This is a genomic window from Sporosarcina obsidiansis, assembly GCF_009651005.1.
GTDB lineage: Bacteria > Bacillota > Bacilli > Bacillales_A > Planococcaceae > Sporosarcina > Sporosarcina obsidiansis.
In genome coordinates, this window is record NZ_WHVW01000015.1 from 1 (window position 1) to 57671 (window position 57671).

At 42.1% G+C, this 57671-nt stretch carries 56 protein-coding genes, 1 other RNA gene and 3 other annotated features (1 of these 60 running past the window's edge); of the genes, 4 read left to right on the forward strand and 53 right to left on the reverse strand.

Going from position 1 to position 57671, the window contains the following annotated elements:
• Positions 1-125: 125 nt before the first annotated feature.
• From ssrS to hisS, 3 genes are all read right to left on the reverse strand, one after another.
• Positions 126-307, reverse strand: a non-coding RNA gene (ssrS, locus tag GD002_RS12225) — 6S RNA.
• A gap of 76 nt (positions 308-383) precedes the next feature.
• Positions 384-2153, reverse strand: a complete 1770-nt coding sequence (aspS, locus tag GD002_RS12230) for an aspartate--tRNA ligase (protein WP_153732643.1) — start codon at positions 2151-2153, stop codon at positions 384-386.
• A 151-nt stretch (positions 2154-2304) separates the two neighbouring features.
• Positions 2305-3567, reverse strand: a complete 1263-nt coding sequence (hisS, locus tag GD002_RS12235) for a histidine--tRNA ligase (RefSeq protein ID WP_153732644.1) — start codon at positions 3565-3567, stop codon at positions 2305-2307.
• Positions 3568-3644: 77 nt separating this feature from the next.
• Positions 3645-3865, reverse strand: a binding site (T-box leader).
• A gap of 122 nt (positions 3866-3987) precedes the next feature.
• Here hisS and GD002_RS12240 point away from each other — a divergent pair.
• Complete coding sequence (locus tag GD002_RS12240; protein ID WP_228548370.1) at positions 3988-5523, forward strand: SH3 domain-containing protein; 1536 nt, start codon at positions 3988-3990, stop codon at positions 5521-5523.
• Between the two features lie 240 nt (positions 5524-5763).
• Here GD002_RS12240 and dtd read toward each other — a convergent pair whose 3' ends face one another.
• The 6 genes from dtd to GD002_RS12270 all read right to left on the reverse strand — a co-directional run bounded on the left by dtd (position 5764) and on the right by GD002_RS12270 (position 14267).
• Entirely contained in the window at positions 5764-6210 is a 447-nt protein-coding gene (dtd, locus tag GD002_RS12245; protein WP_153732646.1) for a D-aminoacyl-tRNA deacylase, read from the reverse strand.
• 22 nt (positions 6211-6232) lie between these two features.
• Positions 6233-8431 carry a RelA/SpoT family protein gene (locus GD002_RS12250; RefSeq protein WP_153732647.1) on the reverse strand — a complete coding sequence of 733 codons (2199 nt, stop codon included), beginning with the start codon at positions 8429-8431 and terminating at the stop codon, positions 6233-6235.
• Positions 8432-8572: 141 nt separating this feature from the next.
• On the reverse strand, positions 8573-9085 hold the full coding sequence (locus GD002_RS12255; RefSeq protein WP_153732648.1) for an adenine phosphoribosyltransferase: 513 nt from the start codon (positions 9083-9085) through the stop codon (positions 8573-8575).
• Positions 9076-11421, reverse strand: coding sequence for a single-stranded-DNA-specific exonuclease RecJ (recJ, locus tag GD002_RS12260; protein WP_153732649.1), 2346 nt, complete (start codon positions 11419-11421; stop codon positions 9076-9078). The genes GD002_RS12255 and recJ overlap by 10 nt, the downstream gene beginning before the upstream one ends.
• A gap of 136 nt (positions 11422-11557) precedes the next feature.
• Positions 11558-13825, reverse strand: a complete 2268-nt coding sequence (gene secDF / locus GD002_RS12265; protein WP_153732650.1) for a protein translocase subunit SecDF — start codon at positions 13823-13825, stop codon at positions 11558-11560.
• Positions 13826-13955: 130 nt separating this feature from the next.
• Positions 13956-14267, reverse strand: coding sequence for a post-transcriptional regulator (locus GD002_RS12270; RefSeq protein ID WP_153732651.1), 312 nt, complete (start codon positions 14265-14267; stop codon positions 13956-13958).
• Between the two features lie 293 nt (positions 14268-14560).
• On the opposite strand from GD002_RS12270, the gene GD002_RS12275 reads away from it, so the two are divergent.
• The gene (locus GD002_RS12275; protein WP_153732652.1) at positions 14561-16078 is read left to right on the forward strand and encodes a putative polysaccharide biosynthesis protein; all 1518 of its coding nucleotides are present in this window, start codon (positions 14561-14563) and stop codon (positions 16076-16078) included.
• On the opposite strand, the gene GD002_RS12280 is transcribed toward GD002_RS12275, so the two are convergent.
• The 41 genes from GD002_RS12280 to GD002_RS12480 form a co-directional block, all read right to left on the reverse strand.
• Positions 16075-16710 (reverse strand): DUF421 domain-containing protein, encoded by a 636-nt coding sequence (locus tag GD002_RS12280; protein WP_153732653.1) that lies wholly within the window; start codon positions 16708-16710, stop codon positions 16075-16077. The two genes, GD002_RS12275 and GD002_RS12280, sit on opposite strands and share 4 nt — an antisense overlap.
• A gap of 141 nt (positions 16711-16851) precedes the next feature.
• Positions 16852-17124, reverse strand: a complete 273-nt coding sequence (gene yajC, locus GD002_RS12285; RefSeq protein ID WP_330583384.1) for a preprotein translocase subunit YajC — start codon at positions 17122-17124, stop codon at positions 16852-16854.
• A 47-nt stretch (positions 17125-17171) separates the two neighbouring features.
• Positions 17172-18311: a tRNA guanosine(34) transglycosylase Tgt gene (gene tgt, locus GD002_RS12290; RefSeq protein ID WP_153732654.1), complete on the reverse strand. Its 1140-nt coding sequence runs from the start codon at positions 18309-18311 to the stop codon at positions 17172-17174.
• A complete protein-coding gene (gene queA / locus GD002_RS12295) occupies positions 18312-19364 on the reverse strand; it encodes a tRNA preQ1(34) S-adenosylmethionine ribosyltransferase-isomerase QueA (protein WP_153732655.1) in 1053 nt (350 codons plus the stop codon). It lies immediately after the preceding gene.
• Between the two features lie 18 nt (positions 19365-19382).
• Positions 19383-20381, reverse strand: coding sequence for a Holliday junction branch migration DNA helicase RuvB (gene ruvB, locus GD002_RS12300; protein ID WP_153732656.1), 999 nt, complete (start codon positions 20379-20381; stop codon positions 19383-19385).
• A gap of 19 nt (positions 20382-20400) precedes the next feature.
• Positions 20401-21006 carry a Holliday junction branch migration protein RuvA gene (gene ruvA, locus GD002_RS12305; RefSeq protein ID WP_153732657.1) on the reverse strand — a complete coding sequence of 202 codons (606 nt, stop codon included), beginning with the start codon at positions 21004-21006 and terminating at the stop codon, positions 20401-20403.
• Positions 21007-21137: 131 nt separating this feature from the next.
• Positions 21138-21704, reverse strand: coding sequence for an NADPH-dependent FMN reductase (locus GD002_RS12310; RefSeq protein WP_153732658.1), 567 nt, complete (start codon positions 21702-21704; stop codon positions 21138-21140).
• Positions 21705-22065: 361 nt separating this feature from the next.
• Positions 22066-22788, reverse strand: coding sequence for a YebC/PmpR family DNA-binding transcriptional regulator (locus GD002_RS12315; protein WP_153732659.1), 723 nt, complete (start codon positions 22786-22788; stop codon positions 22066-22068).
• Positions 22789-22800: 12 nt separating this feature from the next.
• A complete protein-coding gene (locus GD002_RS12320) occupies positions 22801-23622 on the reverse strand; it encodes a phosphotransferase (RefSeq protein ID WP_194841585.1) in 822 nt (273 codons plus the stop codon).
• Between the two features lie 54 nt (positions 23623-23676).
• On the reverse strand, positions 23677-24720 hold the full coding sequence (locus GD002_RS17805) for a LysM peptidoglycan-binding domain-containing protein (RefSeq protein WP_194841586.1): 1044 nt from the start codon (positions 24718-24720) through the stop codon (positions 23677-23679).
• A gap of 156 nt (positions 24721-24876) precedes the next feature.
• On the reverse strand, positions 24877-25761 hold the full coding sequence (pheA, locus tag GD002_RS12330; RefSeq protein ID WP_153732661.1) for a prephenate dehydratase: 885 nt from the start codon (positions 25759-25761) through the stop codon (positions 24877-24879).
• A 39-nt stretch (positions 25762-25800) separates the two neighbouring features.
• Positions 25801-26256 carry an ACT domain-containing protein gene (locus tag GD002_RS12335; protein WP_153721320.1) on the reverse strand — a complete coding sequence of 152 codons (456 nt, stop codon included), beginning with the start codon at positions 26254-26256 and terminating at the stop codon, positions 25801-25803.
• Between the two features lie 39 nt (positions 26257-26295).
• Positions 26296-27585, reverse strand: a complete 1290-nt coding sequence (gene obgE / locus GD002_RS12340; RefSeq protein ID WP_153732662.1) for a GTPase ObgE — start codon at positions 27583-27585, stop codon at positions 26296-26298.
• 3 nt (positions 27586-27588) lie between these two features.
• Positions 27589-28122, reverse strand: a complete 534-nt coding sequence (locus tag GD002_RS12345; RefSeq protein WP_153732663.1) for a Spo0B domain-containing protein — start codon at positions 28120-28122, stop codon at positions 27589-27591.
• Between the two features lie 274 nt (positions 28123-28396).
• Positions 28397-28687 carry a 50S ribosomal protein L27 gene (rpmA, locus tag GD002_RS12350; RefSeq protein WP_153732664.1) on the reverse strand — a complete coding sequence of 97 codons (291 nt, stop codon included), beginning with the start codon at positions 28685-28687 and terminating at the stop codon, positions 28397-28399.
• Between the two features lie 12 nt (positions 28688-28699).
• On the reverse strand, positions 28700-29026 hold the full coding sequence (locus GD002_RS12355) for a ribosomal-processing cysteine protease Prp (protein ID WP_153732665.1): 327 nt from the start codon (positions 29024-29026) through the stop codon (positions 28700-28702).
• Positions 29027-29032: 6 nt separating this feature from the next.
• Positions 29033-29341, reverse strand: a complete 309-nt coding sequence (gene rplU, locus GD002_RS12360; RefSeq protein ID WP_153732666.1) for a 50S ribosomal protein L21 — start codon at positions 29339-29341, stop codon at positions 29033-29035.
• 13 nt (positions 29342-29354) lie between these two features.
• Positions 29355-29429 (reverse strand) — a sequence feature (ribosomal protein L21 leader region).
• Between the two features lie 108 nt (positions 29430-29537).
• A complete protein-coding gene (locus tag GD002_RS12365; protein WP_153732667.1) occupies positions 29538-30161 on the reverse strand; it encodes a metalloprotease in 624 nt (207 codons plus the stop codon).
• Positions 30158-30700 (reverse strand): peptidoglycan DD-metalloendopeptidase family protein, encoded by a 543-nt coding sequence (locus GD002_RS12370; protein WP_153732668.1) that lies wholly within the window; start codon positions 30698-30700, stop codon positions 30158-30160. The genes GD002_RS12365 and GD002_RS12370 overlap by 4 nt, the downstream gene beginning before the upstream one ends.
• A 100-nt stretch (positions 30701-30800) precedes the next feature.
• Positions 30801-31604, reverse strand: coding sequence for a septum site-determining protein MinD (gene minD, locus GD002_RS12375; protein ID WP_153732669.1), 804 nt, complete (start codon positions 31602-31604; stop codon positions 30801-30803).
• A gap of 1 nt (position 31605) precedes the next feature.
• A complete protein-coding gene (gene minC / locus GD002_RS12380) occupies positions 31606-32283 on the reverse strand; it encodes a septum site-determining protein MinC (protein ID WP_194841587.1) in 678 nt (225 codons plus the stop codon).
• A 13-nt stretch (positions 32284-32296) separates the two neighbouring features.
• Positions 32297-32818: a rod shape-determining protein MreD gene (gene mreD / locus GD002_RS12385; protein ID WP_153732671.1), complete on the reverse strand. Its 522-nt coding sequence runs from the start codon at positions 32816-32818 to the stop codon at positions 32297-32299.
• The gene (gene mreC, locus GD002_RS12390; RefSeq protein ID WP_153732672.1) at positions 32815-33708 is read right to left on the reverse strand and encodes a rod shape-determining protein MreC; all 894 of its coding nucleotides are present in this window, start codon (positions 33706-33708) and stop codon (positions 32815-32817) included. The genes mreD and mreC overlap by 4 nt, the downstream gene beginning before the upstream one ends.
• A gap of 19 nt (positions 33709-33727) precedes the next feature.
• Entirely contained in the window at positions 33728-34744 is a 1017-nt protein-coding gene (locus tag GD002_RS12395; RefSeq protein WP_153732673.1) for a rod shape-determining protein, read from the reverse strand.
• Between the two features lie 412 nt (positions 34745-35156).
• Entirely contained in the window at positions 35157-35855 is a 699-nt protein-coding gene (gene radC, locus GD002_RS12400; protein WP_153732674.1) for a RadC family protein, read from the reverse strand.
• Between the two features lies 1 nt (position 35856).
• On the reverse strand, positions 35857-36459 hold the full coding sequence (locus tag GD002_RS12405; protein ID WP_153732675.1) for a Maf family protein: 603 nt from the start codon (positions 36457-36459) through the stop codon (positions 35857-35859).
• 85 nt (positions 36460-36544) lie between these two features.
• Positions 36545-37183 carry a hypothetical protein gene (locus GD002_RS12410; RefSeq protein WP_153732676.1) on the reverse strand — a complete coding sequence of 213 codons (639 nt, stop codon included), beginning with the start codon at positions 37181-37183 and terminating at the stop codon, positions 36545-36547.
• A gap of 91 nt (positions 37184-37274) precedes the next feature.
• The gene (locus GD002_RS12415; protein WP_153732677.1) at positions 37275-38030 is read right to left on the reverse strand and encodes a prepilin peptidase; all 756 of its coding nucleotides are present in this window, start codon (positions 38028-38030) and stop codon (positions 37275-37277) included.
• 10 nt (positions 38031-38040) lie between these two features.
• Positions 38041-38727, reverse strand: a complete 687-nt coding sequence (locus GD002_RS12420) for a pilus assembly protein PilO (RefSeq protein WP_153732678.1) — start codon at positions 38725-38727, stop codon at positions 38041-38043.
• On the reverse strand, positions 38720-39388 hold the full coding sequence (locus GD002_RS12425; RefSeq protein ID WP_153732679.1) for a PilN domain-containing protein: 669 nt from the start codon (positions 39386-39388) through the stop codon (positions 38720-38722). The genes GD002_RS12420 and GD002_RS12425 overlap by 8 nt, the downstream gene beginning before the upstream one ends.
• Positions 39389-39393: 5 nt before the next feature.
• On the reverse strand, positions 39394-40365 hold the full coding sequence (gene pilM / locus GD002_RS12430) for a type IV pilus biogenesis protein PilM (RefSeq protein ID WP_153732680.1): 972 nt from the start codon (positions 40363-40365) through the stop codon (positions 39394-39396).
• A 106-nt stretch (positions 40366-40471) separates the two neighbouring features.
• Positions 40472-40945: a pilus assembly FimT family protein gene (locus GD002_RS12435; protein ID WP_153732681.1), complete on the reverse strand. Its 474-nt coding sequence runs from the start codon at positions 40943-40945 to the stop codon at positions 40472-40474.
• Between the two features lie 257 nt (positions 40946-41202).
• Positions 41203-41658 (reverse strand): type II secretion system protein, encoded by a 456-nt coding sequence (locus tag GD002_RS12440; RefSeq protein WP_153732682.1) that lies wholly within the window; start codon positions 41656-41658, stop codon positions 41203-41205.
• A 117-nt stretch (positions 41659-41775) separates the two neighbouring features.
• Positions 41776-42987 (reverse strand): type II secretion system F family protein, encoded by a 1212-nt coding sequence (locus GD002_RS12445; protein ID WP_153732683.1) that lies wholly within the window; start codon positions 42985-42987, stop codon positions 41776-41778.
• 2 nt (positions 42988-42989) lie between these two features.
• On the reverse strand, positions 42990-44027 hold the full coding sequence (locus GD002_RS12450; RefSeq protein ID WP_153732684.1) for a type IV pilus twitching motility protein PilT: 1038 nt from the start codon (positions 44025-44027) through the stop codon (positions 42990-42992).
• An 11-nt stretch (positions 44028-44038) separates the two neighbouring features.
• Positions 44039-45700: a GspE/PulE family protein gene (locus GD002_RS12455; protein ID WP_153732685.1), complete on the reverse strand. Its 1662-nt coding sequence runs from the start codon at positions 45698-45700 to the stop codon at positions 44039-44041.
• Positions 45701-45715: 15 nt separating this feature from the next.
• Positions 45716-47110, reverse strand: coding sequence for a VanW family protein (locus GD002_RS12460; protein WP_153732686.1), 1395 nt, complete (start codon positions 47108-47110; stop codon positions 45716-45718).
• A gap of 50 nt (positions 47111-47160) precedes the next feature.
• Positions 47161-49107 (reverse strand): hypothetical protein, encoded by a 1947-nt coding sequence (locus tag GD002_RS12465; protein WP_153732687.1) that lies wholly within the window; start codon positions 49105-49107, stop codon positions 47161-47163.
• Between the two features lie 43 nt (positions 49108-49150).
• Positions 49151-49618: a PulJ/GspJ family protein gene (locus tag GD002_RS12470; RefSeq protein ID WP_153732688.1), complete on the reverse strand. Its 468-nt coding sequence runs from the start codon at positions 49616-49618 to the stop codon at positions 49151-49153.
• A 14-nt stretch (positions 49619-49632) separates the two neighbouring features.
• On the reverse strand, positions 49633-50043 hold the full coding sequence (locus GD002_RS12475) for a type IV pilus modification PilV family protein (protein ID WP_153732689.1): 411 nt from the start codon (positions 50041-50043) through the stop codon (positions 49633-49635).
• Positions 50044-50153: 110 nt separating this feature from the next.
• Entirely contained in the window at positions 50154-51365 is a 1212-nt protein-coding gene (locus GD002_RS12480; protein WP_194841589.1) for a bifunctional folylpolyglutamate synthase/dihydrofolate synthase, read from the reverse strand.
• 61 nt (positions 51366-51426) lie between these two features.
• Between GD002_RS12480 and GD002_RS12485 the strand changes: the two genes are divergently transcribed.
• Complete coding sequence (locus GD002_RS12485; protein WP_153732691.1) at positions 51427-52293, forward strand: ATP-grasp domain-containing protein; 867 nt, start codon at positions 51427-51429, stop codon at positions 52291-52293.
• Positions 52290-53072, forward strand: a complete 783-nt coding sequence (locus GD002_RS12490; protein ID WP_153732692.1) for an ATP-grasp domain-containing protein — start codon at positions 52290-52292, stop codon at positions 53070-53072. Before GD002_RS12485 ends, GD002_RS12490 begins: the two co-directional genes overlap by 4 nt.
• Before the next feature lie 266 nt (positions 53073-53338).
• Here GD002_RS12490 and GD002_RS12495 read toward each other — a convergent pair whose 3' ends face one another.
• The 3 genes from GD002_RS12495 to hemL form a co-directional block, all read right to left on the reverse strand.
• Positions 53339-55984: a valine--tRNA ligase gene (locus tag GD002_RS12495; protein WP_153732693.1), complete on the reverse strand. Its 2646-nt coding sequence runs from the start codon at positions 55982-55984 to the stop codon at positions 53339-53341.
• 54 nt (positions 55985-56038) lie between these two features.
• Positions 56039-56255, reverse strand: a binding site (T-box leader).
• A gap of 220 nt (positions 56256-56475) precedes the next feature.
• The gene (locus GD002_RS12500; protein WP_153732694.1) at positions 56476-57135 is read right to left on the reverse strand and encodes a hypothetical protein; all 660 of its coding nucleotides are present in this window, start codon (positions 57133-57135) and stop codon (positions 56476-56478) included.
• A gap of 341 nt (positions 57136-57476) precedes the next feature.
• A protein-coding gene (gene hemL, locus GD002_RS12505) for a glutamate-1-semialdehyde 2,1-aminomutase (protein ID WP_153732695.1) crosses the window boundary here: on the reverse strand, positions 57477-57671 show its final stretch. It continues 1101 nt past the right edge of the window; only the last 195 of its 1296 coding nucleotides appear in the window; its start codon lies off the right edge, out of view — the gene reads right to left on this strand; the stop codon is at positions 57477-57479.

The following is a 57671-nucleotide window of genomic DNA, read 5'->3' on the forward strand; positions in this document are numbered from 1 at the left end:
CAAGTATAAAAGAAATCGGTGAGTACGTGTCTTTTTTTATCCGAATTGTGTGGATACCCCAACAAATATTATAGAACCAGAAAAACCCTCATGCCTATGCATGAGGGTGGAAGTTTGTAAGAAAGTAAAATCCCGAATGTGCCGTCTTTGTAATATCGCTTTGAACCCGCTTATAGCAGGTGGGTGTCTTATCCAACTCTTTTGACGTCCCGGTTAAAGGCATGCCATCCAAGTTAGAACGGCAGACTCCCGACGATAATATGTTGGGTCAAAACTGATTGGCAAATGACGAACACTTCAGGATTTTAACTATCTTTATCCTATCACAGATTATTTTATAATTCAATCAATTAGAAGAGAGACTGTGAAAAATAGTAGATTCCTCACTTATTCGCTGGCTCAGCTACCACTTTAATCCCGAGTTCTTTTAACTGTGCTTCATCAACAGAACTAGGTGCCTCCGCCAACAAATCACTAGCACTCGCTGTTTTCGGGAATGCGATCGTATCACGCAAGTTCGTAGATCCAGCCAACAACATGACGATTCGATCTAGACCAAATGCAATTCCGCCATGTGGAGGCGTTCCATATTCAAATGCATCTAGTAAGAAGCCAAATTGCTCTCTTGCTTGTTCTTCTGTGAAGCCAAGTGCTTTGAACATCGCTTCCTGAACGTCACGTTGATAAATCCGCAATGAACCTCCACCTAATTCATAGCCGTTCAACACTAAGTCGTATGCTTGCGCTTTAACAGAAGCAGGGTCCGTCGTTAATTGCTCAACATCTGCAGGCATCGTGAATGGATGGTGTGCTGCATAATAGCGACCATCTTCCTCATCGTATTCAAATAACGGCCATTCTGTAACCCATAGGAAATTGTAAATCGATTGATCGATTAACTCTAAGTCTTTTCCTAATTTCAAGCGCAATGCACCTAATGAATCCGCTACAACTGATTTCTTATCCGCACCGAAGAGGAATAAATCTCCCGTTTCTCCATCTCCTGCTGCTTTTAACGCTTCGCCAATTTCTCCCTCGAAGAATTTCGCGATGGGACCATTAAAGCCGTCTTCTGTTACTTTCAGCCAAGCTAATCCTTTTGCTCCGTATACTTTCGCATATTCTCCAAGTGCGTCAATGTCTTTACGGGAATATTTCTCTGCAGCACCTTTGACGTTAATTAATTTAACCTGTCCTCCGGCTTCTACTGCGCCAGTAAACACTTTAAATGAAGAGTCTTTTACGATATCAGAGACATCTTTCAGTTCCATACCAAAACGTGTGTCCGGCTTGTCTGACCCGAAGCGGCTCATCGCTTCTGCGTATGGAAGTCGCTTAAATGGTGTTTCAACGTCCACACCTTTCACGTCTTTCATCACTTTTTGAATTAAGCGTTCATTCAACTCTAAAATATCTTCAATCGACATGAAACTCATTTCCATATCGATTTGTGTAAATTCTGGTTGACGGTCTGCACGCAAGTCCTCATCACGGAAACAACGCGCAATTTGGTAGTATCGGTCAAAACCAGATACCATCAATAATTGCTTGAACAGTTGCGGTGACTGAGGTAATGCATAAAATTCTCCTTCATGAACACGGCTTGGAACTAAGTAATCGCGTGCTCCTTCAGGTGTTGACTTCGTAAGAATTGGTGTCTCGACTTCCAAGAAGCCTTCGTCATCTAAGAAGTTGCGTACCGTTTTAGTAATGTCAGAGCGCATTTTGAATACTTTTGCTAGTTCTGGACGACGTAGGTCGAGGTAGCGGTACTTCAGACGTGTTTCTTCCCCTACTTCTGTGTCGTCTTCGATTGTGAATGGCGGATTTTTCGCTTCGTTGATGATTTTTACATCGACAACTTGGACTTCAATTGCACCTGTTGCGATGTTTTTATTTTTTGTACGTTCTTCTCGTTCGATAACGAGACCTTTGATTTCAACCACGTATTCGTTGCGCAATGTTTCTGCGATTTCGAGTGCATCTTTAGAGATATCAGGGTTAAAGACCGTTTGGACAATCCCTGCGCGGTCGCGGACATCGATAAAGATGAGTCCTCCTAGATCACGACGTTTTTGAACCCAGCCTTGAAGGGTGACTTCTTGTCCGATTTGTTGTTCTGTTAAGTTTCCACAATAATGTGTGCGTTGCATGACGACACTACCTTTCCATTCTTGGTTGTTTTACATTAATTTTAGTGCTTAAAACCGCTACATCTTGGCTAAATACCGTTAATTTCCGTTGCAGGCGGATGCTTTCCTCTTCAATCAACTAGATAATTCACTAAGTCCATGAAAATAAAAATCACTTCTGTAGTTCATCCAACAAGTTTTCCATAGCTACTTGATTCTGTTGCCCATCTGTCATGTTTTTCAGTTGAACGATGTTATTGTTTACTTCGTCTTCACCGATGACGATGACGTAGTTTGCTTGTAGGCGATCAGCAGATTTCATTTGGGCTTTCATTTTGCGGTCCATGTAATCCATTTCGCTACGCAGACCTGCTTCTCGTAATTGTCCGAGAAGTTCGAAGCCTTTTGTTCGTGCTGCTTCACCTAGTGTAACAAGATAAACATCGAGTGACGGCTCATCTGTCCAAGATTTTTCTTCTGCTTCCATAGCAAGCAATAGACGTTCAATACTCATCGCAAAACCGATCCCCGGTGCAGAAGGTCCGCCAATTTCTTCAGCTAATCCGTTGTAACGGCCGCCCCCACATAGAGTCGTAATCGCGCCAAAGCCTTTGGACGTACTCATGATTTCAAATGCCGTGTGATTATAATAATCGAGTCCGCGTACTAGATTCGGATCATATTCGTATTCGATTCCGGCTATATCCAAGTAGTGTTTTACTTTCTCGAAATAAGCGGATGAGCTTTCATTTAAATAATCGGCTAATGAAGGTGCAGATTTCATCAAGGGATGCTCTCTGTCTACTTTACAATCCAAAATACGCAATGGGTTTTTCTCTAGACGATTTTGACAGTCTGTGCAAAATTCACCGATATGTGGCGTGAAGTGCGCAATAAGTGCTTCTCGGTGTGCATGACGCGATTCTTTATCACCGAGTGAGTTTAGAATGAGCTTAATATCCGATAATCCTGCACGTTTATACACCGTCATTGCCAATTCGATCACTTCTGCATCAATCGCTGGATCATCGCTACCAATTGCCTCCACACCAAACTGGACAAATTGTCGGTAACGACCCGCTTGTTGACGTTCGTAACGGAACATGGGCCCTGTATAATACAGCTTGACGGGTTGATCGGCATAACCGAACATTTTGTTTTCAACGAAAGAACGTACAACCGCTGCAGTTCCCTCTGGACGTAGCGTCATAGAGCGATCTCCGCGGTCTTTGAATGTGTACATTTCTTTTTGTACGATATCTGTTGTATCACCGACTGTACGTTGGAATAATTCCGTTTGTTCAAAAATAGGCGTTCGAATTTCCTTGTAATTGTATACATCGCAAACTGATTGAACAATTTTTTCTACACGTTGCCATTTCCAAGAAACAGCAGGCAAAATATCCTGTGTGCCGCGGGGGACTTTAAAATTCATCATCAAAACTCCTTTCAACAATCGTAATATAGAGAGCGAAACTTCAGAGAACATAAAAAAGCTCCCATCCCTAAAAACTAAGGGACGAGAGCTTGTTAGCTTCCGCGGTTCCACCCAAATTGACACATTCTGTGCCCACTCGAATCCGGATAACGGCCGGTTCCGTTCATGCCTACTGAATTCAGCACAAATCCTCCATGGTGTTGTTCACTTCACCGTTCTGTCAGGGAATTTCAGCCAAGTTCCCCGTTCTCTTTCCAGCCGTTCGTAAAGTTACTTTCCATATCATCGGTATGTAGTTCGATTCGATTATTCCCTATGTTAATCATTTCTACTCAAACTGTCAACTTTTATATCTAATGGTGGCGTTTAATCGAGTTTATTCGGTACAATACGAAAGAAGGAGGTGACAACTTGAAAATGGTTCGTTATGGAAGCATGATGTGTCTAGCACTCTTATTATTTTTTAGTAGTCTTCCAATTGGATTTGCGCAATCAGTTGTCGTGGATTCACCGACACTTAATGTACGCAGCGGTCCGGGTCTCACGTATCCCGTGGTCGGTCAATTAAACGATCAGGAACGATTGGATGTGTTGGAAACGGACGGAGATTGGCTGAAGGTTCAATTTGGAGATGAGCAAGGTTGGGTTGCCCAATGGTTAACGCAATCTGAGAATTTACCAGAACAGGCAAAAGAAATCGTGGCGCAAGTCGATTCCCTTAATATCCGGTCCGGTCCTTCCGTTCAATCGGCAGTCATAGGAAAAATGCGGGCAGGCGCGATTGCGATGGCTACTGGGCAAGAAGGCGATTGGATTGCAATCTCGCTGGACGGTAAAGAAGGATGGGTTTCATCGGAGTATGTTTCCGAAGTGAAGAAATCCTCATTGGCATTAGCAGAAGAAGAACAAGTTGTACAACCTACAATGGCTCAAGAGGTCACTGACCCCAATCAATTTACGGTAGCCGTAGAAACGTTGAATGTTCGTAAAAAAGCGACGCAGCAATCGAAAAAATTGACTCAAATTAAGAAAGGTGATACCTTTCCTGTTATTCAAACAGATGGTAACTGGGTACAACTCCAATTAGACGGTAAAAAGACAGGATGGGTCTATTCGTTCCATGGTCATCTTTCGTCAACACAATCGAAAGTAGCAACGACTGATGATTCGGATCAAGGCGTGGTGACGATCCTGATCGATGGGACAAATTTACGTGAGGACTCGTCTACTTCATCTCCAGTCGTATTTCGGGTGAATGCGGGTGAAAACTATCCAATTCTTGAAAAGCAGGATGATTGGTATAAAATTTCATTACCAAATGGACAGCAAGCATTTGTGGCAGATTGGGTGGTAACAACCAATGAATCCTCTTCACAAGGTGCAGAGAAACAGCCAGAGCAAGCTCGGGTCAAAGGAACCTTGAAGGGCTTAACGATTGTCATTGATCCAGGACATGGAGGTCATGACCGTGGAACAACAGGCGCTCGGGGATCAATCGAGAAAGACTTGACCCTTATGACATCTGAACTGCTCGCAACAAAGCTGCAAAATGCGGGTGCTAACGTTGTGTTAACACGGAATTCGGATACATATGTGCTACTCGGAGCACGCGCTTCCATTGCACAGTACCACGATGCGGATGCATTCATTAGCATTCACTATGATGCCCATGTGGATCCATCGATCGCAGGTTTCACAAGTTATTACACCCGTTCTGAACAGCAATCTCTAGCGGAAGCAGTCAATAGAGGCTTAGCGGCCAATATCACATTACGAGACCGAGGTGCACAATTTGGCGATTTCCATGTATTGCGAGAGAATAATCGGATCGGCGTACTTGTAGAATTAGGCTATTTATCAAATTACAACGAAGAACGTCAAATCACGACTGACCATTTCCGTGAACAGGCTACATACGGGATTTATCAAGGGTTGCTCGATTATTTTAATTAAAGGGTAGCCGGAGCAACATGATCGTTTCTACTACAAAAGCTTTATGAGCCTTTGCGTATTGTTTTATGATCACTTATAGAGTTTTATGAGCGGCTGCGGATGTTCTATGATCGCTTGCGAGGATTTATGAGCATGTACTGAAAGTTATGAGTGTTACCGATCGTTTATAGAACCAAAGAATGAGGCTGTCACTGAAAGACATTTCTGACTTTCAGGACAGCCTTGAATTTTATCTATAGTTTAGTTAAGCGGTGATTCCACCCATAACGTCACAGGCCCATCATTAGTCAGTTGGACGTCCATCATGGCACCGAATTGTCCCGTTTCAACATGGAGGCCTTCCAATCGTAATTGTTCATTGAAATATTCCCATAGCGGTTTCGCTTGGTCCGGTCTGGCTGCTTCAATAAAACTTGGACGTCTGCCTTTTTGCACGTTGCCATAAAGCGTGAATTGAGAAACGGATAAAATAGCGCCTTCGACTTCTTGAATCGAACGGTTCATCTTCCCCTCATCATCTTCAAAAAGCCGCAATCCTGCAATTTTTTTCGCAAGATATTGTGCGTCTTTTTCAGTATCTTCATGTGTGACTCCGACTAATAATACGTAACCATTTGCAATAGAGCCGACTCGTTCTCCATCGACGGTTACAGACGCGTCTTTCGCCCGTTGCAATAGCACCCTCATGTGTCAGCCCCCCTTTTCTACTTTAGTTCATCACTCGTTCTACAGAATAAACATCTTTAATTTGCTTGATTTTCTCCACAGTACGTTGCAAATGGGTAATATTCTGAATCTTTATGGACATATGGATATGCGCAATGCTGTCTTTATCTGCTTTTCCACTGACGGCGATGATTGGTGTTTGCATATCCGCTACGACCATCATCACTTCATTCAATAAACCTTGTCGATCGAATGCGGAAATTTCAATATCTACTTGGAATTCTTTACGTATTTCATCAGATGCAAGCGACCATTTCACATCAATTAGACGTTCGCTCTGACCACCTTCAGAGAGAATGTTGGTACAGTCGGTTCGGTGTACAGAGACACCGCGACCTCTCGTAATGAAACCGACAATTTCATCTCCTGGTACAGGATTACAACATTTCGAAATACGGATTAACATATTATCAATATCTTTGACAATAACTCCCGATTCGGTCGATTTCTCAGGTTGCGTCGCTTTCATATCGGAAACAATCTTATCAATTGTCTCTTTTTTCTCACGCTCTTTACGCATTCGTTCCGCTAAACGATTCACGACTTGCTGGGCGGTGATGCCTCCAGAACCTACAGCCGCATACATATCTTCTTCTGATGTGAAGCTGAACTTATCAATCGTCCGTTGAATATTTGCATGACTTAATGCCTCTTTTGCATCATATTCTTCCGACTTCAATTCCTTCTCGACTAGTTCTTTACCTTTATGAATATTTTCATCTCGCAATTGTTTCTTAAAATATTGTCGAATTTTATTTTTCGCTTGTGATGTATGGGCGATTTTGAGCCAATCACGACTTGGACCAAAGGATTGTTTCGATGTGAGAATCTCCACGATATCTCCTGTCTCAAGAGATGAATCAAGTGGAACAATTTTGCCATTCACTTTGGCCCCTGTCGTTCGATTTCCAACTTCCGAATGAACACGATAGGCAAAGTCAATAGGTACAGACCCTTGTGGTAATTCGACAACATCACCATTTGGAGTGAATACATACACCATATCCGAAAATAAGTCGAATTTCAGTGATTCCATAAATTCCTGAGCATTGGAAGACTCATTTTGAATCTCCAATATTTCACGGAACCATGTTAACTTTGAATCAATGTCATTAGAAGGCTTCACAACAGACTTACCTTCTTTATATGCCCAATGAGCAGCTACACCGAATTCTGAAATTCGATGCATCTCTTCGGTACGAATTTGCACTTCTAGTGGATCACCAGCAGGACCCACAACAGTTGTATGAAGTGATTGATATAAATTTTGCTTCGGCATCGCAATATAGTCTTTAAAACGTCCAGGCATCGGTTTCCATAACGTATGGATAATACCTAGAGCCGCATAACAGTCTTTAATACTTTTGACGACAATCCGGACAGCTAATAAATCATATATTTCGTTGAATTCTTTTTTCTGAATGACCATTTTTTGATAGATAGAATATAAATGTTTAGGTCTTCCATGCATTTCAGCCGCAATCCCCATATTATCTAATTCGACTCTCATTTGGTCCATGACATTTTGTAAATACTGTTCACGTTCCACACGCTTTTGTTTCATCAAATTGACGATACGATAATATTGCTGTGGGTTGGAATAACGCAATGCGATATCCTCCAGCTCCCATTTGATTGTGGAAATGCCTAGACGGTGCGCTAGCGGAGAGAAAATTTCCAATGTTTCTTCGGAGACTCGGCGTTGTTTCGCGGCAGGCACATGCTTTAAAGTTCGCATATTATGCAGACGGTCCGCCAGTTTGATCAAGATCACTCGGATATCTTGAGCCATCGCAATGAACATTTTTCGGTGGTTTTCTGCCTGCTTTTCTTCATTTGACTTAAATTTCAACTTATCCAGTTTGGTCACGCCATCTACAAGCATCGCGACTTCATCACCAAACTCCTGGATAATATCTTCTCGGCTCACTTCGGTATCTTCCACCACGTCGTGTAGAAAGCCCGCTGCTACTGTTTCAGGGTCCATTTGAAGTTCAGCTAAAATTCCAGCCACTTGAATTGGGTGGTTAATATATGGTTCACCTGAACTTCTAAATTGCCCTTCATGTGCAGCTTTTGCGACGATGAATGCCTTCTTGATAAAGTCGACATGTTCTTCGTTCATGTACTTGGCGACAAGCTCAAATATATCTTGTTCTGTCATGTCTTGATTCTTCGCCATTCTCTTACCCCTTTCGACCTTTTCCGAAAATTTCATGTTTATTTCTATTGTATGTATAGTATCACTTATAGGTAAAGCGAATCAATCTCAGCGCTTAATAGATATAGCAAGAATCCTCCGCATATGCGAAGGATTCTTAAATCAGTACGTAATTAATGCCCGAATGTTATAGTTTTCCAACTTTTCCCGGCCGTTTAAATACGAAAGCTCGATTAAAAAGGCACAGCCCGCTACAACGCCGCCTAGTTTTTCAACTAGTTCAACCGTTGCGCCCACTGTTCCACCTGTTGCTAATAAATCATCTACGATTAACACACGCTGACCTGGTTTGATCGCATCTTTGTGAATCGTTAATTCATCTTTTCCGTATTCTAGATCATAAAAAACGGACATCGTTTCACGCGGTAGTTTTCCTGGTTTACGGACAGGTGCGAATCCGACCTCAAGTGCATATGCAACAGGACATCCGATGATAAAACCTCGCGCTTCCGGACCTACAATAATATCCACGTCTAATTCCTTTGCATACTCCACGATCTGATCTGTTGCGTATTTATACGCCTCACCATTATCCATAATCGTTGTAATATCTTTAAAGCTAACTCCTGGTTTCGGATAGTCATCGACAATCGTTACAAATTTTTTCAAATCCACAGTTTTTCCTCCTCAACAGCTTCGGCCTTGCGTAATGAGTTGAACACACTCTTTAAGTCCTGATAAGGCGCATAAAGCAGCAACTCTTCCAATTTAATTTGCTGTTGGCGTTTTTTATAGGATGGGGCTTCTGCCAGATCCCGTTTTTCAGCAGGCTCCATCATGGTAATCATACCATTCTCTAGTTTAACAAATTCTAGCTCATAAAACACTTTTGTCATGAATTTTATCATACTTTTTTTCCAACCCTTATGTTTGGAAAGCATTTCAATCTGCTCTTGTAAATGAAAAGACCCTCGTTTTTTCAAAAAACTGTAGTACCAACCGAACTGTTCTCGGTCTGGCATCTTCTCGAAATACATCGAATCGTGGACATACAGATGCAAGTAGATGCGATTAGGTTGGGTGGCTTCAATCGCTATTTTGAGCTGGTCCTCATTTTGCGGTAAATCCAATAATACTAGCGCATCCATAGATGGTAAGTTGTCTCTTCCCACTAAAGTGATTGGACAACTTTTTAGAAATGGCGTGAAATGTCGAATCGCTTCTTCCGTAAACGCTGCAAAGACCGCTTTGTCTGGTATCATAGGCAACCATCTAGCGGGATCACGCATCCCTCTGTAATCGAATAGTTGCCATTCGTCACATTTGATATCTTCCACTAGTAACTGTGGCTTCTTTCGACCATTCCATTCATTGATTTGCAAATCTCCTGTCAAACTCAGTTTACTATGCGGAGCCATTTCATCTGCTAAGGTACCTGCACCAAAATGAATCGCATCCAACCGCTCCTCGCCATCTGCCATTTCCAATTTTAAATGATCTTTTGCAGCACCAATTTTTCTAGCAGATACCGTCTCAAGCTGTTCCAAGAGAAAAACAGGTTTTGGAAACCCTATTCCAAATGGCCGAATCAACTCCAACGCCTCAATGGAAGCAATATCAATTTCGTTTAAAGTTAACGGAACATCAATCGATAATTTCGGCTGCAACAACTCGTCTGTCAATACGATATGTGCCTGCTCGTTTAAGTTGTTACGTAACAATTCTACATCTTCCATACGCAACGACATCCCCGCTGCCATTTGGTGACCACCGAAATGCGGCAAGATAGAAGCGTTCTTTGAAAGTTCTTTATATAGATCAAACCCTTCAATACTGCGGGCTGAACCTTTAGCAATACCTGTTTCTCGATCCAATGAAAGCACAATGGAGGGACGATAAAATTTTTCTGTCAAACGTGAAGCAACAATTCCTACGACACCTGGATTCCAACCTTCTCCCTCAATAACTAGGACATGCGGCACTTGCTCACCGTAGCGGATCTCAATTTGCTCTTCTGCTTCTTTGGCGATGTCTTTAACTAATTGTTGCCGCTCCTTATTGAGTTCATTCAGTTCTTCTGCAATTCCAATCGCTTGCAGTTCATTCTCTGCTTTCAATAAATGAACGGGAGGATCTGCATCCCCTAATCGTCCAGGGGCGTTAAGACGTGGACCAATCGTAAAACCGATTGTCTCCTCGGATAACGCAGCTTGTTCATGCCCGCTCACCTGCATAAGTGCTTTGATGGCAGGACGTTTGGAGCGACGTAATCTGCGGATTCCTTCTTTGACTGCATAGCGATTTTCATCGTGTAAGGGAACAAGGTCAGCCACTGTACCGATTGCTACAAATTCTAACAGATCGAGCGGAGGCTCCCCTAATAAAGCACTGGCAAGTTTAAATGCCACACCGACGCCAGCCAATTCCCCAAAAGGATAATTGCCTTTCGGATGACGCGGATGAATCACAGCGTCAGCCGCAGGAAGTTGATCGCCCATCTCATGGTGATCCGTTACGATGACGGTCATTCCTAACGACTTTGCAAAGGCAACTTCCTCAATACCTGAGATGCCGTTATCCACTGTGATCAGAATTTCTGTACCCTCTGTATGTAGTTGTTCGAAATAGTCTTTATTTGGCCCATAACCGTGTTCAAAACGATTCGGTATAGCAAAGTTCACGTTAGCACCTAGACGTTCTAGTGCTGTCGTGAGGACTGTCACACTGGTTACGCCATCGCAATCATAATCTCCATAAACTGTAATTTGCTTTTGTTCAGCAATCGCTTGCTTCAGGCAGTCTACAGTTTCTTTCATTCCATATAATAAAAAAGGATCATGCAAATTAGACTCGTCCATCTGCAAGTATGCAGCGGCTTGCTCGCTTGTCTCGACACCCCTTGCGACCAATATCTTTGCGATCATCGTAGAAAGCTGAAGATCGTTGGCCAGCTGTGCAACGAGCTGTTCGTCGGGCCGTTCAATTTGCCATCTTTTTTTGGATTGTATCAATACTCTCACATCCTCTTCTCGTATTATAGCGAAACTAACAGGAGACGGAAAGGAAACGACATAAAGAAGAGCAGTAGGACCCAATATAGCCCGTACTGCTCTTCCGTCACATCTGTTTTTAATTGGGGAATACGTCTTAAACGATTGGTTCGTCTGAGCCCCATTGTTTTTTCTCTTTTTCCACTTTCAATCCGCCATTTTTAGCAATTTCCTTCTTCTTCAAGTCAAACCAAAGTTGAGCAGAAATGAAAATGGAAGAATACGTACCTGCAAGTAAACCGATCAGCAACGCAATCGAGAATGGGCGGATGGAATCCGCACCTAATGCCATCAATGCAACGACTACGATAATAACTGTCAAAACGGTATTAACCGAACGACCGAGCGTCTGCCGTAATGATTTGTTAACAATGTCTGCCAATTCACCTTCATTGTCGATAAGCTTCGAACGCTGAAGATTTTCACGAATCCGGTCAAATGTAACAATCGTATCATTGATGGAATAACCGATGATCGTCAAGACGGCTGCAATGAATGTGATGTCAACTTCCAAACGTAAAATACTGAAAATCGCAATCATAAAGAATGCATCGTGCAATAATCCCACAATAGACGACAGACCCATGCGCCATTCGAAACGGAACGCAACGTAGATAATGATCCCAAGGGATGCAATAGCAAGGGCTTTAATCGCATTCTGCACAAGTTCTTTTCCGACAGTATCGGAAACTGTGGAAATGTTCGGCTCGGAACCGTATGTTTTATTGAGCTCTTGCTTGATCTTATTGACTTCTTCTTGTGCAAAGTCTTCCTTGTATCTTGCAACCGCAATATTTTTCTTGTCGCCTGAAATGACGACATCAGACGTCGGATGACCTATTGCATCAAGCTGTTTTGTGACGTCATCTTCGCTCAACGTCTGTTCAGAAAGAATTTCCACACGTGTACCACCGGAGAAATCAATTCCCAGATTGAGCTTGAAAATACCAAGCATTATCGCTCCAACAATTAGCAGCACAATAGAAATGGAATAGAATTTTTTTCTTGCATGAACAAAGTCAAAACGGTCAAATTTCGTTGTTAAATCCAACGTTTCGAGTTGTTCATCAGCGGAGTGTACTTGTTTTTTCGACAGTCCGAACCAGCCTACTTTGCCGTCAAGACTACCACTATGGACAAGTAATCCAAGCAAGATACGAGAACCCCATACTGCAGTTAAGAAACTAACCAAAATACTAATGATCAACATCGTCGCAAACCCTTTAACAGAGCTTGTCCCAAATATGAACAACACAACGGCTGCTAGAAGTGTTGTAATATTCGCATCTAGAATAGCTGTGAATGATGATTTAGCCCCAGCTGTAAAGGAAGTTTTCACTGATTTGCCTACACGTAATTCTTCTTTAACCCGCTCATACATCAGAATATTGGCGTCTACTGCCATTCCGACACCGAGCATCAGTGCGGCAATCCCTGGAAGTGTAAGGACCCCATTGATCAGCATAAAGACTAGCAATATCAAATAAATATAAACAGACAATGTAATAACTGCAATAAGACCTGGTAAACGATAATAGATTGCCATGAAAATGAAGATTAAGCTGACGCCAACAATTCCAGCAAATATCGTTTTATCAAGCGCTTGTTCACCAAATTGTGCACCCACAGATGTAGAGTAAATTTCCTCAAGATCAACCGGTAAAGCTCCTGCATTCAAAATACCTGCAAGGTTCTTTGTCTCTTCAACAGTAAAATTCCCTGAAATTTCTACATTTGATGAATTAATTGTTTTAGATACCATAGGAGCTGAAATAAATGCTGGTTTAGGTTTATTGGCTTCTTCTTTGAAAGAATCTACACCTTCTTCAAAGTCTAACCAGATAACCAACATATTGTCCGGTTTCTTTTGTACAATTTGAGATGTAACTTCTCCAAACTTATTTGGATCTTTCATTTCTAATGTTACAACTGGATTGTTGTTTTCATCGAAATTGGCTTTTGCCTTACCTGCTTTCAAATCATTTCCATCAAGCATTAGATTATCATCCGCATCACGGAATGACAGATTCGCTTGAGTGGACAATAATTCTCGAGCAGATTCCTGGTCTTCTACACCAGCAAGCTGTACACGAATCCGGTTGTTTGATTCAATCTGGATACTTGGTTCACTAACGCCAAGCACATCGATTCGATTCGTCAATGCACGAGCCGTATCTGCTACCGTAGACTCGGTAATCTTCTGTCCTTCTTTCAGCGGTTTCACTTGGTACAACACTTCGAAGCCGCCTTGCAAGTCAAGACCTAGCTTAACGTCTTTTAAAATCGGATTTGTCGTGGAGAAAACCGTTGATGCCAAAATTACGACCAGCAGCAAAAACGCGACAATCCTTCCTCTGTTTTTCATATTTCCTTTTCCCCCTCATATACTAGAGCGGCACAACACCTGCTATGTACTTCATTCTCTCATTGTACAACATACCAATTATGAAACAGTAGGAAGTCTGTGTCAAATAGTTCACGACCTCAAATGTAAATCAATCAATTTTTCTTGGAGAAAAAAGAATGGCTCGTTCTTCATCACTAAGCTCTGGAAAGGCACTGCTATTGCGTTGAGCCTCCGTCTGGGTATACGTCATGAACTGGGCAGGCGATAATTTGAATAAATCTTGAACAATTTCATATGAACGCATGCTAGAGATCTCTTTTCTCCGCCATTTCTTTTGCACAAGATAATCCCAAAGCCCTTTCTCTGTCACTACAGTATAACCATATAAATGAAACTCATTTTTTTTGCTTTCTAATGCGGGAAATACATGTTTGTAAAGATCTTGCAATTTTTGATCCATTGAGACTTCCCCTTTCTCCCATCCTTCGTATGTTGTAGCGGAATAATCTTAATTATAGCACATACACTAAAAGAGACTTTTGTGACAAATCACATGTTGAGTATCATATGACAGAAGCCAAGCATCACTAAATCGACTAGATTTTTAAAATTTCTTATAATTTCAAGCCTACTAACTCGTAAGTATAGCAACAAATCGTTGGGAAGGAATTAAATTAGTAACTATATTTAGGATTCCCAATCCTTATCCATATTGTAGCTGAAAAGGTTGGAATTGAGAAGGAGTTGTTTACGATGTCCTCATTTATCCGCGGTACAATGTTTTTGATGGCCGCTGTATTTCTATCAAAATTGCTTGGATTTGTTTATCGAATCCAATTTATGCGAGTAGCCGGAGAAGAAACAGTTGGAATTTATATGACAGCATATCCGGCTTTTGTGTTCTTTCTTTCACTCGTTCAGTTAGGTATTCCGATCGCCATGGCGAAAGTCATAGCTGAACTGAAAGCACAAGGCGGCAGTGTACAGTTGCGACAAGTGATGAAGACATCGACATTCATAACGATTTTATCAGGAGCTGTATTCATCCCTGCTTGTATTTTATTTGTGCCTTTTTTGGCAGGAAACTTACTTGGAAATACAGCAACTTCCACCGCATTATATGTTGCCATTGCGATTGTTCCTATCGCAGCGATTGGTGGATTGATTAGAGGGTATTTTCAAGGAATCGCTCGGATAGAAGAAACAGCATGGGCACAAGTTATTGAACAAATTTTCCGAATCTTACTCATTACCTGGATGCTCCCTTATATACTTGCGCCAGGAGATCCAACGATGAACGCAGCCTACGCAATGGGCGTTACGTTTTTAGCCGAAGCACTATCTGTTCTTTATCTATGGTATAAATACAAACAACATCAGCGTACACAACCGAAGAAAAGAAAGAAAGAACCTCGTTATCCAATGGAACCCATTTTAGCGATTGCACTCCCTTCATCAGGCAGTCGGTTATTCGGTACGTTTACATGGTTTTTAGAACCCATTATATTTTTACGAGCACTCAGTATGGCTGGCGTAGGAGCAGTAGCTGCGACATCTTTATATGGCGTGATCTCGGGTGTCTTAATCCCCTTACTATTGTTTCCAGCGTTCATTCCCTATGCGCTATCTGTAGTCCTCGTCCCTGCCGTCAGTGGAGCTGCAGCCACGAGCAATGTTAAAAAATTGCAAGAACGGATTCACTTAGCACTTCGTTTGTCCGCGTTAACAGGTGCTTTTGCCGCAACCGTATTTTTCATTCATGGGCAGGAACTCGCCGAGAAGTTGTTCCATGTGTCTCAAGGTGCCAGTTATATGACGCTTTTAGCACCTGTGTTTTTCTTTTATTATATTCAAAGTCCTTTATACTCCATTTTGCAAGCTACAGGAGATGCGAAGGCAGGGATGATGAACTCCGTATATGGAGGAATCGCCAAATTAGCTGTGATGTTTATTCTAGCTTCCCAGCCAGGTCTCCAAGAAACGGGCGCTGTCCTTGCGATAGGTTTCGGTGTGCTGGTCACTTCATTCTTACATATCGCAACCTTACGGCAAAACAAATCCACAGCGACTGGCTTTTCGATGTTTGCTATGACCTATGCAGCTTTCTTGATGACCGCGATTATGCGCCCGATCTTCATTCCAATAGGCTCTTATCATTTGTTTACAGAATGTCTTATTACCACTATCTTTTTATTCGTCCTCTTATTGCTGACGAAACAAATAAAAAAACAGGATTGGATTATGCTAAGAAATTTGGTTAAACGCTATTAATTTTCTTTCATCTGAATTTTTATCTCACCTTGTTCATAAGAGCAATAAAAGATTTCGGTTATATCCGTTATATTTTTGGATTTCAATTTTTTCATTAACCAATCCTCAGTTTTTCCGATCAAATGTAAATGTTCTGGTTGTAATTCTCCATCTAGAATGAGGCCGACTATAGGCAGATCTCCATCTTTAGTAAAAACCGACAAATTTCCAGATGGCTCTAGATAAGCGAATGTGACATTATGGATGGAACCGACTTGATTTTCACGTAGTTGCTGAAACAAGTCATCTAAATTATAACGTTGTTTCCGCATTTCTTGCTCTTGTATCTGTCCATTCTTAATAATTAAGGTTGGGTCTCCATCTACTATGTCACGGAATTTCTTACTTTTCAAAGAGATCAATGAGGAAAGGTATTGAATGATTAGCAAGAGAATTATGGGAAGGATCCCATCAATAATGGGTTTATCGGTTGATTCCACGATCATTGCTGCCACTTCAGCCATGATGATGAAAACGACGACATCAATGACACCCAGTTCGCCAACTTCCCGTTTCCCCATGATTCGCAAAATAACTAACAAAAAAACATATAAAAAAATCGTACGGAAACTTATAATTAATAACTCATGCACCACGCATCTGCCTCCTTATCGCTAGTGTTCCTTGAGGCAAATGTTCTATACGCACTATTTAGTTATACAACATCTTTATGAATTTATAAGCATACAAAAAAGCGGCAATCTATGGACATCCCAGTAGATAACCGCTTTTGATTAAGCTGTCGTACTATTCATAACTCGTCCAACTGCTTGCTTATCAAAACGCAAGACAGTAGATTCAGATACACGCAAGAAAATAGACGTTTCATCAACTGCATCTACTGTACCGTGCAGGCCGCCGATTGTCACCACTTCATCTCCACGCTTCAAACTGCCTTGCATTTCTTTCGCTGCTTTCTGTCTCTTTTGAGCAGGTCGAATGAGTAAAAACCACATAATGGCAACCATGATTACCATTGTCAGAATTCCACCGTATTGTTCCATCATTTCATATATTCCCCCTTCCTGTAGCATCATGATTTATTATACAAGATTTAAAAGTTTTTTGCATTCGGTTTGTTGAAGCCGTATTGCTCAAAAAACTCTTCACGGAAGTCGCCCAATCGGTCTTCACGAATGGCTTGTCGTATCTGCTCCATCAAATTCAATAAAAAGTGGAGGTTGTGATAAGACGTCAAACGGATACCAAATGTTTCGCCCGCACGAATTAAATGACGAATATACGCCCGACTATAGTTTTTGCATGCATAACAATCACAATTTGGATCAAGCGGACCAAAATCGCGCTCATACTTAGCATTTTTCACAACAAGACGTCCTTCACTCGTCATCAAAGTACCATTTCGTGCGATACGTGTTGGCAACACACAATCAAACATATCGATCCCACGTATAGCTCCATCGATCAATGAGTCTGGAGAGCCGACTCCCATCAAATAGCGCGGCTTATTTTCCGGCAATAAAGGCGTCGTAAATTCCAGTGCGCGATTCATAATATCTTTCGGTTCCCCAACAGACAATCCACCGATTGCGTATCCCGGAAAATCTAACGATACTAAATCCTGCGCACTCTGCTTGCGAAGATCCTCATACTCTCCACCTTGTACGATTCCAAACAACCCTTGTTCCTCAGGACGTTGATGTGCTTGAAGGCAACGCTCCGCCCATCTGGACGTCCGCTCTACACTTGCCTTCATATATTCATGTGTCGCAGGGAATGGTGGACATTCATCGAACGCCATCATAATATCTGGTCCCAGTGCATTTTGAATCTCCATTGCTTTTTCCGGACTCAAGAATAGTTTATCGCCATTGATATGATTACGGAAATGAACGCCTTCTTCTTTAATATCTCGGAATTTGCTCAATGAAAACACTTGGAAACCGCCTGAATCCGTTAAAATCGGACGATCCCAGTTCATAAACTTGTGTAATCCACCAGCTTCTTTGATAATCTCATGGCCCGGACGTAGCCATAGATGGTACGTGTTACTCAAAATAATTCCTGCGCCCATCTGTTTCAACTCTTCGGGTGACATCGTCTTGACGGACGCCTGTGTTCCGACTGGCATGAAAGCGGGTGTTTCGAATGACCCATGCGGTGTATGGACGATTCCAAGGCGTGCGCCCGTTTGTTTACAAGTTTTTATATGTTCGTACGTAATAGCTGCCAATTAATCTCGTTCCTTTCTTTTCGCGGGTCGAATAAACATCGCATCCCCAAAACTGAAAAATCGGTATTGCTCTTTCACGGCTTCTTCATATGCCGACAGTATAGGCTCACGTCCTGCGAAAGCTGACAATAGCATCAGCAAAGTGGATTTTGGCAAATGAAAATTCGTTACCAAACCGTCAATCGCTTTAAACTCATATCCGGGATAAATAAAAATAGAAGTCCACCCGCTCGCTGACACAACCGTTCCATCATGTTCCGAAGCGATCGTCTCTAATGTTCGAGTAGATGTCGTGCCGACCGCGATAACTCTGCCGCCGTTTGCTTTCGTCTCTCTCACTAAAGCTGCCGTTTCTTCCGTCATCACATAATATTCTGCATGCATCGTATGGTCTTCAATCGAATCGACACTGACTGGACGAAACGTGCCTAGACCAACATGAAGCGTAATAAAGCCGATCTTCACACCTTTTGCGCGCAACGCGTCCAGAATTTCATCCGTGAAATGTAAGCCTGCTGTCGGTGCTGCTGCCGAGCCGCGTTCTTTCGCAAAAACCGTCTGATACCGCGACTGGTCTTCTAGTGATTCAGTAATATAAGGAGGCAAAGGCATCTGACCTAACTGATCTAGCAATTCATAAAAAATGCCTTCGTAGATAAAGGTAAACTCTCGTCCACCTTGTTCACCAATTGCGGTGCATTTCGCTTGTAGACGCCCGTCTCCAAATGTCACCACTGTGCCGATCTTCACTCGCTTAGCTGGTTTAACTAATGTTTCCCAACGATCTTCACCAATTTCCTTCAATAATAATACTTCAATCGTAGCACCCGTGTCTTCTTTTGTTCCAATTAGTCGGGCAGGAAGCACTTTCGTATCGTTAAGAACTAGCAAATCGCCTGCTTCTATCTCCTCTACCAGATCGCGGAAGTGTCGATGCATCACGTCTCCATTATCTCGGTCCATAACAAGTAAACGACTTGCCGTGCGATCAAGCAGCGGGGTCTGGGCAATTAAATGCTCCGGTAAATCAAAATCAAAATCATGTACATCCATTTTTGTAACTCCTATCTGTCATTGTGGGAGTGGATAGCCGAAATGCGCATACGCTTTTTCCGTGGCCATCCGTCCTCTAGCTGTTCGTTGAATAAATCCAATTTGTAATAAATACGGTTCATATACGTCTTCAATTGTCACTGACTCTTCCCCTATACTTGCCGCGAGTGTATCAATCCCAACAGGTCCACCGCGAAAGCGTTCCATCATACTCTGCAACAGTTGATGATCGATTTGATCGAGTCCATGACTATCCACCCGCAACATATCAAGTGCTTCTTGCGCAATCGCGAGCGTAATGGTCCCATTGCCACGTACTTGTGCGTAATCACGAACCCTTCGCAATAACCGATTGGCAATGCGGGGTGTTCCTCTCGATCGTTTCGCTAGCTCCACAGCAGCTTGCGGATCAATATGAACATCGAAAAGACCTGCACTTCGGACAACAATTTCTGTCAGCGGCTCCACCTCATAATATTCAAGTCGTAACGGCACACCGAATCGATCACGCAATGGCGCGGATAATGAACCTGCCCGAGTCGTTGCCCCAATCAATGTGAAAGGAGGTAAATCTAGACGAACAGAACGCGCGGTAGGACCTTTCCCCACCATAATATCCAAACAAAAATCCTCCATCGCAGGATACAGCACTTCTTCAATCGCTCGATTCAATCGGTGGATTTCATCAATAAATAAGACATCACCTGGCTCTAAGGAAGAGACAACAGCAGCCAAGTCACCTGGACGTTCAATGGCCGGCCCGCTCGTCATCCGCACATTTACGCCCATCTCATTGCCAATGACCGTGGCCAGAGTCGTTTTCCCGAGCCCCGGCGGACCATATAATAAGACATGATCTAAACTTTCCTCTCGTCCTTTTGCCGCTTCAATAAAGATCGATAAATTATCTTTGGCCTGCTGTTGGCCGATGTATTGCTGAAGCAATTGAGGACGAAGAGATTGTTCAAAGCTTTCGTCAAAATGGGTTGCTTCATTCGTCAGTATGCGTTCTTCCATTGGAACCACCTCCACCGTATTAGCCTTGTTTTAATAATAATTGCAAAGCAAGTCGCATATATCCTTCTGTATCGAGTTCTTCTTTCTCCAGCTGTGGCTTCACTTTCTTCAATTCACGTTCCGAGTAGCCAAGAGCCGACAGAGCAAGCATCGCCTCGTCCAGTTCGTCACTTTCTGCTAATGTCAACAACGTGTCCTCTGAATCGGGGACATCAATTTCTGTAAACAGATCATGCAATTTACCTTTTAAATCAAGAATCATTTGTCGAGCTGTTTTCTTGCCGACCCCGGGGAATTGTACGAGAAACCCTTCATCCTCTCTTTCAATTGCCCCGATCACTTGAGATGGCAAACCGTTCGCCAATATAGCAAGCGCACCTTTTGGACCGATTCCCGAAACCGTAATCAGCTTACGAAACAGTTCCCGTTGTTCCAAGGTCTTAAAGCCAAGTAGCAACTGCGCATCTTCTCTGACATGTAAATATGTAAAAACTTGCTGCAACTCTTCCGTAACATGGAATGCAAATGGATTGGGTGTCATCACTTGCCAGCCAATTCCTTGCTGCTCCAAAACAATATATTCTGGTGTCACTCTTGTTACGAACCCTTTTATGTAATCGTACAATGCATTCTCCCCCTAAAGTATACGTGTTATTATAGCATACGAACGGGTTTTCTACTTGGCAGACCTCTAAAAACACGCACAAAAAATGGACACAAATACTTCGTGTCCATTTATACTGGATACTTCAGGTCTCACAATTGAGAAATTGCTGTTTGCTTTTTGTAAAACTCAATGAAGTTCTGTACAACAGTGTCTAGAAACGCAATCGTTGCTTCATCTGTTACGTCTCCTTCTTCATTCAGCTTCGTATGAATCGCTCCGATGTACACTTCATTTCCAGGCAGTAAAATAGGAGATAATGCCGGATTGGATAGAATTTCACGCAAGTGGATTTGGGCTCGGACCGAACCAAGTGCTCCCATGGAAGATCCTACGATGAAACCTGTTTTGCCATGCAATGTGAAATCACCGCCACGAGACAACCAATCCAACGCATTTTTCATCGCACCTGGGATAGAGAAATTATATTCTGGCGTCGCAAAGAGGACCGCATCAGAATCTTTGACATCGTCTTTAAACGCACGTACCGCTGGAGATGGGTCACTTTCAATATCTATAGAAAACATATCTAAGTCATTAATTAATACGGGTATAATTTCTAGTTCCTCTTTGTAACGCTTGGCCATATAGTTGACCAATTTTAAGTTATATGACGTCGAGCTCGTACTGCCAATAATCGCTTTCACTTTAATTGTCATGTTGAATAGCTCCTTTTTTGTAAGTTTAAACAGTTATTATCATAACGCTTGCAGATATGGATCACTAATCATTTGCTTATATCTTGCATCTATTGCTAAGTTTTATCCGTCTAATTGAAAAAACGTTGCGTGTAAAGGAGGAATGTCTATGCACAAGATTTTATATTGCGCTGCCAATTGCTCACGGTTTATGTACTGAATGCTGGTAACAATGATTGCTTGGTACTTACTGAAACGTATTTTCTTGAAGCACAGGAAGGGCATGGCGCTAGATTTCATCAAATGTTAGAAACGCTGAAAATCAATTAGTAGAACGTCAAAAACCCGGTAGGATCTCACTCTCCTGCCGGGTCACTTGTTACTATATTTCTGCATTATGAAAAATATCCTGGACATCATCATCTTCCTCAAGCGCATCAATCATTTTCTCGAATTGTTCTTCTTGTTCTTTCGACAACTCCGCATACACGGAAGGAATCATATCGATTTCAGCAGAAAGCAATGGAAAATTTTCTGCTTCAAACGCTTCTTTCACTGCGAGGAAATCAGTTGGTATTGTTAAAATTTCAAATCCTTCTTCAGTGTTCATGATATCTTCCGCTCCTGCTTCCAAAGCCGTCAACATGACTGTGTCTTCATCCATCTCCACCGTACGTTCGATAAATAACCGTCCTTTGCGCTCGAACAGATAGCTGACGGAACCGGATTCACCCATACTTCCGCCATTTTTATTGAAAGCAACTCGGACATTCGGTGCTGTACGATTACGGTTTTCTGTCAAACAATAGACGAGTACAGCCACACCGCCTGGTCCATACCCTTCATAGATGACTTCCTCGTAATTTTCATCCGCTCCTGCACCTGTTGCTTTATCAATTGCCCGCTGAATCACGTCATTCGGAACATTCATACTTTTAGATTTGTCAATTGCTAGACGTAAAGCCGGATTCGTATCTGGATCATCTCCGCCAGATTTTGCCACCACGTATATTTCTCGTGACATCTTCTGAAAGATCTTTCCTCGTTTTGCATCCTGTGCGCCTTTTCTGTTTTGGATATTTTTCCACTTGGAATGGCCTGCCATGGATAAAACCTCCTACTTCATCATTCGCTCTACATCATACCATAATCTTGGCCAATGTGAGAGGGCGGTTTCTGTAAATAGGAGGAGTTTACTCACCATTCGTTGTTGTTGGGCCGCGGGTAGCGATAGTAAATGCAGCCATTCACGTAACACTTCATTCGGATAAAGTAACTTGGCCAATGCATGGTTAGATAATGATTGTAAGGCGGGGTGCTCCCCCATCAAAAATGATGGATTATACGTAATTTGCGGCAACACCCGATGCATCCATAACACAATTTCATCTTCCTCCGCCCCAAGGCATGCCAAATCAAAATCAATAAAACGAATTTGGCCGGATACATCACGCAAAATATTATGATGGACCACGTCTCCATGCAATAAGGTCAGGGAACTTTTGGGTGGTGTTTGTTTCTTACTGATTTTCAAAGCATCCTGACTGAATAAAAGCAGTTCCTCTATCATATGGGACGGAAGGAACTGCTCACAAACTTCTCGAAACTCCAAAAATCTAGCCAAACGAACTTCCCACTTTTCAAGCATGTGGTAGTAAGGAAGAGATGATACCGATTGCCAATCAATCGTCGACTTTGTATCATGTAACGCTTGCAGTGCACTGAAAGAATCGATCCGGTCAATACGCCGTTTAAAATTAACGGCTTTTGCTCCTTCCATCCAGGGCTGCATGATCAGCAGTGGATCTCGATCTTCTAAAATGGGTACCATATGCGGAAAATGATGAGCGCTAAGTATTTGATGAACTTGCCGAACTTTCACAGCTTGTGCAAGCGAAGCATACTTCTTTACAGAATAGATGGCCCCGCCGGACTCCATTTTCCAAACGTTCTTTTTTATTTTCGTAAAACGTTGATTGGCTGTCATAGCCTATTATTGGTTTCTATACCAATCATCCTGGATTGGCATTGGGTAATTTGGCGGGTACTGCGGTCCCATTTGCGGGGAACACGGATCCTGGTGCGGCATGATCGGTGCCATAGGTGGACAATATGGATACCAATGAACCGGCTGCATCGGTTGCATATATTCAGGATTCATCGGCCATTGAGGCTGACTTGGCCAATGAGGTGAACAGTGATCCTGATTGGATGGACACCATGTAGCTGGTGTACAAGCCTTTGGTGGTATAGACGGTTGAGATGGCATTGGCATTGGCATTGGTTTTGGTTGTTCAGGCATCGGCTGCAGTACAGGCGGTTGTGGTTTAGGCGGTTGCGGCATAGGAACTGGTTTACTCGGCATTTGTAAGGAACTAGATTCTATCAACTGCCAGCCATCCGGCATCGGGGCAGGTTTGTGATGATCTGGTGACTCTTCATGCCATTCTGGTGACTCTTTAGGCGGCAAAGGCTTAATTGGCGCTTGCATGGGTGGCTGCATCGGTTGCTGCGGCATATGCGGATGACAATCTGCATCGAAAATCGGCATCCAACCACAAATTGGGAAGACAGCCTGCCACATTGGAACAGCCGGTACATTTGGCATCATTGGCATCTGAGGTGCAGGCGGTGTTTGCGGTTTTTGTGGCTCCTGTGGCATCTGTGGCATCTGTGGCATTTGCGGCATCTGCGGCATCTGCGGCATCTGCGGCATCTGCGGCAAAGGCGGTACCTGCTGTGCAGGAGGCTGCGGTTTTTCCGGCTTAGGTGTTGGCATTGGTGCAGGTTTTGAAGGTTTCGTTTCTGATTGTTGTGGCTTCATCGGCTTTTGTGGTGTTTTATCATGCGGTTTAGCTGGCTCACCTTTCTGAGCCGGCTTTTTCTTATCCATCGGTAAAAAGATTTTCATCCCCGGTACGATATAGTCGGGATTTGCCAAATGCGCATTCACCCGCTTCAATTCTTCAAATGGAATATTGTATTGCCTCGCAATCTTCCATAATGTATCACCTTTCACGACAATATGAACTTCCACTAACATTTCCCCCTTCCATCAATCCATCGTATGAACGGATGCCTAGTTTGGTGACTATTTTTTAGGCTTCCTCTCTTGTTATATATATTCGGCAGAGACTTGTTTATTACTAAATGGACGTCTTCTAATAAAAATCAAAAATCCACCCTACCAGCTTTAGCTAGAGGATGGATTTGTTTCATATACATAATAGGAGCCGAACGAACGAGCCGTGCAACCGAGTGCGCCCAACTCTTCCATCGCGCCTTTCATCATCGGATGCTCTTCTGATTCATTGACATCAATGATAAAGAAATAATTTCCAAGTCCAGTCTTCAATGGACGTGATTCAATTTTACTCAAATTTAGGCGCCGCCATGAAAAAACAGATAAAATCTGATGAAGCATACCCGCTTTATCATCTTCAGGTAGCTTGACCATTAACGTTGTTTTTGGCGAGGCCGCATGTTTTTTATGATCCAACATTTCTTTCCGTAACGATAACACAACAAATCGCGTATGATTAAAATGAAAATCATGGATATTTTCTTCTACTATATGTAAGCCGTACGTTTCTGCTGCCAGTCGATTACCGATCGCTGCGACCCGCAGTTCAGGTTGTTCTGATATATATTTAGCCGCTGCCGCTGTTGAGGTCGTCTGAATTAAAGGAACCCTGCGATAGCGGTATTGTAAAAACTTATGGCACTGTGCAAGCGCATGAGGGTGGGATTGAATTGATTCCAACTGATCCGCAAAATCAACTTGTGCTTTATTCATCATCAAGTGCTGTTCAATCGGTGTGGAAATTTCTGCTGCAATAAACAACTCTCCACCGTGAAACATGTAATCCATAGTTAACGGTACCGAACCCTCTAAAGCATTTTCCAAAGGCACAACTGCATATGCCACGTGACCCTCGGTGACCGCTTCGATACAATCAGGTATCGTGGGGCGTGGTGTCAACCCTTCTTTGCCGAATAAATCAGTTGCTGCAATATGAGTGAAGGAGGCTTCAGGCCCCAAGTACGCAACCGATGGCGTATAGCTTTTTTCTGTCATAAAAATTTTCATCTCCTAACAAGTTCATCATATTCAGTTTTAGAACACACCCGAACTGATTAAATCAACGGAATCAATGAATCTAGGAGCTTTCAATCGTTGCAAAAATGCTTCCACTTTAATTTCCATTTCCGTTACATCGAGTGATAGCGTAATATTGGCTCTTCCTTGAACAGGAATGGTCTGGTGGATCGTCAAGACATTGCATTTTGCCTTTGAGATAATTTCCAACAGCACAGCCAACGAACCTTTCAAATCTTCCAACTGAATAAAAATCGTTAAAATCCGGTCCCGTGCGATTGACTCGAACGGGAACACGGCATCACGATATTTGTAAAATGCGCTACGTGACAGACCGACCCGTTTCGTCGCTTCCTGGATCGTTGTCACTTCGCCTCTTGCTAACATTCTTTTTGCTTCCAGCATTTTTTGCATGGACTCTGTCAAGACATCTTCTCGGACCAAATAAAACTGGCCTTCCCCGATTTGTTCCATTTTGCTCCCCCCACAACGAGCGATTACCATTCCAACGTGTTATTCTAAGAATTCAAATTCGTAATTCAGAATCCGCACGATATCGCCATTTTGTGCACCCCGTTCACGCAATGCATCGTCGATACCCATCCCACGCATTTGACGTGCAAACTTCCGGACAGACTGATCGAAATTGAAATCGGTCATCTTGAACAAACGCTCAAGTGTGTAACCCGACAATACAAATGCACCGTCATCGTCACGTGAAATGACGAAATCAGGACCAGTCGCTTCGTGTTTATACAATACAGAGTTTTCCTCTTCCTCAACTTCTTCTAGCATTGGGAATTCAGGTGTCGTTTCCAGTAACTCAAGAATGGCATACAATAATGGATCCAACCCTTGTCTTGTCAATGCAGAGATTGGGAATACTTGTACCTCATCATCGCCGAGCGCTTCTTTGAATCCAGCTAGATTCTCTTCTGCATCAGGCATGTCCATTTTATTAGCTACAATAATTTGCGGTCGTTCAGTTAGACGCATATTATACTGTTCCAGCTCCGCATTGATGGTCTGGTAGTCATCAAACGGATCGCGTCCTTCTAATCCAGACATATCGATGACGTGGACAATGACACGTGTTCGCTCAATATGGCGCAAAAATTGATGACCGAGCCCAACGCCTTCATGTGCACCTTCGATTAATCCAGGTAAATCTGCCATAACAAAGGTACGATGATCGTCAGTTTCCACCATGCCCAAGTTCGGTACGAGCGTTGTAAAATGATAATCAGCGATCTTTGGCTTAGCTGCAGACACGACGGACAGCAATGTGGATTTTCCAACACTCGGGAAACCTACTAATCCAACGTCGGCCAATACTTTTAATTCCAGTGTAATATCGCGACTGACACCTGGTTCTCCTTTTTCAGATAGCTCCGGTGCCGTGTTCTGAGGAGTCGCAAATCGGCTGTTTCCACGCCCTCCACGCCCTCCACGCGCAATGACTGCTTGCTGACCATCTTCTACAAGGTCTGCAATGATGGTTCCTGTTTCCGTCTCCTTGACAATAGTACCTGGTGGAACCTTGACTACTAAGTCAGTTCCGCCACGTCCATGCATGTTCTTGCTACCGCCATGTTCTCCACGTGGCGCTTTAAAATGACGTTGATAACGGAAATCCATTAAAGTCCGTAATCCTTCGTCTACAACAAAGATTACGTCTGCACCTTTCCCGCCATCTCCCCCTGATGGTCCGCCATACGCTATATACTTTTCTCGACGGAACGCAACCATACCGTCGCCACCGTCGCCACCTTTAACAAATACTTTTACGTGATCCACAAACATTATTTATTTTCCTCCTAATTGTCCACTTATGATAAACGTCCATTGATTCGGTTCATCGAGGACTTCGACCGTAAGCTGTGATGAATTTACTGGGGTGTCAAGTTGTTCTGCACTGATTTCCGAAAACGTCAATTGAATGCTCCATTGGGTTGCTGTTGTTACGACTTCAATTGCCACTTGACATTCCGAATAGAGATCGATCTTCGGTACGATCACTCGTACGAGTCGTTCCAAGTAATCCACTAGTAGCCCATCCATGTCTTTCAACTCTAGTTTCGACGCGATGTCGCAATACAGTTGAGTCTTGAAGACGGGATATCGCCACTCCAGTGTGGTCAGCCACTCTTCTGTCTGTGGCATACAAAGCTTTTGAAGCATCGCTTGTCGTTGCATATCTGCCGTTTTTTCCAAAATACAGTTTTTAGCTTCTTTGTATTTGCCCATGTCTAAATACATGAGCAATAATTGCAGATCGTTCATATGATCATGCCGACTATATTTCACTGCATCGGACACATTCAGTTCTCTCTTCCCCATTTTTTCACCGCCAGCTGAATTCGTACTTCTTAGTATAGCATTTACATACGAAAATCACTAAAATTATCTTTACATTCAACTTAAATATTGGGTTATATGCACGTGAGTGGGATAAATTCACTTGGCCCGCTCATGAAAATTGGATAAAGGTTCTTACATTTGTCTACGTGATCATAAATCCACTTCAGGCTCTCTCATCAACCAACTATTTCCTTGTATAAGAAAAAGGACTGCAACGAGTGCAGTCCCTTCACCATGTATTCATGCGATCCTATTAAGCTTCTTGAACTTGCGGATAGACGCTAACTTTCTTTTTGTCGCGGCCAAAGCGTTCGAAACGAACGACGCCATCAACTTTTGCGAAAAGAGTGTCATCTCCACCACGGCCAACGTTTTCACCTGGGTGAATTTTTGTTCCGCGTTGACGATAAAGGATTGAACCACCGGAAACGAATTGTCCGTCTGCACGCTTAGCGCCAAGACGTTTCGATTCGGAGTCACGACCGTTCTTTGTAGAACCTACTCCTTTTTTGGATGCGAAGAACTGAAGATCCAAACGTAACATAGCTGCCACCTCCTACTTGGTAAAGTGTAATTGTATATATTGCCCATAGTCTAATTCAATCGTTTGTAAAGAAACAATCATTGCTTGAACAATCAGCTGTACGTCCGCATCTCGCTCCGTTTCCGGAAACGATACACGTAAGTACCCACCGTTCGCTCCTTGCTCGATCTTAGGTGTAGTGCTAGTCAGCTCGGCGATTGCATTGACCGCACCGAACGATACGGCTGAAGCGCCTGCACAAACTAAGTCCTTACCGTGTTCTGCAAAGTCAGCATGACCATCCATCTCAAAACTAGAGATGCGCCCAGAAGGCTCTTTCATAATTCGGACATGTATCATATCGAATTATAGATTGATTCCGTCGATAACTACTTTAGTGTATGGTTGACGGTGACCTTGTTTTTTGTGGTAGTTCTTTTTCGGCTTGTATTTGAAAACCGTAATTTTCTTGCCACGGCCTTGCTTGACAACTTTACCTGTTACAGTTGCGCCTTCTACGAAAGGAGCACCTACTTTTAGGTCATCCCCACCTACTAAAAGGACCTTGTCAAACGTTACAACCTCATCAGCTTCACCAGCAACTTTTTCAATGAAAATCTCCTGGCCAGCTTCAACTTTGATTTGTTTTCCACCAGTTTCAATAATTGCGTACATACTTGCACCTCCTCTATTTACTCAGACTCGCCTTCACAGGTGATTCGCTTGGAATGCTTGTACCTGATCAGTGCGGTTGTAGCACGGGTGCTACAAACAATAACAGTAAAATATTATCACATAGATGTCAAGAGGTCAAGTAGTTTATTTTTTTATAGAAAGTGAAGAACTGATTCACTCTAATATTCAATTTTGCCTACACCTTTAGCGTACCTCTGCTAACAGAAGTTAATTGTTCAAATGCTTGCTCGTATTTCCGAAAACGATACGACAGTATATTCTGAATGGCTAAGAAGGCAGATACGATGACATAGGGAAGACTATTCGGTAAGTATGTGCTTAAAAATATAAATAGCGCAAGCGAAGCAACAATGGAGTATAACATGAATAGAGAGCGTGAGTCGTATTTATTTTGTTCAGTTTCCATCAAAATAGATACTGCTTGTCCACCATCTAGCGGCAAGATGGGAAGCAAGTTGATCGCTAATAAAACAAATTGAATTTGTAAAAACTTATCACTTCCAGGAAATGATAAAAACAGCCCAATCCCTAACAGAACGGCTGTTGCGAGCGGGCCTCCTAACGCTACAATCAGCCGTTGCTGTTTCGTTGCCAACTGTCGATTCACGATTTGCAATTCCCCTCCGTAAGGCAAAATTGTGCAACTGCGAATTTTCATTCCTACTCGTTTAGCAGCCAATATGTGTCCGAGTTCATGAAATAATAATGAAATTAAAATCATTGCGTACAATGAAACGCCACCCATGATCATAAAAAATAAAAAAATGGGCAATAAAATCGGATGAATACGAACTTTCATTCCAAACCGCCTGACATATAAGTTGCTAGGACAGTTGGCTCTAAAGGAATGCCATTTCGTTTTACGCGTATATACACGGCATCTTCTTCCATCACCGCGATTTCGTCACCTCGTCTTACTGTTGTATAGGGTAAAGTTGAAAAAGAGCCGACAAAACCATATGTCACTTCATCTCCATTGTCATATTGTATGGTCACCGTTTTACCTGACTGGCGGGTATAACCTGTAAATACTACTAATCCATTTCCGGTTGATGTAATAGATAATGGCTGTGTGTATGAAATGATGGCTCCATCTTGATAAGGTTGAAACGATTCATACGAAGCGAATGGGTCGAATGCTGTCTCAGCGGATACGGTGATAGATTCATCATCCGCAATCCAGGAGGAAACCCATTTTTTCATTATGACAAAATCTTTACCTGTTGTGACGTATTGCGTGATAGGAACATTGACAAGCTGGCGTTCTTCCATTTTTGATAAAGCGACTACAGACACAGTCAATAGACAGGCGACAATCCATTTCGTTCTCCACTTCACCACTTCCCCTCCCTTACCTGCAGTGTATGAAAGAACAGGCGTAGAAATGCGGGTGAGTACGATGACAAATAAAAAACTCAGCACCTAAGAGGCACTGAGCTTATGATTTACTGAATAATGATTTTAGTTTACCAAAAAATCCTGGTTTCCCTGTATCCATCGACATTAACGGAACAGACTCACCCAATATGCGACGAGCTATATTGCGATAGCCTATAGCGGCCGGATTAGAAGGATCCATCACGACAGGCTCCCCTTTATTGGAAGAAGAAATGACATTTTCATCGTCCAATACGATCCCTAGTAGATCGATCGATAAATGAGTCGTGATTTCATTAACATCCAATGCGTCGCCGCTTTCCATCAAACGGCTTTTAATCCGATTAATGATCAATTTAGGCGGCTCAACATCCTTCTCGGATTCTAGCAGGCCAATGATACGATCTGCATCACGCACAGCGGAAATTTCCGGAGTCGTCACAACAATCGCACGATCTGCGCCCGCAATGGCATTTTTATAGCCTTGCTCGATCCCTGCTGGACAGTCGATTAAAATATAGTCGTAATCCATTTTTAATTCGGAGATGAGTTTTTTCATCTGTTCTGGATTGACAGCACTTTTATCGGTTGTCTGAGCAGCCGGAAGTAAAAATAGACGATCATCAAAACGCTTGTCCTTCACCAGGGCCTGATGAACTTTACAACGACCTTCTACAACATCAACCAGATCATAAATGATACGGTTTTCCAAGCCGAGAATCACATCTAAATTACGAAGCCCAATATCTGTATCAATCAAACATACTTTTTTTCCTTGTAGCGCAAGGGCCGTGCCGAGATTGGCGGACGTGGTCGTTTTTCCAACGCCGCCCTTACCAGAAGTAATAACAATTGCTTCTCCCAAATTATATACCTCCTTTAAATGTTGCCAGGCTTGGACGTAAATGCCGGAGTTCCTGAAGGCGATCAATCGCAATCTGCCCATTGTCATGGATATACGCACATTCCATTTCAGGATGCTCCGAAAGAATCGTTAACTCGTCAGTCATCGTCTCCATTTTATCCGCAATTTTTAAATGAGTTGCTTCTAGCCAAGATGCAGCGATCACGGCATCTAGATTACCATTGGCTCCAGCATATGCTATGCCTTTCAGCCTACCTAAAATATAGATGCTCCCACCCGCAATAACTTGGGCATTCGGATTCACGTCTCCAATGATGACTAAATCACCAGCCGCTCGAACTATTTGTCCAGATCGAACAATACCGATATACGTCTCTGATTGCTGTTCAACCAATCGTTGCTGACAATCTTCCAAAGACATGACATCACTCTGAACCTTTGAAACTCGTAAGTGAGGGGAATGATGAATGACTGAGAGAATACTTTTCATGTCTTGTTCGTCACAATAACGGCGGCCTGTATGCAGCTGTACTTCTGCAACACCTTCCAACCCGCTACCTTGTACTTTTTCCTCCAGCTCTTCCAGCAAATCGGAAAACGAACAACGATCGTCTAGCCGAAGCACCAAGCCATCTTTTGTTCCTTTAATCGTTACCATTTGTGATTTCGTCACCCACATCACCTCGCAATGCCTAAAAACCAGCTTGTTTTTGAGAAAATCGTTTTACTGTAATTTGTTTAAAAGTCCAGCCAAACATCACAATGAATATAGAATTGGCAATCACTGTAGGCACTAATCGACTCGTCAAGAATTCATTAAAATCAATGGATGTTAGCGCTATGACGCTTGCAAAAAAATAAGATAGAATCTCCAGCAAGACAATCATCACTAATGATAACACCATAACGGTCACTGTATGCCGCTGAATTTGACGGATCACCAACGTAGATACATAGCAAATGAGTGGATACATAAATGTGTATAGTCCAATAATATCAATGTGATACATATCATACAAGAGCCCAAGAATGAAACCGTATAGTATTGCACGCTGACGACTGTAATAAGCCGCAATAAAAATCAGGTAGACAATTAAAAACCGTGGAACAAACACATACAGTTCACCTTGCTGTTCAATTGGCGAGAACAGACTGAAAATAGGCTCCAAGAAAAACAACACAACTGCAATGAGAGGGATGACGAACCGGGTCATGATTCATCGTCCCCCTCTGTGTCCGCCGTGTTGCCCCCATCTGTTCCATCAATGACAATCGAAGAACGCTTGGCGATCATCACATGATCCAGCATGGAAAAGTTCGCTGCCGGACGAATATAGGCTAGCTTTGTAAGACCATAATCATCCGTTGACACTTCTGTTATCTCGCCAATTAGAATACCTTTCGGAAAAATACCGCCAAGGCCAGAAGATGTAACCTGCATCCCTTTTTTTACATCAAAACTAGAGTCGATCCGCTTCATGATCAATTGACGAGATTGTCGATCGAATCCTTCGATTAGCCCGAAAATCTCTTCTTCTCCTGCAATCATGGCAGCGACACGGAAGTTGATGTTTTCAGTCGATAATAACTCCACAGTGGAAGTAAACGGATTAGCCAATACCACTTTTCCGATCAACCCTTGCGCAGTGATGACCGCCATATTGACTTCCACTCCGTCCGTCGTACCTTTATCGACAATCAATTTATCTTCCCATTGATCTGGATTTCGTGAAATTACTGTGGATTGAATCGGCTCATACTCACGCAAATCATCTAATTTTTTGACAATCTCACGTAACTTCACATTATCCGCTTTCACATCGACCAGTTCGGCTTGCGTCGCCGCATACGCATCCAGTCGTTCTTTTAATCGTTTATTTTCTTCGTATGTATTAAGCATTGTATCAATATTTTCAATAATCCCCGTAACAAAATGAGCCGGTTTCGTGAACAGCGACTGCCCGAAACCGACAACATCCTTCACTACTTGTTCCGGCAAATTCGAATGGTTGCGGTCACGAAGTGAGAATGCAATCAATGCCACAAGGACGATTACTCCTACTAATAAAATGATTAATCGTTTATTGGAAAAAAAACGTGGCATTGCCTACATCTCCTCCAATTTATTTTACTTGCATTTTTTTAATAACTTCTAAGTTATCTAATGCTTTTCCGGTACCCATTGCCACACAGTCTAACGGATCTTCAGCAATGAATACAGGCATATTCGTTTCATCTGAAATGACTTTGTCCAAATTGCGAAGCATCGCGCCCCCGCCCGTCAAGACGATTCCACGTTCCATCACGTCTGAAGATAGTTCTGGTGGTGTTGTTTCCAGTGTCTTCTTCACACCTTCAATAATCTGTAAAATCGATTCGCGTAACGCTTCCACGATTTCATCTGAAGAAATTTCTAGTGTTTTCGGTAGTCCTGTCAATAGATCACGACCGCGAATATCCATCTTTTCCGCTTTTGTAGCATCTTTCGCGGAACCGATCTCAATCTTGATCGCTTCTGCTGTACGTTCACCGATCGTCAGGTTATACGTCTTACGAATATAGCTGATGATCGCTAAATCCATCGTATCCCCACCAACACGAATTGATTCACTCGTGACAATTCCACCAAGAGAGATAACTGCGACTTCTGTCGTACCGCCACCTATATCGACGACCATACTTCCCGTTGGTTCCCAAACCGGCAAATTTGCTCCGATTGCTGCTGCAAATGGCTCTTCAATTGTGAACGCATCTTTCGCGCCTGCTTGACGTGCCGCATCAATAACCGCACGTTGCTCAACGGAAGTAATTCCGTAAGGCACACAAATCATAACATTTGGCTTCTTCCATGAACCACCTGAAGCTTTTGTTGCTTCTTTCATGTAATGCTCAATCATTGCAGTTGTTGTTTCAAAATCTGCAATAACCCCGTCTTTCATCGGGCGAGTCGCCACGATAGATCCCGGTGTACGTCCAATCATATTTTTAGCGGCACTACCGACCGCTACGATTTCATTCGTCACAGTATTTTTAGCAACTACGGAAGGTTCCCGCAACACAATACCTTTACCTTTGATAAAGACCAATGTATTGGCTGTCCCTAGGTCGATTCCTACATCTTTCGTTCCGATTCCAAACAAATTAGTTCTTCCTTTCTGCATAACCGTCAACGGCCTTCTTAAAAGCATACACCACATTATAACGGAAAGGTAACTAAATTTACAGTAGAGCCTCACAAGAATGCAAAAAACACGAAAAAAGAGACCGATTTCCCAGTCTCTAACCTGCATCTTACAGTCTAACGACACCTTTTTGACAAAATGTCATAGATAGATATAGATAGGTTTTGGTGAATAATGGATTCCTCTGAAAAATGATGCATTTTTTAGTAGCCAAACAAATCTAGTAGCAGACTGAGCAATAAGCATCGCACACCGATCCAATCCATTGACAAAACGAGCATTTCCTTTAGACAACCGCGCCAAACTTCCAAATGAACGAACCAAAACTATCTGGAACCGTACCAAAGAAAAAGATAACCGAGCTAAACTTTCAGATATACCCTTTATCTTTCAAACTAATGAATTTCTGATCGCCGATAATGATGTGATCCAACACGTCAATCCCCATTATCGAACCTGCTTCCATGAGGCGTTTCGTCACCTCGATGTCCTCTCTAGAAGGCGTCGTGTCGCCACTTGGATGATTGTGAGAAATAATCATCGAAGCAGCTGAACGCTTGACAGCTTCGCGGAATACTTCTCTCGGGTGGACGATACTAGAATTCAAACTGCCAATGAAAATGGTCTGTTTATGTAACACTTCATTTTTTACATTTAAAAATAACGTTACGAAATGTTCCTGGTTTAGTGAAGACATATCCGTCATCAAATAATTAGCAGCATCTTCCGGCGAACGGATTTTGTAGCGGTCGTGTGGAGCTGCACGATACAGCCGTTTCCCTAGTTCCGCAGCAGCCAATAGTTGAACGGCTTTTGCCTCCCCAATCCCTTTAATCTTCGTCATTTCCTCTACAGTCAACCCTTTTAAATCTTGCAATCGATCCAATGTAGATAATACTCGATTGGCAAGCACTAACACAGACTCAGAGCGAGACCCAGTACGCAATAAAATCGCTAGTAGTTCTTGATTGGAAAGACTATCTGCTCCATCTCGAATCAATCGTTCGCGAGGCCTATCCGCTAAATGCACATCACGGATCATCATTTTCGGCGCTAAATCTAGCGGCATATTAGGCGTCACCTACTTCTAGCGTTAATAAATCAGCTTGGCACATTTGTTCAATCAATTCACCAACCGGCAACCCAACGACATTTTGATAATCCCCTACAATATGTTCCACAAACAGCATCCCTGCCGTTTGAATACCATAGGCGCCCGCTTTATCTGCAGCATCACCAGATCGTACGTAGCTATAAACGAGCGAAGGATTCAATGTCCTGAATTTAACTTGTGTGCGACTTGCAAATTGCAGCTTGCAGTCTATCGTCATAACTGTCACACCTGTAATTACTTCATGCGTCTGTCCGGATAGTTCCATTAAAAAGTCCACTGCTTCTGCTTCATTTGCAGGCTTCGAATACTGTTTTCCATCCTTCACGACAATTGTATCTGCGGCAATTATCATCATGTCGGGAGCTGTTGCAAACACTGCTTCTGCCTTCTGCTCAGATAAACGAATAGCATAGCGTTCAGGCTCGTCTGGAGTAAATGGTAAATCTTCTTTCACTTGGCTTGGTCGAACGGTAAATTCAATCCCTACGAGCTCCAATAATTCCTTCCGTCTAGGGGAAGAGGAAGCCAGCATAATAGGTTTAGTACTTGTAAATTTCATTGAAAAAACCTCCTTTCCCTTAGTGTACGCTATCTAGCTGTTTTTGGAAAAGCAGGATAATTGTTTTTTTACACGAGAATTCCAATCAAAATTGAATTTTAAAGCATGGATCCTGTCCAGAATAATGTGCTAAAAGATGTAGTCGTGCAATCGAAGAATCCTTTGTGAATGCGGTAATCGCAGTCAATTTCTTCTGTAAATCCGATTCCTTTTTTGCATCTTTCTTGTCTTTTGATAATTCAATTTTCGATAAATCTTCCGCCAGCAATGCTTTTTTCACATCATTGACATCGGCGGTTTTACACGTACCTGGTGTCACTCGAATTTTTTTCTTAAACGCGTCCTCCCCTTCTTTTAAGACGACTTGGCTTTCCTTCAGCCACACAGCTCCCCACACATAGAACTGATCACTCACTTGCAAAATAGCTGTGTTCGCTAAGGAAGGGTTTGACGCGACAAAATCTGTGGCCGTGTCCTTGCTCGAAAACACGCCGTACTGCTTGACGAACATTGCCAACACACTACCGTCGTCTATCGCGGCTTGATCATCTTTTTCTTCTGTCTTCGGTCCCGATGTCGCAACTGTTTTAGAAGGATCTGCGTCCTTTCCACCCGTCGTATAAATAGTTAAACCGATGACGAGCACTGCCGCAAGACCGATCACTACACCTTGCACCATTGCTCGAATCACCGTAAATTTTGAATAGGATCTTCGAAAATTCATCTGCATTCACTCCACTTTTTTCTTCACTTTACCAAAGTGAACACAAAAAAGGACAAGACTCTTGTCGTCTTGTCCGTGAAAATTTTCTGATTTAACTCAACAAATCGGTATACCATCCGACAAGTTGCGAGCCATAAAAATAGGCAATAAGCGCAGCAACCGCAATAGAAGGACCAAATGGAACCGGTGTTTTGCGTCCTTGCTTCGTTTTTCTAAGAAAAATGAACCCGACAATTGCCCCAATAAGAGAAGCCAAAAACAGCGTCAGTAAGGTCTGAAGTGTGCCAAGCACTAAGCCGATCACTAGGAATAACTTAATGTCGCCACCCCCCATACCACCTTTCGACACGATCGCAATGAGCAATAACAGACCAAAACCGACAATCGCCCCAAGCAGACTATCCCACCAAGGTGTCAGTGGACTCACTACACGTGCAATGAAAATCGCAACGCCAAAAGGCAAAAGAATTTTGTTAGGGATAAGCATGTATGTTAGATCAGATACAGTCAAAATTATGAGCATTGAAATAAACAGCAACGCAACAAGTAGTTCCCATTGCCATCCGAAGTGCAAATAGGAAAAGACGAACAACAAACCCGTCAACAACTCCATCAGCGGATAGATCGCACTGATCCGCTCACCGCAACCTCTACACTTGCCTTTTAAGAAGACGTAGGAAAAGACGGGCACAAGATCCACAAGCGTCAGACGGCGGTCACAAGTCGTACAATGGGAAGGCGGTGTTACGATAGACTCTTTCAACGGCACACGCAAGCCAACGACGTTGAAAAATGAACCGAATGTGATGCCGTAGAGGAAGAAAAACATGCTAATTACAAGTTCCATAGACAACCTCCTACTCCACGGTCTCTTTACCGGTCATTTTATTAATGGTCGTTGGATCTTCCTTCAAGGCGGCAGGTGGCGCATCCACTTTTGGTGCCTCGTTCTGCAAATTGACCAAGTCTGGACGGAAGAACGCGTTAAACGTAATGACCAATTCCATCAGGCCTACTTCTGAATCTTCTTCGGTCTTTTCCGCAGTTGCTTCGAATTGGATTGCTTCAACATTGAGAATACGCTTCATCTCTTCAATTTCATAAATAAATGTCTCGACCTGTTCGTATGTATCGGCAAATAATTTCACTTCCATCAAAATCGTTTCCAAGTTTTGCACTTCTTCCGGCATCTCTTGGATGGTGGTTTCTTCTTTGGAGAATGTGATTTCCTGCACTCTACTACCCGATTTCACTTCTGCTTTTTCGATCCCTAAAAGAAGACCGTCCTCTAATGGAATAACGGGCACTTTTTGTTGAAGTGGCTGGGAAGTAAACGTTTGATTCGTATCCTTATTCGCCAGTTGTTTTTGCAAAGCAAACAATGTATCGCGATTGCTAGATAGTTGCAATGCAGCTTGTTCCCGCTGATCTTTTGCCGGTAAATAGAGTGTATAGACGGAATAAAACACAAGCGCAACTAGAAAAACGGAAGCTAGCACGACAAGTCCGAGCTCCATCTGCCGTTTCGTAAAGTATTTACTCATCTGTGCCGCCTCCTTCTATTTCCTCATTTGCTGGCGGCTGTACGTCATCTTGGGACGGTTCTTGTGGCTGCTCAATCACATTCGGATCGACCGTTGCGTCCGGCTTCACTATGCCTCGTTCATCTAAAAATTGAACAAAGTATCTTGCTATGTATCGTGGCAACACCTTTTCGTCACTATCCAACCCTTCCGTCTCGATCACTTCAAAAGTTGCACCAGAAATTAGAGAAGAAGCTTTCATTCGAGTTAGATAATGGGCTGCCTCTGTTAAATCATCAAATTGCACATCGAACGTGGCTTCATTCGGTGCGGTAAACGTAAACTCTAGGAAGAAACCTCGTTCAGGTAATGCTTGGACAAGTTCCTCAATGAGCGGAACCGTTTTATAATGATAGCCTTCAAGCCACTCGACTGTTGAAGCCAACTGCTCTTTTTCCTGACCAAACGATGAAGGTCTGAGCTGAGATGTGATTGTTTCTTGTTGCTTCTGAATTTCAAAAGCTTGCTGTTGAAGTGCTTGTGCTTCCTCATTATTTTTTTGAGTAAGCCAAAAAAAAGCAGCCCAACTGAGGAGCGCTACTGCTAGAATTACAATAGCCACCCAAAGCAACGTAGACCGCTCTTTAATCTTCTCTGGCAGCAAATTAATATCGACTAGCATGCTCCCTACACCTCTTCCTTTAACGCAAGACCAATGACTCGGTGGAAGTCCGCAGAAACCGTAGAACCGTCTGCAAGCGGTATTGGCTCTTTCACCAAAGGAAGCGCCTCGATTCCCAGTCGCTCACGAACCATTTCTAACAGCTCGTCCTGTTGCTCGTATGATCCATTCCACAGCAAATGTGTAATGGCCGCTTCATTCGCAGCCAAATTAAAACGATAGAAATTCGCCAATTTTTCTAATTCCATCACGATCGTAAGCGGTTCAACTCGGTGTTCATTTAATTCTTCCCCTGTTGTCAAGCTAAGGGGTATTTCGAGTTCCATTGATCGGATAAATAGTGGATAATGACTGAAAAATATAGACACTGTTAAACTTTGACCACGCAAGTCTGCTAATAATATATGCTCGTCCCCTGTAAACTGATGGGAATGGAACGCCAGCCGATACAGCGAAAGCGGAGCAATATCTGCAACCACAGGTACCAACTTTGCCGATTCTAGCACAGCCTCATACGTTTGCATGACACTTTCTTTTGAAGCAATCAGAATCGCCTCATGTTCGACATTGTTTGCTGTATAGGGAACGACATCGAACACCGGATCATCGAAAGGTAGATAGATTGTTGAGCCAATTTCAATGAAGAAATGGCCTTTCAATTCCTCGTCTTCCACGTCCTCAGGATACGCCACTTTACGGATGATGACATATGCATCTGGCGCCAGAAATGCCACCTCACGTTTGGCAAGTCCCCACTCCTTCATGGCATCGTTTAGCACTTGTTCCAACATATCTTGATTCACAATCCGACCTTCAGAAATGATATTGGGCGGCAAAGCCACCTCTTGAACTGAATCCAGGACGAGTGGGTCAGTGGATTTGATACGAACGTGACGAATTGCTTCTTCATCAAATGTCAGAGAAGCAGTGCGCCTATTGCGTGTAAATAAGTTTATTGGGCGTGAAAAAATGGACATAAGACGGACCCTCCTAGAAGAAACAAGAAACTAATAATCGATTAGATAGATTTAAGTATAGCAAATAGAAATAGGGAAAGAAACAAAACTTACGACAGTGATATACCTAACTTTTCGCTGGCGGCACTTCATTATCTCCACAAGTTGTATTTCCCACATGTAACGAATTGCCACTATCTAATATTTCCTCTGTAGTCGCTTTGTAAAATTTAATTATATTTTCATTTGTTAAAGGTTTATTCTTTATATATAAAGCACCACAAATTCTTGTAGGTTGTTCATCTGCAAAATAAACTGAGTTATCTAAGAGCCCCATACCACCTTCTAAATACCCCAAGTCCACTAAAGCTGTTAAATTTACTGAGTTCACATGTCCGAGTGGGTGTGGATTATCCACAAAATATAAATCAGCAGATCGTATTCCTAATATTGCCGCGTCCTTCGTTGCTTTAATACGAGAATTATCCACTAAATTTGATATCGAAGGTACTGCAATAGCGGCTATAATTCCAAGAATAACTATTACCGCAAGCAGTTCAATGAGTGTCAGTCCCCTCTTATCGAAAAATAGTTCTCTCATGTAGACCTCTCCTTTAGCTAACTAAAAATATAGCTAAATTTTCTGTTCCTCAACACTTCTTTACTACTACCCATGTATTTTTATACGGCAAATATATAACCAGCACCAACTATTAAAATAACAATTATTTTATTGATTAAAAAAAGATCCTGCAGACAAAACTCCTACAGGATCTTTATTTGAACAATATTACATAACATAATTATCTAAAAAGTTTCCAGACCGTGTGGAGACCTGATACCTATTGTTTAATGTAACTACCTTGTAACCTTGACAGTAGCAGTACCTTCGCCAGTTTTAGCTCCATTTTTAAGATCTACTATATCTTTTTTAGGTGCCGATGTAGCTGTAACAGTAATTTTATCTTTCGTAGCTGTTGCTGTAGTTAATTTAGTAGTTACTGCATATGAAAATGATTTTAAACCGCCAACTTCACTAATATATGCTGCATTTTTAGCGTCCGTTCCTGTCCCTTGAAGATTTTCTAACGAAACGGTTTCAGCTTCCGGATTATCAACAACATACAATTCAGCTGCACTAACAGCATTAAGAATATCTGATTTCATAGCACCAACTTTAGAATTATTAATAATCCCTCCAATAGCCGGCACCGCAATCGCAGCAATAATTCCCAAAATCACAATAACCGCAAGCAATTCAACTAGCGTCAAACCTTTTTCATTTTTCAATTTCTTTTGTAGAAACTTTTTCATATCATTTCCTCCTCTGTTTTTCTTACTCTATGGATATAGTATAGCAGAGTTTCTAGGAAATTAAAACTAGTAAATGCTAAATTAATCAATTTATTAATTGAAAAAGTGTCAAAACCATTACAAACTATCTATCTGCTCAAACATACTAAACATCGGAATCATAATTGCCAAGACAATAGTCCCTACTATAGCAGCGAGCACAACAATCATAATTGGCTCTATTAACGCCTTTAATCGTTCTGTTGCAGCCTCTACCTCTTTTTCATAGAAGTCTGCCACTTTTGCTAACATGGAGTCTAAAGACCCTGTTTGTTCTCCGATTGCAATCATATGCGGGATAAGAGGAGGAAATGCCCAATGGTTCATCATTGGTTCTGTCAGAGATCCCCCTCGTTCCATGGATTGCCTCGACTCACCAATCACTTTTGAAATCACTTTATTACCAATAACTCGCTCTGTCATAGCTAATGACTGTAAGATAGGTACGGAACTGGAGAACATGGAACTAAGCGTACGAGTCATCATAGCTAGCGACGACTTCTTGACGATATCCCCGAAAATCGGCATTCGCAATAAAAATGAATCCAGAACATACTTGCCTTGTGGATTATTCCGCAACATCAATATTCCTACCACTATCGCTGTTACGAGGAGTAAAAGTACATACCAGTAATTCTGCAACCAATCACTTGCTGCAAGAACGAACAGCGTTAGCCAAGGCAATTCTCCGCCAATTCCCTCAAACATATCCACAAACATCGGTACAACGAATGACAAAAGGAAAATGACGACTCCAACAGCCACAATCCCTACAACAACCGGATAAGCTAAAGCAGATACTACTTTCTGTCTCGTACGATAAGATTTTTCAAAATGATCTGCCAACCGATCGAGTGATTCGTCGACTGTACCAGACAATTCACCTGCATTGATCATATGTAAGACAAATGGTTCAAATGCTTTTGGGTGCTTTGCCAATGCATCCGATAACGAGGTACCTTTACGTAAATCTTCCTGAATAGAGATCAAAATCTTCTTAAAAGCAGGCTGCTCCACTTGCAAGGACAGGATACGAACCGCATCGACAATCGTCACGCCCGCCTGCAGCAAAGTGGAAAATTGACGCAGAAACATGATCAGTTGCTCACGTTTGACTGGTTTTCCGATCATGATATCTTTCGTCAACACGGTTTCTGGCTGTTCCGAAAGATTGACGACACGAATCCCTTGATTCTTTAGCTTAATGGCGGCATCTCGCTTATTGTCCGCCACAATCGTGCCACGTCGAATCGCCTTCGAATCACGTCCTTCATATGTAAAACGGGCCACAGTCAGTCATCTCCCTGCAAATATGGCATTGCAATGTCATACGAAATAATTCCTTGATCCATCAAGTTCTTAACCGAATTTTCCATCATATGCATCCCTAACGAACGATTGGTCTGGATTACATTCGGAATTTGATGCACTTTTTCAGAACGAATTAAATTGGAAACGGCAGGATTATTAATCATGATTTCAGTTGCCGCACGTCTTCCTCGTTTATCAGATGTTTGGAAAAGACGTTGTGAAATAACCGCTGTCAACACACCGGCCAATTGCACCCGAATTTGCGACTGTTGCCCGTGCGGAAAGACATCGATAATCCGATCAATAGTCGAAGCAGCACTCCATGTATGCAATGTCGCGAGGACTAAGTGGCCTGTCTCCGCTGCCGTAATTGCGGTAGAAATCGTCTCTAAATCTCGCATCTCTCCAACGAGTATCACGTCAGGATCTTGACGCAACGCTGCACGTAATCCATCCGCGAATGAAATTGTATCAAATCCGACCTCTCGCTGATCAATAATAGAAGTCCCGTGATCATGCATATACTCAATTGGATCTTCTAATGTAATAATGTGTTTCCGCATCGTTTCATTCATATAGCGAATCATCGCAGCAAGTGTCGTTGATTTCCCTGACCCAGTAGGTCCTGTCACCAAAATTAGCCCTTGCGGTGTACCGGAAAGATTTTTTAAAGTAGGTGGCATCTGCAAATCATCAATCGTAGGAATTTTCGTCGGGATTGTCCGGAATGCCAATGAAATGGCACCGCGTTGCTGGAATGCATTTACCCGAAAACGGGATACTTCTGCTATTTCATAAGAATAGTCGATTTGCCCTACTTCTTTAAACGCAGGCAACATTTTTTCTGGAACCGTTCGGTAAGCAATTTCTCTCGTAATCTCTTCAGTTAGTGGCGTCTCCCCGTAGCGTTTCAATTCGCCATGGACACGGAAAACTGGCGGTACACCTACAGTCAAGTGAATATCGGAAGCTTTCATTTGAAAGGCTTCGGTCAGTAATTGGTCAATTCGTTGTGGCATTGCCTACACCCCTATTCCATCAAGGCTACTCGCAACACTTCCTCAGTAGTTGTAATGCCCTGCTTTACTTTTTCTAACCCATCGTCTATCAGAAAAATCGTATTACTTTTTTCTGCAATCGTACGTAATATACTCGGCGATTCATTTCGGTTGATCGCATCCCGCATCTCAGGTGTAATGATGAGAACTTCATGTATCGCAATTCGACCTTTGTAGCCGGTCAGATTACAGACTGGACAACCCGGTCCTCGATTGATTTCTTCAATTGTCATGCCATGTCTCGCGAAAATTTCTTTTTCTCGCTCAGTCGCTTGTTGTCTAGTTCCGCAATCCCGACACACTCTGCGGATCAAACGCTGTGCCACAACCGCATTCAATGAAGCCGTCAACAAGAACGGTTCCACCCCCATATCAAGCAAACGGGAAATGGATGCGACGGAATCATTTGTATGAATTGTGCTTAAAACTAAATGCCCCGTCAAAGAAGCACGAATCGCAATTTCCACCGTTTCCTTATCACGGATTTCCCCCACCATCACAATATCGGGATCTTGACGTAAAATCGATCGTAGTCCAGCTGCAAAAGACAAGCCAACATTAGTATTCACTTGAATTTGGTTAATGCCTTCCAGTTGATACTCCACAGGATCTTCAATCGTGATAATATTCACATCTTCCCCATTCAAACGGTTCAATGCCGCGTACAGCGTAGAAGACTTCCCTGAACCTGTGGGACCAGAGATCAAAATAATTCCGTTCGGTTTTTCAATTTCTCTTAAAAAGGATTGCAAATTTGTATGGCCGAACCCAAGTTTCGCCAAGTCGTTCAAGGAACTACTCAAGTCCAATATCCGCATGACAATTTTCTCTCCGAAAACTGTTGGTAAACTAGATAATCGCAAGTCAATGGGTCTAAAATCAATTGTCACCTTAATCCGACCATCTTGCGGAATTCTTGATTCAGTAATGTTCAAATTTCCCATGATCTTAATTCGAGCGATGAGAGAGGATTGCATATGTTTCGGCAACACACGCTCTGTCTGCAATTTCCCATCAATTCGAAAACGGATGACGACTTGGTGTTCCTGCGGGTCAATATGAATATCACTTGCCTTCATAGAAACCGCACTCGAAATGATTTGATTGACGAGACGAACGACTGGTGAATCCATATCGACGATTTCTTCTTGTTGCTGTTGCGCCTGTCTTTCCGGCTCTTCAAATAGTAAGTCATCGAACACTTCTTCATCATAATATCTTGTAATCGTTCGCGTAATATCATCTTTAGAAGCAATCGCTGTTTCAATATGAAAGCCCGTCGATAAGCGCAAATCTTCAATTGTATTGTAGTCCATCGGGTCCGCCATGGCGACGAATAATTTATCCCCGTCCTTTTTTAACGGCACAATTAAGTTCTGTTTTGCCAAACCTTTCGGAACAATATTGAAGAGTTTCGGGTCAAATGGATAGCGAAATAAATTGACGTGAGGAATCCCTAGCTGGAATTCCAATACTTCAATTAACTGTTGCTCAGTAATGTATCCACGTTGCAATAACGCATCACCCAGTCGCTGATCTCGAGGCTTTTCCTTCAACGTGCTCATTAGTTGTTCATCGGTCAATAAACCGGACTCTATTAATAAATCTCCGAGACGTTTTCTAGTCGTTGCCATCTACATCCTCCTCTATCAGTCAATCGGATTACCATTTTTATCGAACTTCATGATATTGCCGCCTTTGTCGTAAATCACTTCATCGTCATCTTTTCCATCAGATATGTCCGGATTATCGGAATTACTCCCGCTTGATGGTTTCCCTGAGGACGTACCGGAACCTGATGAATTGCTTCCTGAATCGTTAGTGCTTGAAGAATTTCCATCCGTACTGCCAGAACTTCCCTCGTTACCCCCATTACTATTTCCGCCATTCGTATTTTCTGATTGAATCAAATGATGACGTTCAATTCTCGGCTGTGGAGCATAGAAGTCTACTGATATATCTTCAAAGTCTTCTAATGAACCATTTAGCAACACTTTCCGTTTGACTGTTGCTTCCAATCCCTTTTTACCGATATCTGCAACGTCCACAACTCCTGGAGTAACGAAAGCACTGTAGCGAATGACTGTTTTCGGCTCATATGTTGTCAGCCCTTCCACTACCGGTTCATACGAATGCACGAAAGGAAGCCCTTCGATTGTCAGTTCCAGCTGAGAGTTTGTCCACTTTGTATGAATGGTGAAAACGGTTTGGTTTGGATTGGAGAACATGAAGTCTAGTCCCAACTTGCGATTGATCGCTGCTTCGAATCCCGGTTGAACTTCCGCTGTTAGTTCACTACTAATATTTCGCTCATCAATAATCCAGTTTGTCTGCAAAGCGGCCGCATACAGCATAGACGACATAATGGTCAATTGGACATCATTCGCGCTAGCCATTTCTTTTCCTTCGACAAATTCCTTAAAAGAAAATGTCGAGTTCGGCTGAATTTCCGTACCATTCAGTTCCTCCATGATTAATCGCAACCCTTTAGGTAGCTCGTCAATAGTATACGTAGATGAAGCGACTGTCTGTGTTTGAGAATAAAGACCAGGCACATGCTCAGGTAAATGAATACGTTGCGGCATAATACCACTTCGGACATTTTCTTCAATTTTACTAGAAATCGTTTCTACATCATTTTCAGAGAATGTCAGCGAGTCAAAGTTTTGCTTTAAGACCGTACGTACTCCATCACGCGATACATTCGCAATTAAAGGATTATCCTGGCCAGAAGCAGCCTGGCTCAATGTAGCGTCCACCTCGAATGTCACCACTTCGGATGGCACTTTGACAGCGTGGTCTTGTACGAGTAGCTCCACTGCGAGATTCTGATCAAGTTCTGTGAAATCCGACGTCAACTTCTCTTTCGCTTTTTTTCGACTCTGTTTCGAAATATCAAACGGCCCGACATACGTGTGCTTGCCGAAACGTTTGATATTTGAGAAGAAGCCATCTCCTGCGTATGTGTCTTGGACAAATAGGGTGGATAGGGCTAGGAGTGCGGCTGCCCAGAGTAGGCTGATTGTGTATAGTTTTCGTTTCATTGGGTGACCACCTTTTCATTGGGATATTAATGGGGTGTTAACTTGTTGAATTAATAGTTAACTTCTATTTTAGGATCTTCCCATTTAGCGTTTTCATTGAGAGCAGGAAGATCTATCTCTCCATCTACAAAAGACGCCCCACATGTAGTTTCCCATTCTGCTTTTTCCAAGTGTTTAATATTCGATTTTGTTGCATATTTTTTATCAAGAACATATACAGCGCTATTTCCTTCAGTAGATAAATGGTTAGCTTGATATTCACCGCCAACACAAATCATAGAATTGCTTTTCAAATAAATATTTTCAGCTTGAAAGTCTTTGTATGCAACAATTTTAAGATTCGAGTTATCCTGGATATTCTTTGTTTGAAATTTTTCTTTACTATGAATTTCAATACCTTTATTTCCGTAAATAACGCCATTAGTCTCAAATTCACCATTTGTTAAAATCAATAGATCATGGTTATCTTGAATTTTATCATCTATCTGAAATTTATCATTACTAAATATCTTTATAGTTTTATTCCCGTATAGTCTTTTCGCTTGAAAACTACTGTTAGTTTGGATTTCCATATTAATATTATCTTGAATATGTTCTTTTGCTTGAAATTTACCAATTGAATTTAGTACAATTTTTTCCTTGTTTCCAATAATTATATTAGCTTGAAATTCACCAAATGTATCTATAGAGACATTTGTATTATATTGAAGATTTCCTGATTGAAACCCATCCTTTGATTTGATTGTAAGTCCACTATTATTTTGTTCAATCAATCCTGATTGAAACTTGCCACTAGTTTGGATATTCGTTGTTCCATTCGAGATAATTTGTCCTGACTCAAACCCTTCAGAAGCTTCGATATCTAGACTGAACTTATTTCCTTCTATTGAACCAGATTGAAACTCTCCATTGGTTAATATATTCACTCTTTCATTTCTGGCAATAATGCCTGATTGAAATTTATCAGAAGATTGAATTATCAACGTTCCATCATTTTCTGAAATTTGCCCATCTACTTGAAATCCACCATTAGTTTTAATATTCACGTTTGCATTATTATATAAATTTTCTTTCACTTGAACTTTTCGTTGAGCGGATATTTTTAACGATTGTGTATTGTCTTGAATTTTTCCGGTTTCCACTCTACTATTAGATGAAATATTCATATTATCATTTCCAAAAATCCCTTTTGTTGAGACTCCACCTTCTGCACTGATAGTAACTGACCCCTTATTACTTTGAAATTGGCCAAGTTGAACATTTTCTTTTCTATTTATATTTATATTCGATTTATTGCTGAAATTTTCGTCTTGCTGATAGTTAGATTCATTGGTTATATTTATAGCGGAAATTTTTTCCACTTGTTGTTCTATTAATTTATATTTAGCAAATGGAGCAAACAGCTCCCCAGATCCACCATCTCCATCACTAGATTCTCCATCTTCGAGTGAACTTATCAATTCAGGAACTTCAAATAACAATGTAAGGTCTAGTTCCGCCACTTTACCATCTTTGTAATCACCGATAACATCACCCTTTATTATAATGACATTATTTGAATCACAAAGATTTGCAGGCTCGCAAACAGCAAAATTCTGTCCTTTTCCACTGAAATAAGTATTAGAAGGAGAAGCTGTACTACTTTCTTCTTTTAATTTAATCACAATTTTTTCACGTATCACTTTTTCATAATCTCTAGCAGTCTCTACTGGATCGCCTTTATAATCTTTATTTGTTACTTCATTCTTATAATTTGTTACTTCTTCATTCCAAATTACATCTCTCACTTCATAAAACTTATTTGTGAATTTATTCTTATAATAATCTACACCCATCTCTGCAGCTACATAAGATAGATGATTAACATTTACAACATTCTCTTGTTTTGCATTACTAAGCGAACCTCGCATAAATACAGCGGTGATTGTCATAATAAAAACGATTAAAAATAAAACTATAACTAGTGCATACCCCTGTTCTTCACCTACTTTTTTCATCAAAAACACCGCCTTTTTAAGTGTTGTGACAAATACTTATCAGTTAATTTGTTCCATCTTCAGTTATATATCTAGATATAACAGTACTAACTTCAACGTGCCTTTTCCTATTTCGTTCTGAATTGAGAGTGTCAGTTAGTATTAAATTATTTATTCTTAAATCATCTTTTGCCGGCGTTACTATCTCAGTAATTTCTGGACCATATTCATATCCCTGACTAATAACCCCAATGTATTCAGGAAGATTTTCTAGTTTATCATTTTTGCACTCACTAACTTCTATAGCATTTTTTGTAATAGCTATTGTATAAGAATCGCATTTTCTATGAATTCTTTGAAGCTCTGCAATTATATAATTAGATTCTTGTTGTAAATGGAGAGTTGAATTTTCTGCTATGTTAAATTTAGTAGATATCAAAATAGCAGACCAAATAATTCCAGAAATCAAGGATAGTAAAACGAGTGTAGCTAAAACTTCTATTAATGTCATTCCACCCTCATTATTTTTCATAGTCGGCCTCCTCGTTACTCACTTACCAGATATCCGAAAGTTTCACTTATTAATTTCCCGTCTTTTTTTACACTAATTTGAATCTTATTTAATGCTACAGATTTATCAGAAGAGTTTTTATTCAAATCAGGTGTTTCTGTATATTCCACTTCACATTCATACTGATTTTTCTCCCCTATTGAATATTTATACAAATTAGCAGTACCTTCAACCTTATTTTCTTCTGATAATTTAGATGAATCTTTTTTAATTTCTTGCAATTCTTTTTTAGCTAAGTTCATTGAAACTAACTTCGTCTCTGTCTTATTATTAAAATTATTCATCTGAGGAAAAATTGTCATGAAGCTGATAAATACAATACCAAGAATCACAAGTGCCGCCAAAATCTCGACCAGCGTCATACCATTTTCATTGTTCGCTCTCATGATTCTCCACCTTCCTCAATAACTTTTCCTATCATGCTATCCTACGATACGACCTAAAACTAAATACCTTGTTTGTCTTATTATACAAAATATATCGTTCGCTATTAAGCCTATTGTCTCATTAAACTACTCAACAAGTAAAGTGACCCTACAACAAATTTTTTGTATTTTTCGGTACTTTTAAGGTCTATTTCTTCCATTGAAACAATTTTGTTGTGTGAAATCGGACAAACCGCCTGCAAATCCTCCGCTCTCGCTGCCTGAGGATGTGGAAAATCAACAAACGTAAAGCTATTTGCTACAAGCGCCAAAATTTTCAAGGTTTCCGCATAATCTTTCGTATTCAACATTCCCACTACCCAATCCACTGTCTCCCCCGGAAACTCTTCTTCTATCGTCCGAACTAACATACGAGCAGCAGCTGGATTATGAGCACCATCGATATAGACTTTGTCATTGATTTTTTGAAATCGGAATGGCAGCTGAACGTTTGCAATTGCTTTTGCAACTAATTCTTGCTCCAATGAAATACCTGCTTGCAACAAGGCTTCCAAAGCAACCGCATGATTGATAGCTTGGTGAGGTCCTTTCATTTTTCGTGATGGTAGTTCAAAGGTTGCTATTCCTTTAAAATATACGTTTCTATTTAATCCCATAACAAAGTCTCTTCCATATTCAACTAAACGACTTCTATTGCGTTGGGCTGTTTCTTCCACAACTGCTTCTGCTTCATTCGGTAAATCCCCAATAATCACGGGAGTTCCGGGTTTTATAATCCCCGCTTTGTGTTCCGTAATTTCTTGAATGGTATGACCTAGGAACCCTGTATGGTCAAGTGCAATTGAAGTAATAACAGACACTAATGGTCTCACGACGTTAGTACTGTCCAACTTGCCGCCCATTCCGGCTTCAATTAAACAATAGTCAGGAGCAACTTTTCGAAACGCTAACAACGCAGCCACTGTCAATAATTCAAAGTCTGTTAATGTTCCGCTCAAGCCAGCTGTTTTCATCTCCATAAAAATGGACGCCAAGAGATCTTGTGAAATAGGGGATCCATTTAGTCGTATTTGGTCATGTATATCATAGATTGCTGGCGATGAAAACACACCTGTCGTATACCCATGCGCCCGCAAAACTGCTTCCATCACCGCAATTGTCGAACCTTTCCCGTTCGTTCCAGCGACATGAATGATCTGCAAGTCTTTTTCTGGATGTCCCACTTTCGCAAGCGCTACTCTCACCGCGTCCAGTCCTAGTTTAATCGAATCATCGCTCTCTAGTTCAAATTGTTTTTTATATTCATCAAGTTTTGGAATCAAAGAAATTCCTCCTGTGCTAAAATTACTGTATGAACCTATTATATCAAAGGTGGCGTGAGGATTGAAAAGTTGTTGGGTGATATATAACGGGAGTCTGATAAGTGATAAATTTGCTGATCAAGCTCGTCTCGTTCAAGAAGCCGCAGAGCGTGCAGGAGTGAAAGCAAACATACTGAAAAACTACGAAGTTCAAATGAATTTGCAAGAACGAATACAAGATCAACCTGATTTTGTCGTGTTTCTTGATAAAGATACATTGCTCGCTAGTTTTCTAAAGCAAGCAGGAATACCTGTCTTTAATGATCCAGACGTAATCGAAACATGTGACAATAAAGCAAAACAATATTTAGAACTTGCGAAACATGGAATACCGATGCCGAAGACGATTATTGCGCCGAAAGTCTATGCAAACTTTACAATTCGCGATAGTGGATACTATGAACAAGTTTTATCCACACTTGGTTTGCCATTAATTATTAAAGAAGGTCATGGTTCGTTTGGTATGAAGGTATACTTGATCGAGTCTGAAGAGTGTTTCTATGAAAAAGTCGATGAATTGCGTGGAGTGGATTATGTATTCCAAGAGTTCATTGAATCTAGTAGAGGTCGAGATTTGCGTGTCAATATCGTGGGTGATCAGGTGGTTGCCGCCATGTACCGCCATTCACATACCGATTTCCGGGCGAATATTACGAATGGAGGCGTTGCGGAAGTCGTGGAACTGACAATTGAGCAAAAGTCCCTAGCATTGCGTGCTGCTCAGGCAGTAGGTGCGGAATTTGCAGGTGTTGATCTGCTGTTTGGAGTGAATGAAGAGCCGCTCGTCTGTGAAGTAAATGGTGCAGCTCATATTCGCAATTTATTGAACGTTACAGGCATTAATGTTGCAGATGCGATGATCTCCTACATATTGAGGAAGCTTGGATGAAAGGTGCCGTCTATTATAACGCGATGGAAGCGGAACGAAACCAAACATTTATTGAGGATTTGCAGAAAGAATCAGAACAAATCGGGATTCAGTTGGTACTGATCACCGAACCACCAACTGATTCATTCGATTTTATTTTATTCCGAGACCGCAATCCTAAATTGGCAAACGAGCTAGAGCAGACTGGCTATCACCTGTTTAACCGGTCTGCAGTCCAAGAGATCGCCAATGATAAAATGCGAACATTTGAATTAGCTTCTTTGCTTGGAATTCCCACGGTTCCTACTTATCGTCTCGATCAACAATTGCCCGAATTACCTCTCGTACTGAAAACACGGGGAGGTTATGGAGGAAAAGAAGTTTTCTTATGTCATACTCATAAAGAGGTTGACGAAGTACTACGTGGCTATGAACGAAAAGAACTCATTGCTCAGCCATTTATTGAGGCTGAGGCACAAGACGTCCGTGTGTTTATGCTTGGCGAAAATGTGGTAGGTGCAGTAAAGCGTACTGGATCGAATTCCTTTAAATCAAACTTTACGTTAGGTGGATCAGTAGAGAAATACGTGCTGGACGAAACTCAAACGAAACAAGTACAAACAATCGCTCAGGCAATCCACAGTGATTATATCGGTATCGATTTCTTACTCCCTACTAAAGGCAGCTGGTTACTCAATGAAATTGAGGACCCCGTTGGTGCTAGATCACTGTATGTAACACATGATTTTTCAGTAGCCGAAAAATTGATGTGTTATGTAAAAGAACGATTGGAAAAGTAACAAGCGAAGTCTTATTCTTAAACCGAGAAGGCTTTGGAGCGGTTCTACGGAGGTTTCGCTCGGTACATTTAAGGTTTGGAGCGGTTCAGCTCGACTTTAGCTCGGTACGCGCAAGGTTTAGAGCGCTTCCGCAGAGGTTTTGCTCGGTCTAGTCGTCTTTTGGCTTGCCACAGATCATATATAAGTCTTTGATAGAAAATATTCTTCCTAAACAAAAAAACATCCGGCTGTAGATAAAATACTCACCGGATGTTTTCCCTCAATTATTAAATTTCCTTCAGTTCCACAATACGTCGCTCAACCGCCGCACGCTTCTCCAAATAATCCTGCTCTTTTGCACGTTCTTCCTCTACAACTGCCGCAGGCGCTTTCGCAGTAAAGCGTTCATTGGATAATTTCCCTTGAACTCGTTTCACTTCGCCTTCCCACTTCGCAAGCTCTTTCGTTAAACGAGCAATTTCTTCATCAATATCGATTAATCCTTCAAGTGGCAAGAACAGTTCTGCACCTGTCACTACAGCCGACATCGTCTTACCTGGTGCATTTACTTGTACGCCAATCGTTAACGTTTCCGGATTACAGAAGCGCTCAATATATTGGCGGTTCGCTTCAAGTACAGCCACTGTTGCTTCATCTTTTGCGGAAATATACAAGTCGACTTTGCGGCTCATCGGTGTATTCACTTCCGCACGGATATTCCGTACTGCGTGAATGATGTCCATTAACAGCTTCATATGCGTCGCACGTGATGCGTCAGAAAGAGCTGCGTCCACTACCGGCCATTTCGCAACGGTAATCGACTCCCCTTCATGTGGAAGGTTCTGCCAGATTTCTTCTGTGATAAACGGCATGAGTGGGTGCAATAGACGCATCGTATTGTCCAGGACATACGCAAGTACGGAACGAGTCGTCTTCTTCGCTACTTCGTCTTCGCCGTACAATGGCAATTTCGCCATCTCAATATACCAATCGCAGAAATCATCCCAAATGAAGTTATACAATGCGCGACCCATTTCTCCAAATTCGTAACGATCGGCCAAGTTTGTAACTTGTTCAATCGTTTCATTCAGACGAGTTAGGATCCATGCATCCGCAACAGATTTCTCACCAGTTAAGTTGATTTCTTCATAGGTCATACCATCCATATTCATCAACGCAAAACGAGAGGCATTCCAAATTTTATTGGCAAAGTTCCAGATGGCTTCGACTTTTTCCGTAGAATAACGCAAATCCTGACCTGGCGAAGAACCAGTCGCTAGGAAGTAACGCAATGCATCCGCACCATATTGGTCGATGACGTCCATCGGATCCACACCGTTACCAAGAGATTTAGACATTTTTCGCCCGTCTTCCGCACGCACTAGACCATGGATCAAGACATCCTTAAATGGCTGCTCTTCGGTAAATTCGAGTGCTTGGAAAATCATGCGGGACACCCAAAAGAAGATAATATCATATCCTGTAACAAGGGTATCGTTCGGATAGTACTTCTTGAACTCTTCGCTGTTTACGTCCGGCCAACCCATTGTCGAGAACGGCCACAGTGCTGATGAGAACCATGTGTCGAGTACGTCGTTGTCCTGCGTCCAGTTTTCTTCATCTGCTGGAGCTTCTTGGCCGACATAGATTTCACCCGTAGTATTATGGTACCAAGCTGGAATGCGGTGTCCCCACCAAAGTTGACGAGAAATACACCAGTCGTGAATATTTTCCATCCAACCAAGATATGTCTTTTCAAAACGTTCCGGAACAAAATGAACTTTTTCTTCTTCTTTCTTCTGCAAATTAATCGCTTCTTCAGCAAGTGGCTGCATCTTAACGAACCATTGTGTCGATAAATAAGGCTCAACAACGGCTCCACTTCGCTCAGAGTGACCAACGGAATGTGAATGTTCTTCAATTTCGAATAAAACACCCATTTCTTGCAGGTCTTTCACAATTTGCTTACGGCACTCGAAACGATCCATACCTTCATACGTACCAGCCATCTTATTCATCGTACCGTCTTCGTTCATAACAAGTACACGTGGCAAGTTATGACGATTCCCTACTTCAAAGTCATTCGGATCATGAGCCGGTGTGATTTTCACTGCGCCACTACCGAAGTCCATTTCCACATAGTCATCTGCCACAATTGGAATTTCACGATCGACAATTGGCAATTTAACCATTTTCCCAATCAAATGTTGATACCGCTCATCATCAGGATGGACAGCAACCGCCGTATCGCCTAGCATCGTTTCCGGACGAGTGGTCGCAATTTCGATAGATCCTGTACCGTCTGTCAATGGGTAGCGCATATGATAGAATGCACCCTGAACGTCTTTATGAATAACCTCAATATCGGATAACGCTGTTTTCGTGGCAGGGTCCCAGTTGATGATATACTCACCGCGATAAATCAAGCCTTTATTGTACAATTTAACGAATACTTCACGGACCGCTTTAGATAGTCCTTCATCCAATGTAAAACGTTCACGTGAGTAATCAAGCGCAAGGCCAAGCTTCGCCCATTGAGCACGGATGTGGCTAGCATATTCTTCTTTCCACTTCCATGTTTCTTGTACAAATTTTTCACGCCCTAAATCGTAGCGCGTTACACCTTCTGACCGTAGCTTTTCTTCAACTTTCGCCTGTGTTGCAATACCAGCGTGGTCCATTCCTGGTAACCAAAGGGCGTCATATCCTTGCATACGCTTCATTCGAATGAGCATATCTTGTAACGTTGTATCCCAAGCGTGCCCCAAATGAAGTCGGCCCGTAACGTTGGGAGGCGGAATGACGATCGTATAGGGTTCTTTCTCGCTTTTCACATCCGCTTCGAAATATTTCCCTTGCAACCACCAATCATAGCAGCCATTCTCAACGGCTTGTGGATCATATTTTGTCGGCATTGTTAGTTCATCTGTCATATTAGTTCCTCCTTAAGGTAAAAAAAGGGATACAAAAAAGCCCATCCATCCCGGGTAAAGGACGAAGGAGCTCGTGGTACCACCTTTATTTATGAACGCTAAAAAGCATGCATCTTAATCTTTGTTAACGGTTCTCACCGGCTTCTGCTACTAGATTTCACAGAAACTGCTCATAGGGGACTTTCCATCTGCCGTTTTCAGGTACGTTCCAGCTATCGTACCCTCTCTGGAGAAAACTCATCACATGTACTTTCCTATTCTTCGCATCTTTATCCTAATCACCCATTATTATATGGGAAGGTGGATAGGAACGTCAAGTTTTACTTCAATGAACTAAGAAAGGATGGTGTATTTTGCGAAGAGGTTATAACCCCTACTTATTGCCCCCTTGGCTACGAAAGACAAGGTTTTATTGCAAAGGCTGTATATTTCCGCTCACAGTGTTTCAATTGATCCGCTTATTAATCGTTCCCACAACTGGCGACTTTTTATTATTCTGTCTCCTCGCTAGTCTGTCGTTCTGCTTCTATAAAAACATTATTTGAATGGAAGATCTTTCTCGTCACATCGTCATCCAGTTCGGCGATGTACAGGAGAAAGTCTTCCATTTCTTTTTGACCATTTTCAACGGCCTTGTCTGCAGCAGCCAAAAATTCTAAATGCGAAGTAGATTCCACAGCAATTTGAGTCGCTTGTTTCGTTTCGTCAACTGTCTGAACTACTGGTTCTTCCGTCGAAATAGGCTCTTCTAGTAAAGCGGCTGCATCCTCTAAATGTACTGCCCATTCTAAACGCAAACCTCCATCTTCAAGCTGTTCGGCGCGTACTTCTTTAACCTGTAGATCAAGTGAACCTGCAATATCTGATGGTAAATCCACATTCAACGGAACGGCATACTCAAAATACCCTTTGCCATTTTCTACTTCCACATCATCAATGACCAATCGATCCTCTTTAGACGACTCAACAGGCTTGTCTTGGTCAAATAAGACATTTGCAGCAATATGATAAATACCCTGTAAACGGATCGCATCTTCCGTTCGATCCTCCGTAAAACCAGGCGTCACCTTTAGTTCAGCAGCTTCTGAAAAAGCACCATACTCAGCAGGAAAATAAAATGTTTCGTGTAATTTCCATTCATGTGTAGTCAATCCGCTTCACTCCTTTTCTTAACTCAGGCTACTATATGAAATTACTGAAGCGATTAGAAGTAGTACCGTTGTAATACATTAAAAAAGGTAGAGGGAATTTTTCCGTGTCATCGAACTATTTGTCCAACGCGCCAAAAACTCCGACAACCGCTCCAAACTCTACAATGAACGAGCCATTCCACTATGTTACCGAGCCAAAGTCAACGCTTACCGAGCGTATGTCCTGTTGATCCGAGCGAAACACTCAACAGACCGAGCTATTCGCTCCTATCTTGGTCTGCACTTATCGTACACGCAAAAAAACGCTGAGCGAAGTTCACTCAGCGTTCTACATAACATCTTTATGATCTTTTCAACTTCCCAAATACCGTATGGAAAGCCTCTACCGTTTTCGCAATATGCTCTTCCGTATGAGCCGCAGACAAGAACATACCTTCGAACTGGGAAGGCGGCAAGAAAATGCCTTCTTCAGCCATCAAACGATAGTATTCCGCAAATAGCTCCAAATCAGACGTTTTAGCTTGCTCATAATCGTA

What these genes read in the sequence shown, in the direction of transcription:
- GD002_RS12355 (WP_153732665.1), bottom strand. Translation starts at nt 29,026, where the DNA reads ATGATACATGTCCGAATTATGAAAGAGCCTTCTGGGCGCATCTCTAGT.
- dtd (WP_153732646.1), bottom strand. Translation starts at nt 6,210, where the DNA reads ATGAGGGTGCTATTGCAACGGGCGAAAGACGCGTCTGTAACCGTCGAT.
- GD002_RS12405 (WP_153732675.1), bottom strand. Translation starts at nt 36,459, where the DNA reads ATGAAATTTACAAGTACTAAACCTATTATGCTGGCTTCCTCTTCCCCT.
- GD002_RS12455 (WP_153732685.1), bottom strand. Translation starts at nt 45,700, where the DNA reads ATGGCAACGACTAGAAAACGTCTCGGAGATTTATTAATAGAGTCCGGT.
- GD002_RS12495 (WP_153732693.1), bottom strand. Translation starts at nt 55,984, where the DNA reads ATGACAGATGAACTAACAATGCCGACAAAATATGATCCACAAGCCGTT.
- GD002_RS12335 (WP_153721320.1), bottom strand. Translation starts at nt 26,256, where the DNA reads ATGGAACAAATCGGGGAAGGCCAGTTTTATTTGGTCCGAGAAGATGTC.
- GD002_RS12310 (WP_153732658.1), bottom strand. Translation starts at nt 21,704, where the DNA reads ATGACAATTAAAGTGAAAGCGATTATTGGCAGTACGAGCTCGACGTCA.
- GD002_RS12320 (WP_194841585.1), bottom strand. Translation starts at nt 23,622, where the DNA reads ATGGAGTCCGGCGGGGCCATCTATTCTGTAAAGAAGTATGCTTCGCTT.
- pheA (WP_153732661.1), bottom strand. Translation starts at nt 25,761, where the DNA reads ATGACAGAAAAAAGCTATACGCCATCGGTTGCGTACTTGGGGCCTGAA.
- GD002_RS12450 (WP_153732684.1), bottom strand. Translation starts at nt 44,027, where the DNA reads ATGCCACAACGAATTGACCAATTACTGACCGAAGCCTTTCAAATGAAA.
- minC (WP_194841587.1), bottom strand. Translation starts at nt 32,283, where the DNA reads ATGTGGGTGACGAAATCACAAATGGTAACGATTAAAGGAACAAAAGAT.
- radC (WP_153732674.1), bottom strand. Translation starts at nt 35,855, where the DNA reads ATGCCGCTAGATTTAGCGCCGAAAATGATGATCCGTGATGTGCATTTA.
- GD002_RS12425 (WP_153732679.1), bottom strand. Translation starts at nt 39,388, where the DNA reads ATGCTAGTCGATATTAATTTGCTGCCAGAGAAGATTAAAGAGCGGTCT.
- GD002_RS12345 (WP_153732663.1), bottom strand. Translation starts at nt 28,122, where the DNA reads ATGGGGAAGAGAGAACTGAATGTGTCCGATGCAGTGAAATATAGTCGG.
- GD002_RS12250 (WP_153732647.1), bottom strand. Translation starts at nt 8,431, where the DNA reads ATGGCGAAGAATCAAGACATGACAGAACAAGATATATTTGAGCTTGTC.
- pilM (WP_153732680.1), bottom strand. Translation starts at nt 40,365, where the DNA reads ATGTCCATTTTTTCACGCCCAATAAACTTATTTACACGCAATAGGCGC.
- GD002_RS12365 (WP_153732667.1), bottom strand. Translation starts at nt 30,161, where the DNA reads ATGAAAGTTCGTATTCATCCGATTTTATTGCCCATTTTTTTATTTTTT.
- GD002_RS12415 (WP_153732677.1), bottom strand. Translation starts at nt 38,030, where the DNA reads ATGGAACTTGTAATTAGCATGTTTTTCTTCCTCTACGGCATCACATTC.
- GD002_RS12410 (WP_153732676.1), bottom strand. Translation starts at nt 37,183, where the DNA reads ATGAATTTTCGAAGATCCTATTCAAAATTTACGGTGATTCGAGCAATG.
- GD002_RS12475 (WP_153732689.1), bottom strand. Translation starts at nt 50,043, where the DNA reads ATGAGAGCGAACAATGAAAATGGTATGACGCTGGTCGAGATTTTGGCG.
- obgE (WP_153732662.1), bottom strand. Translation starts at nt 27,585, where the DNA reads ATGTTTGTGGATCACGTAAAAGTATTTGTTAAAGGTGGCGACGGTGGC.
- queA (WP_153732655.1), bottom strand. Translation starts at nt 19,364, where the DNA reads ATGGATGTACATGATTTTGATTTTGATTTACCGGAGCATTTAATTGCC.
- GD002_RS12315 (WP_153732659.1), bottom strand. Translation starts at nt 22,788, where the DNA reads ATGGCAGGCCATTCCAAGTGGAAAAATATCCAAAACAGAAAAGGCGCA.
- aspS (WP_153732643.1), bottom strand. Translation starts at nt 2,153, where the DNA reads ATGCAACGCACACATTATTGTGGAAACTTAACAGAACAACAAATCGGA.
- rpmA (WP_153732664.1), bottom strand. Translation starts at nt 28,687, where the DNA reads ATGTTACGTTTGGATCTTCAGTTCTTCGCATCCAAAAAAGGAGTAGGT.
- GD002_RS12275 (WP_153732652.1), top strand. Translation starts at nt 14,561, where the DNA reads ATGTCCTCATTTATCCGCGGTACAATGTTTTTGATGGCCGCTGTATTT.
- yajC (WP_330583384.1), bottom strand. Translation starts at nt 17,124, where the DNA reads ATGATGGAACAATACGGTGGAATTCTGACAATGGTAATCATGGTTGCC.
- hisS (WP_153732644.1), bottom strand. Translation starts at nt 3,567, where the DNA reads ATGAATTTTAAAGTCCCCCGCGGCACACAGGATATTTTGCCTGCTGTT.
- GD002_RS12435 (WP_153732681.1), bottom strand. Translation starts at nt 40,945, where the DNA reads ATGAGAGAACTATTTTTCGATAAGAGGGGACTGACACTCATTGAACTG.
- mreC (WP_153732672.1), bottom strand. Translation starts at nt 33,708, where the DNA reads ATGCCACGTTTTTTTTCCAATAAACGATTAATCATTTTATTAGTAGGA.
- GD002_RS12240 (WP_228548370.1), top strand. Translation starts at nt 3,988, where the DNA reads ATGGTTCGTTATGGAAGCATGATGTGTCTAGCACTCTTATTATTTTTT.
- GD002_RS12270 (WP_153732651.1), bottom strand. Translation starts at nt 14,267, where the DNA reads ATGGATCAAAAATTGCAAGATCTTTACAAACATGTATTTCCCGCATTA.
- ruvB (WP_153732656.1), bottom strand. Translation starts at nt 20,381, where the DNA reads ATGGAAGAACGCATACTGACGAATGAAGCAACCCATTTTGACGAAAGC.
- mreD (WP_153732671.1), bottom strand. Translation starts at nt 32,818, where the DNA reads ATGACCCGGTTCGTCATCCCTCTCATTGCAGTTGTGTTGTTTTTCTTG.
- GD002_RS12490 (WP_153732692.1), top strand. Translation starts at nt 52,290, where the DNA reads ATGAAAGGTGCCGTCTATTATAACGCGATGGAAGCGGAACGAAACCAA.
- GD002_RS12460 (WP_153732686.1), bottom strand. Translation starts at nt 47,110, where the DNA reads ATGAAACGAAAACTATACACAATCAGCCTACTCTGGGCAGCCGCACTC.
- GD002_RS12470 (WP_153732688.1), bottom strand. Translation starts at nt 49,618, where the DNA reads ATGAAAAATAATGAGGGTGGAATGACATTAATAGAAGTTTTAGCTACA.
- GD002_RS12440 (WP_153732682.1), bottom strand. Translation starts at nt 41,658, where the DNA reads ATGAAAAAGTTTCTACAAAAGAAATTGAAAAATGAAAAAGGTTTGACG.
- rplU (WP_153732666.1), bottom strand. Translation starts at nt 29,341, where the DNA reads ATGTACGCAATTATTGAAACTGGTGGAAAACAAATCAAAGTTGAAGCT.
- secDF (WP_153732650.1), bottom strand. Translation starts at nt 13,825, where the DNA reads ATGAAAAACAGAGGAAGGATTGTCGCGTTTTTGCTGCTGGTCGTAATT.
- GD002_RS12465 (WP_153732687.1), bottom strand. Translation starts at nt 49,107, where the DNA reads ATGAAAAAAGTAGGTGAAGAACAGGGGTATGCACTAGTTATAGTTTTA.
- GD002_RS12420 (WP_153732678.1), bottom strand. Translation starts at nt 38,727, where the DNA reads ATGAGTAAATACTTTACGAAACGGCAGATGGAGCTCGGACTTGTCGTG.